Origin of the sequence: Nocardioides immobilis (assembly GCF_003515065.1) — a bacterium.
GTDB lineage: Bacteria > Actinomycetota > Actinomycetes > Propionibacteriales > Nocardioidaceae > Nocardioides > Nocardioides immobilis.
In genome coordinates this window covers 57672-113691 of record NZ_QXGH01000022.1, presented here as the reverse complement: position 1 = coordinate 113691, position 56020 = coordinate 57672, and the positions used below count along the sequence as shown (strand labels likewise).

Sequence of the window (56020 nt, the reverse complement as noted above, 5' to 3'; positions counted from 1 at the left end):
GGTGAACCCGCCGATCCGGTCCGACGCCTCCACCACGAGGACGCTGCGTCCCGCATCGGCCAGGTAGTTCGCCGCCACCAGACCGTTGTGTCCGGCGCCGATCACGACGACGTCGACTGTCGTTGGGGTCATCACTGGGGCTGTCCTCTCACTCACGGCTCGGTGGAAAACTCAGGGGCTTCGGGAACCGTCACCCCGTCGGGAACCACGACCTCACCGTCGGGACCGATCCGGATGGAGTCCTCGTCACGGGGGAACGGGATCCTCGGATCCGGGCAGGCAACATCACTCGCGTCGCCGCACATCTCGGTGACGAAGTAGCTCCGCTTCTGGACGTCGTCGGGCCACGCGTCGCCGCGGAGGGCGATCAGGGCGTTCGGGAGGTGGTAGAAGACGAAGAAGATGCCGGTGATCGCACCGGACACCGCGAAGAACCTCATTGCTCCCCTGAGCTGCGTCGGGACCTTCAGCTGGTCGACCCCCCGCTCGGCGAAGCTCCTTCCGCGATCGTCGCGGAAGTAGCGCATCGCGCCCCAGGTCGTGAACAGGAGACTCGCCGTGATGCCCTGGTAGACCGGGAACTCGTAGTACTTGCCGGGGTTGAACGACAGCTCTCGGATTGCGGACGCATAGCTGTGTGAGCCCATGATCATGAGCGAGGCCTCGCAGAAGATGCCGACGACCATTGTCGGGAAGAAGGCGACGAACCACATGCTGACCGGGCTGATCGTCGGCCACTTGTCCCGGCACTTGCGGAAGATCCAGTTGACGATCACCACCATGCCGAAGAACCAGCACGTGTAGATGCCGGGCAGCCATACCAGCGGCTGCGGGATCTCCGTCGCGTTGGGAGACATCCAGCCTGGCGTGTGGCCCACCCATGACCCGAGATTGATGAAGTAGGCGTTGTAGTTGAAGCCCGGTGTGAAGTAGTTGTACATCGGGTCCGACCACCACATCAGCGCGAAGGACACCACCATCAGGCCATCGAACGGGACGGTCCCGGTGCGCAGCTTCGGGCGCACGGCCTTGAACCAGATCAGCGCGAGCATGCCAGCGAGAACACCCCACTGCTGGATGCTCAGGGCGACCTTCATCCAGGTCGGCAGCGGTGTGGCCCCGGTCGACACCCGCTCCGGCTCACCGGCGGCGATCCACGAGATGATCAAGTACGCCGCGAAGGCCAGGAAGCCGAAGCCCAGAACGGCCCACCACGTGATCGGGCGCGTCGTTCGGGGAGCCGGCGCATCTTCGACAGCGCCGCTCGTGAGTGCGGTGGTAGACGTCATGCTCTCTCCTGAATCCAGTTCGTTGTCCGTGTCGTCTTTTGGGCTGCTTGATGCCCGGCGTGGCCTGATGTGCCTTCAGCGGCCGGGTCGTTCCCCGGGTCGAAGGCGCGGATCATCGCGATGAGCCCGTTGCGGAGCTCGGGATCGTCTGAGAGCGGACCAGCGACGGCCGCGGTCGCCGCGTCCGTGAAGCTCAACCCCTCAGTGACCAGCAGTGCCGCAGCGACCAGCGTTCGCGTCGAGGCCACCTCCCGAAGTCCGGGATGATCCAAGCGACGGACTGCTTGGCCCAGCCGGATCAGCTCGTCTGCCGGCCGGCCGCGGAGATCGGTCTCGCGCTCGAGGATCTCGCGTTCGCGGTCCGCGGTCGGGAACCCGAGCTCGACCGCCACCATCCGTTGCCGGGTCGACGGCTTCATGTCCTTCAGGACGCTCTGGTACCCGGGGTTGTAGGAGACGACCAGCTGGAACCCAGGAGCAGCCTGGATCGTCGTTCCGCCCAGGCGCTCGAGGTTGAGCTCCCGCCGGTGGTCCGCGAGCGAGTGGATCGCGACCACCGCGTCGGGACGAGCCTCGACGACCTCGTCCAGGTAGCAGATGCCGCCCACGCGGGCCGCTTGCGTCAGCGGACCGTCGACCCAGGTGGTGTCACCACCAGAGAGGAGAAACCGCCCGAGCAGGTCGGATGCCGTCATGTCCTCGTGGCAGGACACGGTGAAGAGAGGCCTCCCGAGCCGGCTGGCCATGTGCTCCACCAGCCGGGTCTTCCCGCAGCCGGTGGGCCCCTTGAGCATCAGTGGCAGCCCGCGCCGCCATGCGGCTTCGAACACCTCGACCTCGTTGCCTACCGGAAGGTAGAAGGGCGGGCCGTCCGCCTCGAGCGGGACCGGCTCCCGCGCGGTTGACTGGGTGATCATGAAGCACTCCTCACGTGATGGACGGCGCGCCCGCGTCCGGCGCGCCCTAATGCAGTCCCCAACAGCACGCGCGCATCGGCGGCGAGCTCTGCGGTGGTAGCGGTGACCCGGTGCGCCTCCCGGTCCCAGATCTCGGAGGACCCGGGCGTCCGCCGCGTCGACAGGCCGACGCAGCCGACGGCGCTGGAGCGCGCCTCGTCGATGGCGCGGCGGGTGTCCTCGACGGCGTAGCGCCCTTCGTAGCCGTCGTCATAGGGGACGCCGTCGCCGACGACGATCAACAAGCGGTGCTGGGAGCCCGCCTGGGTGTCGAGCAGGTGGGTCCCGTGCCGGATGGCCGCACCGAGCCGGGTGAAGCCCGTCGGGCGAAGGGCGAACAGCCGCCGCTGCGCCGTCACGCCCCATCGTTCCTCGAAGGTCTTGCAGCGGAGGTACCTCACGTTTCCGCGACCCCGTGAGTAGAAGGCATAGGTCGCCACGCGGGCGCCGAGCTGGTCGAGCGCCGTGGTGATGCCGTGCGCGAGATCGCGCTGTTCCTCGAAGATCGCATGCCCCTCGTGCTGCTCGGAAGTCGAGCCGGTGGCATCGAGCAGCACGAGTACGCCGAGCTCCTGAGCTGTACGTCGCTCCGCTCGGTAGATCCTCGGCTCACCACTGGTACCTGCGGCGACCGCGACCCGGTAGTCGACGAGTGCGGTCAGATCGAGCTCGTCCCCGAGCGGTTCGGCGTCGTGCGGTCGCCAGGTCAGACCGACGCGCGACAGCTCACGGATCAGTCTCGGGTCGACTCCGCTCGGTGGCACGGAAGGGTCGTCGCTGGAAGGGGGGTCGAAGTGCCCCACCGTGCACCAGCGTGGACGGTAGGCCGACGACCCGGCGTCCCACTCCGGATAGATCGCCCCCCGCGTCAGCTGACCGCCTGCTCTGACGACCGACGGGGGGAGAGCCTGTGCGGTCTGTCGTGCGGTGCTCGGCGCCCTGCCCGTGTGTTGCTCCACGACGGAGACGCCGGAGCCGGAAAGGCCTTCGCCCCCCGACGACCGCCGCGCGCCCATCATGCGCTGAAAGACCGATCCCAGTGGGCTCCTGAGCGGGGAGGAGAGCTTCTCCAGCATGCCGCTGCGCTCTCCGTCATCCTCGTCGTCCTGCTCGGGCTCCGTCGCGGCACGGATGGCCTTGGCCAGCTCGGAGTCCGAGGGCGTCTCGCCGTCGGCCCCGGGGGACCGCAGCATCGCCACTGGACGGAGGTCCCCGAACCAGGCAGGCGGTTCCTCGAGCGGGGTCCGTCCTACCGCCCTGAGCAACGACTCGTCAGGCGACCCAGTGACACCCACTCGCGCGGCGTACGGGTGCACGGCGGCCTGGAAAGCGCCTGGTAGCGCCTCGTCCATCTCCTGGCAGGCGCGGGCGACCTCAAGACCGAGGTAGCGGCGCGCCGAACCTGGCCTGGAGCGGGACAGTCGCCGCATTCGGCTGCTGTCCAGGGAACCGGCTGCGATCAGGACTGCTTGCGCGACGACCGCGTGTCGGCACTGCTCCGCTCCTGCCGTCACATCGGCACCGACGTAGATCACGGCGCCGTCTGTGTAGACGCCATGTCGCCCCGGCTCCAGCGTGACACCTCGACCCGCGATGGCCGAGGCCAGGAGTTCGAGCTCCGCCAGCGACGGGTTCGAGCCGGGATGCAGGGTCATGGATTGCCTCGACAAGTACGACGCTCTTCGTTCTGGACGGAATGTCTATATTGGACAACGTGACCATAACAGCCGTTCGAGCCTGAGGGAAGACCGTTTCTACTTCAAATTTGAAAGGGTAGCTCGCGTCAGTTCGGTGAGGTCGATCACTATCGTCAGTTCGACACCAGTTTAATGTAGATTAAAACAGGACCGAACGACAGTGACTGACCGAGAGGTAGCGGCATGGCAGGGATCGAAGGACGCGTGATCGTCGTCAGTGGTGCGGGCGGCGGCCTCGGGCGTGAGTACGCGCTGCTGCTCGCCCAGGAAGGCGCGAGGGTCGTGGTCAACGACCTCGGAGGCGCCAAGGACGGTTCCGGCGCAGGAACTGCGATGGCGGACCAAGTCGTCGCCGAGATCCGCGCGGCCGGCGGTGAGGCCGTCGCGAGCTACGACAGCGTGGCGACCGCGGAGGGATCCGCGCGCATCATCGCCACCGCGTTGGAGGCGTACGGCGCCGTGCACGGCGTGGTCAACAATGCCGGAATCCTGCGCGACGCGAGCTTCGCCAAGATCACCGAGCAGGAGTGGGACGCTGTACTCCAGGTGCACCTGTACGGCGGCTTCCACCTGACCCGCGCGGCCTGGCCGCACCTGCGTGAGCAGGGCTTCGGTCGGATCGTGATGGCGACGTCGACCTCTGGCCTCTACGGCAACTTCGGGCAGTGCAACTACGGCTCGGCCAAGATGGGCCTCGTCGGGCTGATGAACACCCTCGCCCTCGAGGGTGCGCGCTACGACGTCCGCGTCAACGCGGTCGCGCCGATGGCCGCGACCCGGATGACCGAGGACGTCGCGCCCCAGGACGTCCTCGAGTCGCTGCCGCCCGCGTTCGTCTCGCCGGTGGTTGCACAGCTGCTGAGCGAGGAGTGCCAGGACACGGGCGCGATCTACGTGGTCGGCGGGGGCCTGGTCCAGCGTCACGCGCTCTTCCAGAACAAGGGTGTCCGGTTCGCCGAGCCGCCCTCGGTCGCCGAGGTGGCCCAACGATGGGCCGAGATCGCCTCGCTCGACGAGATCGCCCCCGGCGTCAACCCCGTCGGTTAGACAGGAGGCCGCTCAGCACCATGGTCTGGGCGGCCGCCACCACCTCGTCGATCGGAATGTTCGGCCGCCACCACTCGGTCGCCCAGTTCAGGGCGCCGATCACGAGCATCCGACCTGCGTGGAGGTCGAAACCGGGATGGAGCAGACCGAGGTGAGCAGCCTGCTCGAGCAGACTGCGCCATACGTCGTGGAACTCCCTGCTCTCGCGGGCCAGCTCACTCCGCAGATCCGCTGGTAGGTGGCCGGCGTTCCGTGTCACGGCGCGGGCGAAGTCCGACAGCTCGAGCTCGACCCGCAGGTGCGCCTCGATGGCCGCTGCCAGCCGGTCGGCGACGCCTGCCTCGCGGGGGAGTGCGGCGAGAGCCGCCTCGACGTGGCGGCGGACCAGTCGCTGTCCCTCGCGCATCACTGCGGCGACGATCTCGTCGCGCGACTCGAAGTAGTGGTACACGGCCGGTGGCTGCAGGTCGGCCAGGTGCGCGATGTCGGCGAGGTGGGTCCGTGCGTATCCGCGAGTGCTGAGAGCCAGTGCGGCAGCCGCGAGGATCCGACCCCGCGTCGAGTGGTCAGGGGCAGCTACGTCGACGGGCATCAACGGGCCTCCTCCGTGTTTGACGTGCCCACCCACCTTCGCATAATTTAGTTTCAATTCAAATACTTGTGAAAGGTGTGGTCCGGTGAGGATCTACGACGGAGTCGCCGAGTTCGCTCTGGCAGAAGGGGACGACCTCGGCACGACCGATTGGGTGTCCGTCGACCAGGAGAAGATCGACCTGTTCGCGGCCGCGACCGGTGACGACCAGTGGATCCACGTCGACCAGCAGCGCGCGGCGGCCGGACCGTTCGGCACCACCATCGCCCACGGTTTCCTGACGCTGTCCCTGCTCCCCGTGCTGATCAACCAGCTCTACCGCGTCGACAACGTCGCGATGGCCGTCAACTACGGGCTCGACCGGGTGCGGTTCATGGCGCCTGTCCCGTCGGGCAGCAAGGTGCGCGCAGCGTCGCGGATCGCACGCGTCGAGCAGCTCCCCGGTGCGGTGCAGGCGACGTTCGAGACGACGTTCGAGGTCGACGGCGCGGCCAAGCCGGCCGCCGTTGTCCAATCGATCGTGCGGTACGTCGCATGACCGCGATCCTCGAGGGCCGCTCGGCGGTCGTCACCGGCGCCGCGCAGGGCATCGGGCTCGAGATCGCTCGCACGCTCGTCGCTCACGGGGCGCGGGTCACCCTCGCCGACCGCGACGGGGCCAAGGCGGAGGAAGCCGCTCGTGCGCTGGGCTCAGCCGCACGCGGCGTGGCCTGCGACGTCACCAGCGAGTTCGACGTGGCCGCCCTGGTCTCGGAAGCAGTCGAGGAGTACGGCGGCCTCGACATCCTCGTCAACAACGCCGGCATCACGCGCGACGCGTCCCTGAAGAAGATGACGGTCGAGGACTTCGACGCCGTCATCACCGTCCACCTGCGCGGCACCTGGCTCGGCATCCGTGCTGCCAGCGCCGTGATGCGCGAGGCGAAGCGCGGCAGCATCGTGAACCTCTCGTCCATGTCGGGGAAGGTCGGCAACCCCGGCCAGACCAACTACAGCGCGGCCAAGGCTGGCATCGTCGGCATGACGAAGGCTGCGGCCAAGGAGCTCGCCCACCACGGGGTGCGGGTGAACGCGATCCAGCCGGGATTGATCAAGACCCCGATGACGGCCGCGATGACGCCTGAGGCGTTCGCAGCCACGGAGGCGACGATCCCGATGCGGCGGGCGGGTGAGCCGGCGGAGGTCGCGAACGTCGTCGCCTTCCTCGCGTCTGACCTCTCCAGCTACATGACGGGCACCGTGCTCGAGGTCGCCGGCGGGAGGGGAATGTGAGCGCGGACGCGGTGGAGCCATCGGGACCGGTCCGCCTCGAGGTGGCCGACCACGTCGCGCGGATCACCCTGGCGCGGCCCGATGCGATGAATGCGGTGACCGTCGAGCTCGCCGTCGAGCTGGAGCGCGCGCTGCGCACGGCCGACGCCGACCCCGACGTTCGGGTGGTGCTCATCCGTGGTGCTGGCGGGAACTTCTGTGCCGGCGGCGACTTCGACGAGGTCCAGCGGCTCCGGGCGGCTGGCGCAGCATCGCTCCGGGGGCTCTTCGACGCCTTCGGTGCAGCCTGTAGCGCCGTGGGCGAGATCCGGCCGCCCGTCGTCGCGGCGGTGGAGGGCGTCGCCATGGCCGGTGGCTTCGAGCTCATGCAGGCCTGCGACGTCGTCCTCGTCCGTCACGATGCGCGGATCAGCGACAACCACGTCAACTTCGGGATGGTGCCCGGCGGGGGAGGATCGCAGCGGCTGCCACGTCTCGTCGGCCGGCAACGGGCACTCGGGTTGCTCCTCGGCGGTGACCGGATCAGCGGCGTCGAAGCCGTCGAATGGGGTCTCGCGTACCGGTCCTTCGCCTGCGACAGCTTCGACGACGAGGTCGAGTCGTTCGTACGCCGGCTCGGCGGCCGCCGTCCCGATGCCGTGGCAACGATCAAGCGGCTCGTGCGCGACCACGGCGAGGACGACCTCGCCTCCGCGCTGCTCGCAGAGCGCGGCGCCGTCGTCTCCCACATCTCGGGCGAGGCCGGCAGCGCGAGCGTCACCGCCTTCACCCACCGCAAGGAGAGCTCATGAACAGCCTGATTCCCGATGGCCCGGTCCTGCTGGACGTCGATGACGGGATCGCGCGGATCCGCCTGAACCGCCCCGAGGCATCGAACGCGGTCGACGTGCCATTGCTCCAGGCGCTGCACGGCGCAGGGCTCCGCTGCCACGCCGAGCCCGGCGTGCGCGTCGTGATCCTGAGCGGCGAGGGTCGCAACTTCTGCGCGGGCGGCGACGTCAAGACCTTCGCGGCCAAGGGAGAAGCGCTTCCGGACTATCTGCGCGAGGCGACGGCCTGGCTGCAGCTGGCGACCTCGGCGTTGATCCAGCTCAAGGCTCCGGTGATCGCGAGGATCCAGGGGTTCGCGGCGGGCGGCGCCGGCTTCGGGTTCGCCTGCGCCGCGGACCTGGTCGTCGCCGGCGAGTCCGCGCGGTTCTTCTCCGGCGCGGTCCGCGTCGGGATGGCGCCCGACGCTGGCACGAGCGTGACGCTGTCGCGCATCGTCGGCCTGCGGCGGGCACTGGACATCCTGCTCACCAACCCGACGTTGACGGCCGCGGACGCGCATCAGCTCGGCATCGTCAGCCGGGTCGTGCCCGACGACCAGCTCGACCAGGCCGTCGACTCACTCGCTGCCGAGCTCGCCGCTCAGCCACCGCTCGCCCTCGCCGCCACCAAGCGGCTGGTCTGGGGCGGCCTGGGGTCCGGGGTCGAGGAGCGGCTCGCCGAAGAGGCCCGTGTCGTCTCCGAGCTCTCCGGCACCGCCGACAGCAGGGAGGGCCTGGCAGCCGTCATCGAGCGTCGGACGCCGAAGTTCGAGGGCCGGTGATCCCACCGGTGAACGACCTCGTCCTGGCCGAGGACCGCGGCGCGGTCCGCATCGTCACGCTCAACCGGCCGGAGCGCAAGAACGCGATCGACCTGCCGCTGCGCTACGCGCTGGCGGACGTGCTCGAGGCCGCCGATGCGGACGCCCGGGTGCGGGCCATCGTGCTGACCGGCGCGGGCGGATCGTTCTGCTCCGGCGGCGACATCTCGACGATGCAGCGTGCTCCGCGGCACGAGACCACTGCTCGCGCGCACGCAGCGCAGCGAGTGGTCCGCGCGATCTGGAGCACGCCCAAGCCGGTGGTTGCCGCCGTCGAGGGTCCGGCGTACGGCGCCGGCGCGGCGCTCGCGCTCGCCTGCGACCGGATCGTCGCAGCCTCCGACGCGACGTTCGCGACGACGTTCACTGCGGTCGGGCTCGCCGGCGACATGGGGATCTTCGCCTCGCTCCCGGCACGTGTCGGGGCCCCGCGCGCGCGACAGATGCTGATGCTCGGCACGCGCACCAGCGGCGAGGACGCGCTGCCGATCGGCCTGGTCGACAGCGTCGTCGAGCCGGGCGCGGCACTGGACGCAGCCCTGGCCGACGCCGAGCGGCTCGCCGCCGGCCCCCCGCTCGCGCTCGGCGTGATCAAGCAGATGCTCTCCGGCGAACCGCGGCACCCGCTGGCCGTGCTCGACCTCGAGGTCAGGAACCAGACCCAGCTCTGGGACACCGACGACTTCGCCGAGGGCGTGGCTGCCTTCGCCGAGAAGCGCCGCCCACAGTTCGGGGGCATCACAACCTGAGGGAGCAGCCACGTGCCTGCCCGCTGGTTAGTGGCGGCCGAGCGGCCTGTGACGCCGACGGGCGCGAGCTCGTCTGACTGGCCCCGGGGTTGTGCGTTCCGACGGATCCCATTATTCTAATATTGATTAAAGACGAGCGAAGGAGTGGAGCGTGCCCACCATCCCCGAACGGCGCGCGGGCCTGCGCGGCCGATTCGCGCGCTGGACGCCGCACACCCTCGACAGCTGGCTCGACGCGTGCGCGCAGGAGTACGGCGAGCGCCCGCTGGTGATCACCGACGAGCGCACCCTGACCTACCGGCAGGTCGCCGACGAGTCGCGGCGGCTCGCCGACGGCCTGGTAGCGCTCGGCGTGCGGCCGGGCGACCGGGTGGGGCTCCTGATGGCCAACCATCCCGAGTTCGTCACGCTCAAGCTCGCGATCGCCCGCACCGGCGCCGTGGCGATCCCGTTCAACTTCCTCTACCGCGCCGACGAGCTCCGCTACGTGCTGGCGCAGTCCGAGTGCTCCGCGCTGATCACCATGGCCGGGTTCGGGGGGCTCGACCACGCCGCGATGCTCGACGGGATCGTGCCCGGCTGGGACGCAGCGGGCTTTGCCGAACGTCCGCCTGCCGGTGGCGGGGCGCCGGATACGCTGCGTCACGTCGTCCTGGCGCGGGAGGGCGAGACCGCGAGGCCGGGCGCCTTCGGCCTGGACGCTCTGCTCGAGCTCGGTGCGCGGCACGCGGGCGCTGCGGCCGACGCCGGCCACGCCCCGGACGACATCGCCGACATCCTCTACACGTCGGGGAGCACCGGTTCCCCGAAGGGGGTCCAGGTCAGCCACGACGACGTGCTGCGCACGGCGTACGCCTCGGCCCTCACGCGTGCCTACGAGGACGGCCGCCGGATCCTCTTCTCCTTGCCCTGCTACCACATGTTCGGGTACGTCGAGGGGCTGCTCTCAGCGACGTACGTCGGCGGCGCGGTGATCATGCTCCCGGCCTTCAGCGCCGAGGCGTACCTGACCGCGGTCGAGAAGCACCGGGCCACCGACCTGCTCTGCGTGCCGACGATGGCGGTCGCCCTGCTCGAGAGCCCGCTGCGGCACAAGACGGATCTCAGCAGCCTCACCGCGATCCTCTGTGGGTCGGCGCCTGCCCCGATCTGGCTCTGGGAGCAGTTCGAGACGGAGTTCGGCGTCAGTGAGATCGTCACCGGCTACGGCATGACCGAGTGCGGAGGCGCGATGACGCTCACCCTGCCGGAGGACGAGCTGGCGCTCACGTCCACCACCGTCGGGCGGCCCAAGCTGGCCGGCGCCGCCGGTGTTCCCGGCACGGAGCACAACGGCCTCGCGGCCCTATGCGTCTACCGCACGGTCGATCCGGTGACCGCCGAGCCGCTTCCCGATGGCGAGACCGGTGAGCTGGTCTCGCAGGGCCCGACCATGATGCTCGGCTACTACGGCAAGCCCGAGGAGACCGCGGAGGCGGTCCGTGACGGCTGGCTTCACTCCGGCGACCTCGGCCGGGTGCGGCCCAACGGCTACTTGGAGCTGACCGGGCGCAGCAAGGAGCTCTACAAGTCCGGAGGCGAGCTGGTGATGCCCAAGGAGGTCGAGGACGTCCTGGCCACCCATCCGGGGATCAGCCAGGTGTACGCGATCGGGCTGCGCGACGACCGCTGGGGCGAGATCGGCTGCGCTGTCGTCGTGCCTGCCCCCGACTCGGCTCTGTCCGAGGGCGACGTCATCGACCACGCGCGCCAGAACCTCGCGCGGTTCAAGGTGCCGAAGCGCGTCGTCTTCCTCGAAGCAACCGACCTCCCGACCACCGCCACCGGCAAGGTCCAGAAATTCCGGCTCGTCGAGCAGGTCTCCGCCCGATCCGAAGGAGTCACCGAATGACCGCAGTGGTGCAACCCGCGCCCGTCGCCACCGGACAGAGCCGCTACTCGCAGCTGATCAGGCCGGACCAGGTCCACGGATCGCTCTACACCGACCCGACGATCTTCGCCGAGGAGCTGCAGAAGATCTGGCACAAGACCTGGGTCTTCGTCGGGCACGAGAGCGAGGTGCCGCAGCCGAACGACTACGTCCGCAAGCAGCTCGCGACGCAGGACGTCATCATGACGCGCGACCGTGACGGCGAGGTCCACCTGCTGATCAACCGGTGCGCTCACCGCGGCCTGCAGGTCTGCGACGACGCCAGCGGCAACTCCAGCTCGTTCCGCTGCCCGTACCACGGGTGGACCTACCGCAACACGGGCGAGCTGCTCGGCTACCCCTACAACAAGGGGTACGGCGGCAAGAACAAGCTCGAGCTGGGGATGGGCAAGGTTCCGCGCGTCGCGTCGTACCAGGGCTTCGTCTTCGGCAGCCTGGCTGCGGACGGGCCGTCGCTCGAGGAGCACCTCGGTGCAGCCGCGGGCGAGATCGACCGCTTGGTCGGCCTGTCGCCGGAGGGCGAGGTCTCGCTCGACGCCGGCTGGCTGCGCCACCGGACCCGCTCCAACTGGAAGTTCCTGGCTGAGAACGAGACGGACGGCTACCACCCGCAGTTCGTCCACGGCTCGATCTTCGGTGTCACGGGGAGCCCGATCGGAGCCCTCTACAGCGACAGCTCGACGGCGGTCACCCGCAACCTCGGCAACGGGCACAGCGAGAACGACCTGCGTCCGGAGTTCCGGAACTTCGCCGAGCCGCTGCGGTGGTTCGGCACGACACCCGACCGGGTCCCGCAGTACGTCGCCGCCATGCAGGAGTCGTACGGCGACGACGCGGAGCGACGCCTGATCGAGGGCGCGCCGCACGTGATGATCTTCCCGAACCTCTTCATCGCCGAGATCCAGGTCTTCAACATCCAGCCGGTCGCGGTGGGTGAGTGCGTCCAGTACGCCACGGCGGTCCAGCTCGCCGGCGCTCCGGAGATGAACAAGCGGATGGTGTCGCAGTCCATCGGGTCGGTCGGTCCCGCCGGAATGCTGCTCGCCGACGACACCGAGATGTACGAGCGCAACCAGCGGGGAGTGCAGATGCTCGACCCCGAGTGGCTCGACGTCCGCCGCGGTCTGCAGCGCGAAAGCATCGACGAGAACGGCTTCACGATCGGCGCCGCGACCGACGAGACCGGCATGCGCGGCTTCTGGCAGCACTACCGAACGCTGATGGAGGCGGAGGACTGATGGGGATCGACACGGCCACCTTGCCCGAGCGCCCGGACGTTGCGGGCGAGCTGCTCGCGATCCCGGCCGGGTGGGACGTCCGGGAGGTGGAGCAGTTCCTCTACAAGGAAGCCCGGCTCGCCGACGAGAACGACTACGACGGCTGGGAGGCGCTCTGGACCGACGACGCCCTCTACTGGGTGCCGGTGGACGGTGAGGGCGACCATCCGCTGGCGACGGTCTCGGTCATCTACGACAACCGCAACCGGATCAGCACCCGGCTCAAGCAGGTGCGCACCGGCAAGCGGTATGCCCAAGCACCGCCGTCGAACCTCCGGCGGATCATCGGCAACGTCGAGCTGCTGGGCGGCCGCGGGAACCGCGACGGTGGGGTCGACCTCGAGCTCGGTGCCAACTTCGTCGCGATCGAGTCCCGTCCGCGGGGCAACGAGCTCTGGGGTGGCCGCACGACGTACCGGCTCCGGAAGTTCGGCGACGAGATCCGTCTCGTCTACAAGAAGGTCGTCCTCGTCGACAACGAGCGAGCGCTTCCGACGCTGGGGTTCCTGATCTGATGACCGACCCGGTGGTGGAGAGCGAGTTCGCGTCGGTGTCCGTGCGCCTCGACACGGACGGCAACTCGGTCCGGCTCCGCCTCGAGGATCTCCGGACCGGGCGGGTCCGGCACCTCGACGCGCTCGAACTGGAGACCATCATCTGGTTGGACGACGGCCGCCTCACCCAGCTGCTCGACCCGTCGCACGAGCGGTGGCGCGGATGACGGTCGACCTCGACCTCACCCGGGTCCTCCGTCCCGGCGACACGGTGACCTGGGGGCAGGCGTGCGCGGAACCACGGACACTGACCGAGCTGCTCGTCGAGCAGGCCGACCGCATCGGCGGGGTGCGCTGCTTCGTCGGCATTCCGGCGGAGAGCGCCCTCACGGCCGCGACCGTGCCCGACGCGGTCGAGGTGCACAGCTACTGCGGCGCGGGCACCAACGCCGCGCTGCACGCGGCTGGTCGGCTGGAGATCTGGCCGCTCCACTACGCGTCGTTGCCGCATCTGCTGACGTACGGCGACCTCCGGGCCGACGTCGTACTCGTGCAGGTGTCGGCTCCCGACGAGCAGGGCCGGCACAGTCTCGGCCTGGCCGACGACTACTTCTCGGCCGCCCTCGACACCGCACGGGTGGTGATCGCGGAGGTCAACGAACAGGTGCCGTTCACTCACGGCGCGCGCACGCTCACCGCGTCGGACTGGACGGCCGCGATCCACACGTCGCGCACTCCCGGCCGGATGCCGACACCACGGGTCGACGACCGCACCCGCCAGGTCGCTGAGCGGGTGGCCGGGCTGGTTCCCGACGGTGCAACCCTGCAGTTCGGGATCGGCGCGCTTCCCGAGGCCGTGCTGGCAGCCCTCCTCGAGGGTGGCGAGCACCAGGATCTCGGCATCCACTCGGGGATCGTCAACGACAGCGCGCTTGCGCTGATCGAGGCCGGCATGGCCACCGGCGGCCGCAAGACCCACGACCGGGGGGTGGCCGTCGCAGGTCTCATCGGAGGGACCGAGAGGCTCTTCCGCTGGGCGGACCGCAACCCTGCGCTCGAGATCCGGTCCACGGCCTACACCCACGACCCACGGGTGCTTGCGACGTCGTACCGGATGACCGCGATCAACGCGGCCATCGAGGTCGACCTGACCGGACAGGTCAACGCCGAGGTCGCGGCCGGTCGGTACGTCGGTGCGGTCGGCGGTGCTTTCGCCTTCCTCCGCGGCGCCGCGCGATCGGACGGAGGCGTGCCCATCGTGGCGCTGCCGTCGATCACCAAGAGCGTCAGCCGGATCGTCGCCGACCTCAACGGCCCGGTCTCCACGCCACGCTCCGAGGACATCGTCGTGGTCACCGAGCACGGGGTCGCCGACCTGCGAGGCGCGAGCCTGAGCCAGCGGGTCGAGCGGATGCTCGCCGTGGCCGACCCGGCACACCGCGCTGCCCTCGATGCGAGCGCCGACCGGGTGCTCGCCTCCGCCTGACACTTCTAAGGAGAACCGAAATGAGACGCGTCGCGATCGCCACCCCGCTGCGGACCGCGGTCGGGGGGTTCGGGGGCGCGCTGCGCCCGGTCCCGGCCGCCGAGCTCGCTGCGACAGTGATCAAGGCCGTCGTCGACCGATCGGGGATCGACCCCGGCGCGATCGAGGATGTCGCCTTCGCCCAGTCGTATGCGAACTCCGAGGCGCCGTGCATCGGCAGGTGGGCTGCGCTCGAGGCCGGGCTGCCCATCGAGGTCCCGGGCTTCCAGGTGGACCGGCGCTGCGGTGGCGGCCTGCAGGCCGTGATCACCGCCGCCATGACGGTGCAGACGGGAGCTGCCGACGTGGTGCTCGCTGGGGGCGTGGAGTCGATGAGCAACGTCGAGCACTACACGACAACTGCCCGGTGGGGCTCGCGATCGGGCAACCAGACCCTTTACGACCGGCTGGACCGGGGCCGCGAGCGCTCGCAACCGGAGTCGAGGTTCGGGCGCATCAGCGGGATGATCGAGACCGCCGAGAACCTGGCCGAGCAGTACGGCATCTCCCGGGACGAGGCGGACGCCTTCGCCGCCCGTAGTCATCAGCGCGCCGCCGCCGCGTGGGAATCGGGGGTCTTCGTCGAAGAGGTGGTTCCGGTCGAGGTCCCCCAGCGGCGGGCGGACCCGGTGATCTTCGACCGGGATGAAGGCGTGCGTCCGGACTCGACCGTCGAGAGCCTCGCGCGTTTGCGCACGATCCAGCCGGGGGGCACCGTCACCGCCGGCAACTCCAGCCAGCAGAACGACGCGGCCGCGGCCTGCCTGGTGGTGGCCGAGGAGCACCTCGACCGGCTCGGTCTGCAGCCGCTCGCGTGGTTCGAGGGCTGGGCCGCAGCCGGGTGCGACCCGGCCACGATGGGCATCGGGCCGGTGCCCGCCGTACGACGCCTCTTCGAGCGCACCGGTGTCGGCTTCGACGACCTCGACCTGATCGAGGTCAACGAGGCCTTCGCCGTCCAGGTGCTCGCCGTCCTCAAGGGGTGGGGGGTCAAGCCCGACGAGGTGGACGAGCGGCTCAACGTCAACGGTTCCGGGATCTCGCTCGGCCACCCCATCGGGGCGACCGGCGTTCGCATCCTGACGACGATGCTCCACGAGCTCCGCCGGCGCGACGGCGCGCTCGCGCTGGAGACGATGTGCATCGGCGGCGGCCAGGGCATGGCCGCGCTGTTCCGGGGAGCCGGGCGATGAGCGCGGGCCCTGACGGATCGATCGGGATCCTCTCGTACGCGTCGTACCTTCCGGTCTACCGCCTCGACCGCGACAGCGGCGTGCGCGGCCCCCGCGTCGTCGCCTCGTTCGACGAGGACGCGACCACGATGGCGGTCGAGGCCGCTCGGGCCGCGCTCGGCGAGCACGCGCCCGGGTCGGTCTGGTGGGCGAGCACCTCGCCTCCTTACCTCGACAAGACCAACGCGGCTGCGGTGCACGCAGCGCTGCGTCTTTCGCCGGAGGCCGTCGCCGCCGACCTGGTCGGGTCGGCGCGGTCCACCTTCGCCGCGGTCCGCGGTGCACTCGGCGGCGGGGGGCTCGTGGTGGCCTCCGACGTGCGAGTGGGCAAGCCCGGATCGCTCGACGAGCGCGCCGGAGCGGACGGGGCAGCCGCGATCGTGCTCGGCGATGGCGAGCTGATCGCAGAGGTTCTCGCCATCGTGGGCGCGACCGAGGAGCTGCTCGACCGCTGGAGGGAGCCCTCCGGGGTCACGGGCAGCCAGTGGGAGGAGAGGTTCGGGTTCGAGAGGTACGCCGCGCTGGTGCGCTCGACCGCGGCGCGGGCCCTCGACGCCGCGGGACTGACGGAGGCCGACCACGTCGTGCTCACGAGCGGCAACGCCGCCGTGACCAAACGCGCCGGGACCCTCGTCAAGGGCGCGAAGTCGACGACCGGGTCTCCCGCTGGGTTCCTCGGGGCGGCCGACCCGTTGCTCGGTCTCGCCGCGGTGCTGGACGTCGCCGGACCCGACGAGACCGTTCTGGTCGTGTCTGCGGTGGACGGCTGTGACGCCCTCGTCCTGCGCACGACCGATCTCCTTCCGGCCCGACGCCAGCCGCGGCCGGTGAGCTCCCAGCTCGAGGGCGGCCGAGCGGTGCCCTACACCACCTACCTGGCCTGGCGGGGACTGCTCGATCGTGAGCTGCCGCGTCGGCCCGAGCCGGACCGGCCGGCCGGACCGCCGTCGGCGCGTGGCGCTGGGTGGAAGTTCGGGTTCGCGGGCAGTCGTTGCACCGGCTGCGGCTTCGTGCACCTGCCACCACTGCGGGTCTGTCGGCGCTGCGGCGCGACCGACGCCATGGAGGACGTGGCCGGCGCCGAGCTGACCGGGACCGTTGCCACCTTCACGATCGACCGGCTGGCGTACTCGCCCTCGCCGCCCGTCGTCGACGTCGTGGTCGACTTCGACGGCCCCGGTGGGCCCGCGGGACGCACCTCCCTCGAGGTCGCCGATGCCGACCCCGAGACCGTCGACGTCGGCGCCCGCGTCGATCTCGTGTTCCGACGGCTGTTCACCGCGGGTGGTGTGCACAACTACTTCTGGAAGGCGCGCGTGCTCTCCGGACAGGAGGAAAGCTGATGGCCAGCAACGGGATCGCCGACAAGGTCGCCATCGTCGGCATGGGCTGCACCAGGTTCGGCGAGCGCTGGGAGGCGTCGACCGACGACCTGCTGCTCGAGGCGGTCGCCGAGTGCCTCACGTCCGCGAGCGTCGCGAAGGACGACGTCGACGCCTACTGGCTCGGCACCCTGTCGTCCGGCCAGTCCGGCCTGACGCTCAGCCGACCGCTGGCGCTGGCAGACAAGCCCGTCACCCGCGTGGAGAACTACTGCGCGACGGGATCCGAGTCGTTCCGGAACGCGTGCTACGCCGTGGCGTCCGGCGCGTACGACCGGGTGATGGCCGTGGGCGTCGAGAAGCTCAAGGACTCCGGCTTCTCGGGCCTGCTGCGAACTGACCCGCCGGCAGACGGAACAGCACCGGAGCTCTCGCTCACCGCGCCTGCGGCGTTCTCGCTGCTCGACCCCGCTTACTGCACGCGGTACGGCGTCGACCCGGACGCCATGCGCGAGGCGATGACCCATGTGGCGTGGAAGAACCATGTCAACGGGGCACGCAACGACAAGGCGCAGTTCCGGGCCGAGGTCTCGCGGGACAAGATCGAGCAGGCGCCGAAGGTGGCCGGACGGCTGGGTGTCTTCGACTGCTCCGGTGTCTCCGACGGGGCGGCCGCGGCGCTCATCGTCCGCGCCGAGGACGCCTACGACTACACGGACCGCCCGATCTTCGTGAAGGCCCTCGCGTTGGCGGCGGGTTCGATGCGGGGCGGTCTCGACCCGGCGTACGACTTCACCACGTTCCCCGAGGTCGTCGCTGCTGCCCGCGACGCCTACGCACAGGCCGGCATCACCGACCCTGCGCGGGAGCTCTCCCTCGCGGAGGTGCACGACTGCTTCACGCCCACCGAGATCGTGCTGATGGAGGACCTCGGGTTCACCGAGCGCGGCCAGGCGTGGAAGGACGTCCTCGCCGGCGACTTCGACTCCGACGGGCGGCTGCCGGTCAACGTCGACGGCGGCCTCAAGTCGTTCGGCCACCCGGTGGGCGCGAGCGGGCTCCGGATGCTCTACGAGTCCTGGTTGCAGCTGCGCGGTGACGCGGGACCCCGTCAGCTGGCCGATCCTCGGCTCGCACTCACCCACAACCTGGGCGGGCGTCCGGGCGGGTGTGTGTCGTTCGTCGCAGTGGTCGGCAACGAGCGCTCTTGACGTCCAGGCGGTTCAGAATCTAATCTAGATTAAGCAACCCGCACAACGAACGAGGTAACCCCGCCATGAAGATCCTGGTCGACTATGACAAGTGCACCGGCTTGGGCATCTGTGAGTCGCTTGCCCCCGATCACTTCGAGGTCAACGACGACGGCGACCTCGTGCTTCTGGAGGAGCACGTGAGCGACGAGGACATCCAAGCCGTCGAGGAAGCGTGCGCGGGCTGCCCGACCGAGGCGCTCCGCGTCGAGCGCTGAGGCCGCAGCACGTGGCTATCGAGAAGTTCGTCGTCGTCGGAGCCTCGCTCGCCGGGCTGCGAGCCGTCGAGGCAGCACGCAAGGCCGGCTTCCAGGGCGAGATCACACTGATCGGCGCGGAGTCGCACCTGCCCTACGACCGGCCGCCGCTGTCGAAGGAGTTCCTCGAGCCCGCCGACGGTCAGCCGGACCCGCCGTACTTTCGCGAGGAGTCCGTCTTCGCCGACGAGCTCGGGGTGACCCTGATGCTCGGCCGGCCCGCCACGGAGCTCGATGTCGAGGCCCGGGTCGTACGCGTCGGGACGGACCAGGTGCCGTACGACGCGCTGGTGATCGCCACCGGAGCGGCAGCGCGGCACATCCCTGGCGCCGAGAGCCTCGCCGGTGTGCAAGTCCTCCGCACCCTCGACGACTCCCTTGCGGTGCGCAATGCACTCGACGAGGGTGCCCGCACGGTGGTGATCGGCGCCGGGTTCATCGGCTCCGAGATCGCATCGAGCGCCAACAAGCGAGGCGTGGAGGTGACCATCGTCGAAGCGCTTCCCACCCCACTGGTGCGAGCCACCGGGACCGAGATGGGACCCGCGATCGCGTCGCTGCATGAGCGCAATGGCACGTCCTTGCGGTGCGGAGTCGGTGTCCGCTCGATCGAGGGTCTCGACCGGGTCGAGAAGGTCGTGCTGGAGGACGGCACGGAGATCCCGGCCGACCTCGTGGTCATCGGTATCGGCGTGACGCCGTCGGTCGGGTGGCTGGAGGGTTCGGGCCTGCGGCTCGACAACGGCATCCACTGCGACGAGACGCTCTGGACCGGCGTTCCCGGCGTCTATGCCGCCGGCGACGTTGTGAGCTGGCCCAACCCGACGCTCGGCGTCCGCCAGCGGATGGAGAACTGGACCGCCGCTGCCGAGCAGGGCGCCGCGGCCGCCCGCAACGCACTCGACCCCGGCAACGCGAAGGCTTACGGGACGGTGCCGTACTTCTGGTCGGACTGGTACGACGTGCGGATCCAGCACGTCGGCACACCCGATGCCGACGAGGTGGTCCTGGTCGAGGGCGACCTCGAGCGCGCGCCCGCCACCGACAACCGGTGGATCGCGCTCTACCGCAAGGGAGACCGGCTGGTGGGAGCGCTCACCGTGCAGGGGCAGGCCGAGATCATGAAGTACCGGGTTCAGATCATGAAGGGTGCGTCGTGGGAGGACGCGCTGGCTCACGCGGCCCGACGCCGGGAGGCGCACGCCGCCAAGCTGGCTGCCGTCTGACCTACGCGGGCGCCAGGCCGTTGCGGACGATCGACTGCGCGGTCTCGACCACGGTGTCGAGCGACCCGCGCCGCGGCGACCACCACTCGGCCGCCCAGTTGAGGGCGCCCATCACGAGCATCTGGGCGAGGTAGGGGTCGAGATCGGTGCGGATCGCACCGTCGGCACTCGCCCTCGTGAACAGGTCACGCCAGATCTCGCCGTACTTCTTGGTCTCGGCCTGCTGCCGCTTGTTGATCGCGTCGGGGAGCTGGCCGGCGTTGCGGATGGATGCGGTCGTGTAGTCCGAGATCTCGAGCTCGTGGCGCAGGTGGGCGTCGACCGCCAACAGGATCCGCTCGAGGGGATCGATGCCGTCGGGAGCGGCATCGAGGACCTCGACCAGGTGCTGGCGCATGGCTGCGATGCCGGAGTACATGACCTCCTCGATGAGGTCCTCGCGCGACTTGAAGTAGTAGTAGATGGCGGGAGCCTGGAGCTCGGCCTCCTCGGCCACGTCGCTCAGCCGCATGCCGGCGTACCCCTTGACGCTCAGCACGTGCGCAGCCGCGTCGAGCACCCGCTGCCGGGTGCGCTCCGACTTGGTGCCGCTGTCGGCCGGAGCCTTCTTGGCGGCCGCCTTCTTGGGAACCGCGGTCCTCGATGCCGCCTTCTTGGCGGCGACCTTCGGGGGAGTGGCGGTGGCGGTCTTCCGTGGCATGCGGGTCATCCTATGAGCAGTGGCTCACGGGACCAGGCCACCGCGCGCGATCAGCTGCGACGCGATCACGTTGCGCTGGATCTCGTTGGTGCCCTCGCCGACGATCATCAGGGGCGCATCACGGAAGTAGCGCTCGACGTCGTACTCGGTGGAGTAGCCGTAGCCGCCGTGGATCCGGACCGCGTTGAGCGCGATCTCCATCGCGACCTCGGACGCGAACAGCTTCGCCATCCCGGCTTCCATGTCACAGCGCTCGCCCGCGTCGGACCGCTGGGCGGCGTGGAGGACGAGCTGGCGCGCGGCCGTGAGCTTGGTCGCCATGTCGGCCAGGTAGTGGCCGATCGCCTGGTGCTTCCAGATCGGCTCACCGAAGCTCTGCCGCTGCTGGGCGTAGGCGAGCGCGTCGTCGAACGCTGCCTGGCCCACGCCGAGCGCCCGCGACGCGACCTGGATCCGGCCGGTCTCGAGCCCCTTCATCATCTGGGAGAACCCCTTGCCCTCGACCCCGCCGAGGACGGAGGACGTCGGCACCCGGAAGTTGTCGAAGGACAGCTCGCAGCTCTCGATGCCCTTGTAGCCGAGCTTCGGCAGGTCGCGGGAGACGGTCAGGCCCGGGCCGTGCTCGACGAGCAGCACCGAGATGCCGCGATGACGAGGCTCGGCCTGCGGGTCGGTCTTGCAGAGGAGCGCGATCAGCTGCGACCGGCGGGCGTTGCTGATCCAGGTCTTCGCACCGTTGATGACGTAGTCGTCGCCGTCCCGCTTCGCGGTGGTGGTCATCGCCTGGAGGTCGGACCCGCCGCCGGGCTCGGTCAGCGCCATCGTGGCGCGGATCTCGCCGGTCGCCATCCGGGGGAGGTACGTCGCCTGCTGCTCGGGGGTTCCGAACGTCACCAGGAGCTTCGACACCACGGTGTGGCCACCCATGGCGCCGGCCAGGCTCATCCACCCGCGCGCGAGCTCCTCGGTGACACCGACGTAGCAGGGGGTCGAGACCGGAGCCTCGCCCCACGGCTCCGGGATCGCGAGGCCGAAGATGCCGAGCTCCTTCATCTGCTCGATCAGCTTCTCGGGGTACTCGTTGGCGTGCTCGAGGTCGTGGACGACCGGCCGCACCTCGGAGTCGACCCAGTCACGTACCGTCGCTACGACCTCGCGCTCTTCCTGTGACAACAACGGATCTCCTCGACTCGGAATTGCAGGTTGGGCGAGTTTAACATAAATTAAATTCCATGAGCCACGTTGCCCTCACCACACTGGACGCCCCTCGGCGCGCAGCTCTGTGCGTGCCGGCGACCCAGCCGGACCGCATCGCCAAAGCGATCGCCTCGGGTGCCGATGAGGTCGTGATCGACCTCGAGGACGCGGTGCCGGCGGGGGAGAAGGACCGGGCACGGGACGCGTTGCGGACCGTCGACTGGCCGAGCGTCAATGACGGCCGGGTGCGGGTCGCCGTACGCGTGAATGCCGTGGGAACGCCGTGGTGTCACCGCGACCTGGAGCTCGTCGCGAGTGGTGTCGCCCCGGTGACCTCCGTCGTCGTACCGAAGGTCGAGAGCCGCGGCGACCTGGACTTCGTGGAGCGACTGCTGACCGGCCTGGAGGCAGAGGCGAGGCGTCCGGCACCTCGGATCGGCGTGCAAGCGCTGGTCGAGACGGCGGCCGGGCTCGCGGGGCTTCCGGCCATCGTCAGCCGTCCGGACCGGCTCGAGTCGCTGATCCTCGGCTACGCCGACCTGGCCGCCTCGCTCGGCCGGCGCGGACTGCGTCGGCCGGACTGGGTCCCGGCCCAGCACGCGTTGCTGGTCGCGGCGAGGTCGGCCGGCGTGGCGGCGATCGACGGGCCGCACCTGTCGGTCGCGGACGACACCGACTTCCGTGACGCCGTCGGCCATGCAGCCGACTTCGGCTTCGACGGCAAGTGGGTCATCCACCCGCGGCAGGTCGACGCGGTGGTGTGCGGCTTCACGCCTGCGGCGGACGAGGTCGAGCGCGCCAACCGCGTCCTGCAGGCGATGACAGACGCAGCGGCGGCGGGCCTCGGTGCAGTGGACCTGGACGGTCAGCTGGTGGACGAGGCGATGGCCCTGGCGGCCCGCCGGACCCTGGCCCGGGCCGGCCGATGAGCAGTCACGCTGCCGAGGGGCCCTACTTCGACGAGCTCGAGCCGGGCCTCGTGTTCGACACGGCGCCGGGCGTCACCCTGACCGAGGGACGCGCCGCGGTGCACCAGGCGATCCTGGGTGACCGGCTCCGGCTGGCGCTCGACGATGCGCTCGCGCGGGACGTCACCGGGGGGTCCCTCGCCTCGCCCGCGCTGGTGTGGAACGTCGCGATCGGACAGTCGACCCTGGCGACACAGCACGTCAAGGCGAACCTCTTCTACCGGAACCTGACTTTGCTGCGACAGCCCGCGATCGGCGACACGTTGCGGACCACAACGACAGTCGCGGGCCTCAGGGAGAACGTACGGCGCGAGGGGCGTGCGCCGACCGGGCTGGCAGCCCTCCACATGCGCACCGTCGACCAGGAGGAGCGACCGGTCCTCGACTTCTATCGCTGCGCGATGCTGCCCCTGCGGGGGAGCGCGCCCACCGGGTTCGCCGACGATCTCTCGACGATCGGAGGCGGGTCCGAGGTCGTTCCGGTAGCCGAGTGCGTGCCTGACTGGTCGGTCGAGCGGTGGACCGCGGGTGTCGGGCCCTCGCGACCACTCGAGCCCGGCGCGGTCATCGAGGTGGTCGGCGGCGATGTCGTCTCCGGCGCGCCGGAGCTGGCCCGCCTCACGACGAACCTCGCTGCCGTCCATCACGACCAACGAGCGGGCGGCGGCACCAGGCTCGTGTACGGCGGGCACACGATCGGGATCGCCCTCGCCCAAGCCACCCGCGCCCTCCCCGACCTGGTGACCGTGCTGGCGTGGCAGTCGTGCGACCACGTCGGCCCGGTGCGCGAGGGCGACACCCTTCGCAGTCGGATCGTCATCGAGGCCTCGCAGGAGGTTGCGGGGGGCTGGCGGCTGCTGGACCTCCGGTCCGAGGTCGAGGCGGATGGCGGCTCCGAGCCCCGCCCGGTGCTCGACTGGCGGTTCACGGCCCTCGCCGCCGGCTGACGTACACGCTGTCCGTGGCGCGAACACCGCGACCTATGCTGACCCCATGGCGTCGAGACCTGTGAGGCCGCTCCAGCCCACCCGCGACGAGCGACGCCTCGAGCTGGCGCGCTACTTCATCGACGAGGTGACCCCGCTGCTCGCGGCCGGCGAGGCCTACTCCGACCTCAGTGTCGCGAGGATGATCGACGCGGTCGGGATCTCGCGGTCGACGTTCTACTCGTACTTCACCGACAAGGCCGCCCTGCTCACCGCCATGGGCGAGGACATCACCCTCGACCTCGCGGCAGCCGGTGCCCGCTGGTTCGAGCTCGGCGTGCCGGCCGATCGCGCCGCCCTCCGCGAGGCACTGCACCCGCTGTTCGAGACCTATCGGCGGCACCAGCTGCTGTTGCGCGCGATCACCGACGCGGCGTCGTACGACCCCGGAATGCGCGAGCTCCACGCCAACCTCGTCGAGCGCGCGGCCACTGGGCTCGAGGCGCACGTGAAGCAGGTCGAGGTCGGTGGTCGGCCCAATCCCCTCGATCCCCGGCGAGTGTCGCTCTGGCTGGTCTGGATGCTCGAGCGCGGGCTCTACCAGCTGGTCGGGCCGGTCGGTGACCGCGAGGCCGGACGGCACCTGGACGCCGTCGTCGAGCTGGTCTGGCGGACGCTCTACGTGCCTGCCTGACCACGGATGATGAGACCGGCGACCAGGCCTCCGGGCGTCGGAAGGCCTGGCCGCCGGCCAGTGAGGGAGGTGTCGCGTCAGGCGGCGACGGTCTCCCGGATCTGCTTCTCGAGGTCGATCGAGACGCCACCCTCGCGCTCCATCTTCGCCCAGAGTGCCGCGCGCTGGCGCGGCGGCAGAACCGGGTAGATGAACATCCGGCCGAGGGTCCACTCCAGCGCGGGCTCGTCGTTCTTCCTGCCCAGGAAGTGGTGCAGGATCGCCATGTAGAAGCACGCCTCGGCCATCATCACGGCTGCGGCGATCAGGCGGACCCAGTTCGGCAGCCCGGAGTTGTGGGCGAGCAGGTGGATCCAGCCGACCGTGAAGTAGGTGCCGGCCATGCCGTACGACGGAGCCATCACCAGGATCCACTTCTTGGCGCCGTGCAGGCGCGGGACGAAGTAGGCGAGCAGCGTGCCGACAGCGACGAACGAGGCGCTGTTGATGAACGCCCACCAGTACGGGAAGTTGAGGAACTCGAAGGGCTGGAACCCGTAGTACTTGTAGACGCCCAGGTTGATGCCGATCGTCTCCATCACGGCGTCGAGGATCGCGCCCATGGCGAGCAGCATGAAGTAGTGCTTGAGCTTCGCGCCGTTACGGATCACGAAGTAGCAGAAGTACGACATCATGCCGAGGAAGGCGACGTAGCAGAGCGGGATCAGCAGCGGCACCGAGACGCCGAAGTTGGTGTAGACCATCTGCAGGTTCGGTGCCCAGTGCAGGTGGCCGAGCATGTCGAGCATGGCCTCCTCGAGCGAGCAGACCAGACCGCCGATCAGCACGATGATCGGCACCCAGTTGCGATGCTTCGCCACCGCGCGCACCGCCCACGGCAGGGCGAGGATCACCGCGGCCGCGCCGGCGATGAAGAAGAACGCGATCTCGGCGCCGGCGCTGGCATCACCGAGGGTCGGGGTGTTGGACGGGACGATGTTGACCGGCCATCCCTCCTCCTGGAGCAGGGGGTTCCACTCGTTCCACCAGCTGTCGCGATCCGCTGCAGGACTCAGCAGCAGTGCACTCACCATGACTTGACCTCCAGGTCCCCGTGACCGCGGCGGTCGACGGGATCGAACAACGTGTTCGACTACCGTACGTCGTGTGTGTTTCTAATGCAAGATAAAATGACGCTCACTCGCCGTCACGGCATGGTGTAGCCGCCGCTGACGCTGAAGAGCTGCCCCGTCACCTGGCGGGAGGCGGTCTCCGAGGCGAGGAACAACACCGAGCCGGCGACGTCGGCCGCGGTCGTGAGCCGCTGCAGGGGCGTGTCCTTGAGCAGGTACTCCATCTGCTTCTCGTTGAACACGTTGTCCTCGCCGACGGACCAGAGGCTGTCCGCGCCCACGGCCTCCGGCCCATCGGGCATGACCAGGCCCGGGCAGACGATGTTCGACCGGATCCCGTGTCGGCCGTGCTCGCGCGCGGTGGTCCGCGCGAGGGCGACGACGGCCGCCTTGGTGGCGCCGTACACACCCTGCCGGATCTGCCCGAAGGCCGACTCGCTGGCGATGAACACGATCGACCCGCGGCCGGCATCGCGCATCGGCCCGAGCGCCGCCTGGGTGGCCGCGATCGCCGTGTAGAAGTTGACCTCCACCGTGCGCTGCCAGTTGTCGCGGTCGGTGTTTTTGGCGATGAAGCCGGGCACACTCCACCCTGCGTTGTTGACGAGTACGTCGACGCCGCCCCATCGCTCGACGGCCTCGCCCACCGCGGCGTCCGCGACGCCGTCCTTCGTCAGGTCGCCGACGGCGACCACGACGTCCTGCGCGCCGAGTCGCCTCGCCTCGTCTCGCACCCGCTCTGCTTGGGGACCGTCGATGTCGCTGATGACGATCCGCGAGCCTTCGGCGGCGAAGGCGTGCACGATGCCCCGGCCGATGTTCGACGCGCCGCCGGTCACGACGACGCGCGCCCCGCTGAGTCCCAGGTCCATGGCGTGAGACTCAGAGGTTCGCGGTCGGGAACGGGTCGTTCTGACCTGAGGTGTACGGCTCCTGGCCGCGCAGCTCCCGGTCGCGCGCCAGCTTCGCGCGCAGTACGCCGAGGCGGCCGCCCTTGTCCTCGAGGTTGAAGTGCTTGAGCATCGTGCGGGCAGCGTTCTGACCGGGCATGCCGCTGATGCCGGCGACGGGGTGGGTGCCGGACCCGGTGAGGAACAGGCCGTCGACCGGGGTGGCATAGCCGGCGAAGCCGGCGACCGGCTTGTTGGGACCGAAGCGACTGATCGTCGGATCGACGTGGTAGACGCTGCCGTCGATCGCCCAGAACCGCTCCTCGATGTCGGGCAGTGCCAGCGGCCGCCGGGCGACCTCGAGCGACTCGACGCCTTTGTAGTACTCCTCGGCGTCCTTCATCACGCTCTCAGTGATCTTCTTGCGGGCCACGTCCCAGCCCTCCTCCGGGATGGAGGGGACCAGCCCGGTCCAGAACCACCAGAGATCCTTGCCCGGAGGGGACATCGACGGGTCGAATGCGTTGGTCACCTGCGCCAGACCGGGAACGGCGTCGGGGACCTGGCCGCGGACACAGGCCCGCGCGGCCTCGAGCGCCTGCTCGTAGGTGTGGTAGCAGTTGCAGGCGACGCGGAGGTCGATGCCGTCGCCGCGCCACTTCTCGTGCTTCGACATGTCGATCCGCCCCGAGAGGGCGACGTTGAGCTTGTAGTCGGAGATGCCGCGCTTCTTGGTCGGGATGTGGTCCGCCGCATTCTGCTTCTTGGGCTCCAGCACGCCTGGCGGCAGCAGCCGGGTGAGGGTGGTCTTCGGCGAGCAGGCGGTGAGGACCGCGCGCCGCGCCCGGATCTCCTGACCGCCGGCGATCCGGACGCCGGTGCAGCGATTGCCTTCGATGAGGAGCTGCTCGACAGGCGAGCTCGTGATCACGTCACCGCCGTGGTCCCGGATCGAGCCGATCAGGGCCTTCGGGAGGGATCCGGTCCCGCCGTGGAACATCGCGACGCCGTACTTGCTGAGGACGCCCAGATAGATCAGCGACCAGCCGGAGAGGTCGGCATCGAACGGCATGAACGGAAGCGAGGTCAGCAGGGGAGCGCGGATCATGTCGTGCTCGAAGCTCTCCTCGATCGCCTCCGCCTGGGAGCTGGTCATCCAGCGCCCGATGTTGACCAGCTGCTTGCGGTTCTTGGCGGCGCCCTTGACCGCCTTGAAGATCTGCATCAGCTCCGGGCGGGTGACGTTGGTCTGCATCATCGGCAGGCCGATGTCGACCGCGGCGTCGATGACTTCGTAGAGCTCGAGCAGCGCCCGGGCGTCCTTCCTCGAGAAGTGCTCGAGCTCGGCGGCGGTCTTCCTCGGGTCGCGCCAGAGGCCCAGGGACGAGCCGTCGGCGGCCAGCTGGAAGTGCGCCGGGTCGATCACGGTCTGTTTCAGACCGTACTTGCGGGACAGGCCCAGGTCGGCGTCGATCGTGGTCGTCCGGAACAGCGAGGCCTGGATCGACGCCTCGTTGATCATGTACTCCGGCGCCTCGGGCTCGAACGGGTTCGTTGACGTCATGCCGCCGGCGGTGGCGGCGGCCTCGACGACGAGTACGTCGAGGCCTGCCTTCGCGAGGTAGGCCGCAGCGACCAGGCCGTTGTGGCCCGAGCCGACGACGACGACGTCGACCTCGCGCGGGGTGTCGGTGGCGGGCACCTGGGGCATGTCGGATCCCTTCGGGGTCGTACGTCGGACGGGCCGTCCCAGTTCGGGGTGGACCTTCCAGTATTTTTAATCTACATTCGGATAAATGTCGAGGTGCCGTCTCGTCTGTTGACAAGTCCCGCGGCTCCGACGAGGATAGAATCTAATCTTGATTCAATTCAGCAGAAGGAGGAGCGATGGGGTTCTCAGATTCGGCAGAGGTGCGTCAGTACCTCGGAGGCATCTTCGAGACGGCGTTCGCGGACCCGGAGGTCGGCCCCAAGCTCAAGGCGACCGGCATCGTGCTCAAGACGGTCTACACCGAGCCGGACTCGACCCTGATCATCGACGCGACCTCGGGCACCGTCTACGAAGGCGACGAGTCCACTGAGGCGTCCGCGGTGATGAGCATGACCGCCGACACCGGCAACGCCTACTGGCAGGGGAAGGTGAACCTTCCGCTCGCAATGGCGAAGAGCAAGATCAAGGTCCAGGGCAACGTCGCGAGCCTGCTCAAGCTCGCCCCCCTTGGCAAGAAGCTCTACCCCAAGTACGTCGACATGCTCCGCGCCAACGGGCGCGACGAGCTGATCGTCTGACGTCGCTCGCCCAGACCTGCACTACACCCGAGAAGAGAAGACATGTTCCCTGGAGTGATCGCCCAGTCCACCCCTGACAAGCCGGCTGTCATCATGGCTGGCTCGGGCCGGACCCTCACCTACGGTCAGCTCGACGAGCGGTCGGCCGAGATCGCCGCGGCGCTGCACGACCTCGGCCTGCGGAAGGGTGACGTCGTCGCCCTGCTCGCCGACAACGCGCCCGAGTGCTACGAGGTCTACTGGGCGCTGCTGCGCTCCGGCCTCTACATCACACCGGTGAACCGCAACCTCTCGGCCGAAGAGGTCGCCTACATCGTCAACGACAGCGGGGCGCGGGTGCTGATCGCGAGCGCCGCCCTGGGCGAGCTCGTGGCAACGGTGCGTCAGTCGGTCGACGTGGTGCACGCCTTTGCCTTCGGTGGCGCGGTCGACGGCTACGACGACTACGGCAAGCTGCTCACGAGCGGTGCTCCGCGCCTGACCGACCAGCCGCGCGGCTCGGACATGATGTACAGCTCGGGGACGACCGGTCGGCCGAAGGGCGTGCGGCAGGCCATGCTGCCGATCCAGGTCGACGAGCCGGGGGACCCGATCACGGGCCTGCTCGGCGGCGTCTTCAAGGTCGGCCCCGACGACGTCTACCTGCAGCCCGCGCCGGTCTACCACGCCGCGCCGCTCAAGTGGAGCGGTGCGGTCCAGTCCCTCGGGGGCACCGTCGTGATGATGGAGAAGTTCGACGCCGAGGGCGCCCTCGCAGCGATCCAGGACCACAAGATCACCGTCGCCCAGTTCGTCCCGACGATGTTCGTCAGGATGCTCCAGCTCCCCGAGGACGTACGTACGTCGTACGACACGTCCTCGCTGCGGCTCGCGGTCCACGCCGCGGCGCCGTGTCCGCCCGAGGTCAAGCAGGCGATGATCGACTGGTGGGGGCCGATCGTGTTCGAGTACTACGGCTCGACCGAGCAGCACGGGATCACCTTCGTCTCGACGCCCGAGTGGCTCGGCAAACGCGGCACCGTCGGCAAGGCCATGATCGGCATCGCCCACATCTGTGACGACGAGGGCAAAGAGCTCGCCGCGGGGGAGGTCGGCTCGGTCTACTTCGAGCGCGACGCCCGCCCGTTCGACTACCACAACGACCCGGACAAGACGGCTGAGGCAACGCATCCGCAGCACCCGACCTGGACGACGGTCGGGGACCTCGGCTACCTGGACGAGGACGGCTACCTGTTCCTGACCGACCGCAAGGCGTTCGTCATCATCTCGGGCGGAGTGAACATCTACCCGCAGGAGGTCGAGAACGTCCTGACCCTGCACCCGCAGATCTACGACGTCGCCGTGATCGGCGTGCCGGACGAGGAGATGGGCCAGCAAGTCAAGGCCGTCGTCCAGCTCAAGGGCGGCGTCGAGCCCGGCCCCGAGCTCGAGCGCGAGCTCATCGCCTACGTCCGCGAGCGGATCGCGCACTTCAAGGCGCCCCGGTCGGTCGACTTCGTCGACACGATCCCGCGGACGCCGACCGGCAAGTTGGTGAAGCGCGAGCTGGAGAAGTTCTATGCACCGGCAGGAGCCGGCTCATGACGAGCCTGATCGTGCCGCCGCGGACCTTCGACCCGCTCAGCGTCTCCGACCTGGGGTTCTGGGCGAAGACGGCCGAGGAACGTGAGGAGACGTTCAAGGTGCTGCGGCGTGAGCGTCCGCTCAGCTGGCACCGTCCGCTCGAGGGGGGCCTGATGCCGCCGGACAACGAGGGCGTCTGGGTCGCCACGAGCCATGAGCTCATCCAGTACATCAGCAAGAACCCGCAGCTGTTCTGCTCGGGCGACGGCTTCCAGTTCGAAGAGGTCCCCTCGGACATCCTCGAGGCGGCCGGGTCGTTCCTCGGGATGGACGCTCCGCGCCACCCGAAGCTGCGCAAGCTCGTGTCGTCGGCGTTCACGCCGAAGCAGGTCAAGAAGATCCACGAGCAGATCAAGGACCAGGCACGCCGGATCGTCGACGAGCTCCTCGAGGCCAGCGAGGGCGACTTCGTCTCCCTGGTGTCCAAGAAGCTCCCCATGTGGACGATCTACGAGATGGTCGGTCTGGAGGACCCGGAGAAGCGCGAGCTGGCTGCGCACTACGCCGACGGCATGGTGTCGTGGAACGACGAGGACGTCGCCGCCGGGCGGGAGCCGGGCGAGATCCTCAACGAATCACTCGTCGGTCTGCTGATGATGGGCATGGAGCTCGCAGAGGAGCGTCGCGCCAACCCGAAGGCCGATCTGATGACCAATCTGGTCAACGCCGAGGTCGACGGCGAGCGGCTCACCGACGACGAGATCGCCTCCTTCTTCGTGCTGCTCTCGGTCGCCGGCAACGACACCACCCGCAACTCGATCAGCATCGCGGCGATGGCTCTCCAGCAGTTTCCCGACCAGAAGGCGCTCCTGCTCGAGGACTTCGACGGGCGGATCGGTCTCGCGATCGAGGAGTTCGTCCGATGGGCGTCGCCCGTGATGACGTTCCGGCGTACGGCCACCCAGGACACCGAGCTCGGCGGTCATCTCATCCGCAAGGACGAGTGGGTCGCGATGGTCTATTCCTCGGGCAACCGGGACGAGCGGGTCTTCGACCGCCCCGACGTCTTCGACATCACCCGCGACCCCAACCCCCACGTCGGCTTCGGTGGCGGCGGCGTGCACTACTGCATGGGCAACTTCGTGGCGAAGATGCAGCTCCGCGAGCTCTTCCACCAGCTGCTCACCCGCGCTCCCGGGCTCGAGCTCGGCGAGCCGGAGTACCTCACCGGCAACTTCGTGCGGGCCGTGAAGGCGATGCCGTGCGACGTCGGCTGACCCACCTGAACCCCTGGAACGAGAGGATACTCGATGACTGACTTCGCAGGGCGCAGGTATGTCGTGACGGGCGCCGCGTCCGGCATCGGCGACACCGTCGCCCGCAAGTTGCTGGCGGCCGGCGCGGAGGTGCACAGCCTGGACCGCAACGAGCCGACGGCCCCCGTGACGCGCCACATCCCGGTGGATCTCGCCGATGTCGCGAGCATCGACAAGGCGCTGGTCGAGCTCGACGGGGAGTACGACGCGCTCCTCAACGTCGCCGGTGTTCCGGGAACTCTGCCCGCCGATGTCGTGATGAAGGTCAACACCTTCGCCGTCCGGTACCTGACCGAGAGTCTGCTCGGCCAGCTCAAGGAGGGCGGCAATGTCGTGATCGTGTCCTCGACGGCCGGCTTCCAGTGGGAGAAGCGCCTCGGGACGATCATGGAGCTGCTCGCCACCGACACCTATGAGGAAGCCGTCGACTGGTGGGAGGCGAACCCGCAGGAGGGCAACTCCTACAACTTCTCCAAGGAGTGCTCCACCGTCTATACGATGACGATGGGTCTGGCCCTGAGCGAGATGGGACTGCGCATCAACGCCGTACTTCCCGGGCCCGTCGAGACGCCTATCCTGGCCGACTTCGAGGAGTCGATGGGCAAGGACACCCTCAATGGGCTGAAGGAGCTCCTCGGTCGCCACGCCACGCCCGATGACATCGCCGAGGCGATCCTCTTCCTGGCGTCCGACGAGGCGCGGTGGATCAACGGCCACCCGATGATCGTCGATGGCGGCGTCTCCGGCTCGGTCTTCACCGGCCTGGTCCCCGCGCCCGAGATCTGACCAGCGGATCGACGAGGAGACACGATGACCGCGAACACAACCCGCGCGCCGGCGTCAGCCGACCTGGCCGACCTGGTGGCGACGCTCCGGCACCACCACGCGGCGGGCAGGACCCGCAGCTACGAGTGGCGGATCCGCCAGCTCGACGGCATCGCCCGGTTCTGCGAGGAGCGTGAGGACGACATCGCGTCGGCACTCGGCGCCGACCTCGGGCGCCCGCCGTTCGACGCGTGGTTCGGCGACATCGCGTCGACCATGGGTGAGGTCAACTTCGCGAAGAGGCACCTGAAGCGATGGATGCGGCCGCAGCGCCAGCGTGTGCCGCTGACCCAGCTCCCGGGATCTGCGCGGGTCCAGTACGAACCGCTCGGCGTGGTGCTGGTGATCGGGCCGTGGAACTACCCGATCTACCTCAGCCTGAGCCCTCTGGTCGCGGCCGTTGCCGCGGGGAACTGCGTCGTGCTCAAGCCGTCGGAGCTGGCGCCGGCGACCTCCCGCCTGCTCGCGGACGCGCTCCCGCACTACCTCGACCCGGACGCGGTCAGGGTCGTCGAGGGCGACGGAATCGTCACCCAGGACCTGTTGTCGCTCGGCTTCGACCATGCCTTCTTCACCGGCGGCACGGAGATCGGTCGGAAGATCATGACCGGTGCCGCTGCGACCCTCACCCCGGTCACGCTCGAGCTGGGTGGGAAGAGCCCGGTCATCGTGACCGAGGATGCCGATCTCGCGGTCGCTGCTCGACGGATCGCCTGGGTCAAGACCATGAACTCGGGCCAGACCTGCATCGCCCCGGACTACGTGCTCGTCCACGAGTCGGTGCGGGATGAGCTGGTCGTACACCTCAAGACCGCCATCACCGACATCGTCGCCGACCGCCCCGAGGGCCTGCGGATCGTCAATGACCGCCAGTTCGCCCGGCTCTCCGGCTACCTCGCCGCGACCAAAGCCGACGTCGTCCTTGGGGGCGTCAGCGACGCCGACGCACTCCGCATGCAGCCGACGATCCTCGTGGACCCGGATCCGGACGAGCCGGCGATGACCGAGGAGATCTTCGGCCCGATCCTCCCCGTCGTGAGCTACGACTCGATCGACAACGCGATCGCGTTCGTCAACGGACGGCCGAAGCCGCTGGCGATGTACGTGTTCAGCAGCACCCGGGCGGTCACGGACCGGCTGGTCGACGCCATCCCCGCCGGCGGCGCCGTCGTCAACCACGTCGCGCTGCACTGCCTGGTCCCCACGCTCCCGTTCGGCGGAGTCGGCGCGAGCGGAATGGGTGCCTACCACGGCGAGTGGGGCTTCCAGGCCCTCAGCCACCGCAAGGCGGTCCTGGTCAAGACGATCAGGCCGGACCTCAAGATCGTCTACCCGCCGTACAGCGACAGGGCCAAGGCGCTGATGCGCAAGCTGTTCTAGCGGCCGGCGAACCGGAGTGCTGCCTGCAGCACCTGGTCCAGCGACCACGCCAGCTCGTCCGTCCCGCCGTCAGCGGCGAGGAGCTCGAACCCGACCAGGACGCTGTAGCCGAGCCGCGCGAACTGGTGCGCGGCTTTGGGGCCGACGAGGTCCCGCATCGACTCCGCGACGACGTGGAAGCGCTGCTCATCGACCGCGCGCTGCACCTCGCCGACCTTGGGGTCGACCCGCGACCAGACCCGGATCGCGCCCTCCGCTGCGCGGTAGCCGGACTTCGTCAACGGATCCTAGGACCCGAGGTCAGGCGGCGGCGCGTCAGGCGGCGCGAGCCACCGGGAGCAAAATCGAATCACGATTCAAATAACTCTTGACCAGATTTCAATGCTGGATTAAATTTGGGATCGTTCGGTCCTGGGCCGAGGCAGACTGGCCTTGTACTCATGCGTCCGCCAGAGGGGAGCCACCGTGCCCACGAAGGAAGTCCCAACGTTCTGCCGCATCTGCGAGGCGCTGTGCGGACTGATCGCAACCGTCGAGGACGGCCGGCTGACGGGTCTTCGAGCAGACCAGGACGATCCCCACTCCAAGGGCTTCTGCTGCGTGAAGGGCCTCTCGATGACCCAGATCGTGAACGACCCGAGCCGGGTGACGACGCCGCTCAAGCGCATTGGTGGTCCAGGTGAGTTCGCGCCCGTCTCATGGGCGGAAGCGATCGAGGACATCGGCGCCCGCCTGAAGTCCTTGCGGTCGGAGTCTGGCCCGCGCTCCATTGCAGTTCACGAAGGCAACCCGCCGTACTTCAGCTTCGGCGCTGCCATGTGGGGCAAGACGATGACGATGGCCATCGGAACACCCTGGTTCTACGGCGTCAACTCGGAGGACGGCGCGTCACGCGTCGCTGCCTTCAAGCTGTTGTACGGCCACTGCGCGCACATGCCCATCCCGGACATCCGGCGTACGCAGGCGTTGCTCGTCATCGGAGCCAACCCCCTGGTATCCAAGGGCTCCTTTCTCCACGACCCGCACATGCGCCAGCACATGGAGGAGATCGTCGAACGGGGCGGTCGGGTGTTCGTGGTCGACCCGCGCCGCACGGCAACGGCGGAGCTCTTCGAGCATCTTCCGATCCGCGCCGGCACCGATGCGTGGTTCCTCCTCTCCGTCCTCAACGTGATCGTCGCGCGACGCCTCTACGCCCAAGAGTTCGTCGAGCAGTGGACGACCGGCTTCGAGGAATGGGCGGAGGAGCTCGCGGCGTTCCCGCCGGAAGCCACGGAGAGCCTGACCGGGATCCCGGCTGCGCGCGTCGAGGAGGTCGCCGAGTACCTCGCGACCGCGCGCGCTGCCGTCGTCTACGGCCGCACAGGAACATGCACGCAGAGGTTCGGGACGCTCAACAACGTCCTCCAGGACTTCATCAACATCCTCACCGGCAACCTGCAGCGCGAGGGTGGAATGGTCTGGGCGTGGTCGCCCGTGGCGATGGGCCCGATCGCCGAGGCCATGAAGCTGGCCACCTTCGACAAGGTGCGGACCCGGGTGCGCGGACTGCCCGACACCTATGGCTTCCTTCCCTCCAGCGCCCTCCCCGAGGAGATCCAGACGCCGGGCGACGGCCAGATCCGAGGAATCGTCATGATCGGATCGAACCCCGTCATCACCGGTCCCGCCGGCAACAAGCTCGCTGAGGCGCTCGAGGAGCTCGACACCTTCGTCGCGCTGGACATCTACGTGAACGAGACGAACCGCCACGCTCACTACATCCTGCCCACGACCTCGATGTACGAGCGTGAGGACACCCAGCTCCAGTTCTCCAACCGCTACGTTCGACCGGCGCTCCGTGCCACGCAGAAGGTCGTCGAGCCGCCTGGGGAATGCCGAGAGGAGTCGGTGATCCTCAACGACATCGCCAGGGCGATGGGGCTCGGGAGCGCCCACCCGTACGCCATTCAAAGACTTCTCGCCCGGGTGGGGCTGGGGATGACGCCGATGGGGATGGCGAACCTGCTCATCCGCACAGGCAAGGCCGGAGATCTCTTCGGCCTACGACGCGGCGGGTGGTCACTGAAGAAGCTGAACGAGCGCGCCCCGCACGGCGTCGTCCTCCACGAGTACCTGCCCCTCGCCCCGCTCAAGAAGTTCATCAAGACGCCTGACAAGAAGATCCCGCTGGCGCATCCGACGTTCATGGGAGAGCTCGAGCGGCTGAAGCAGGCCGACGGCGATGGAGGAGGCTCCGGCTATCCGCTACGCATGGTCGGTATGCGCGAGATGACCTCCCACAACTCGTGGATGCACAACAGCGCCCGGTTGATGCCCGCCACCCGCGAACACGCCATTCGCATCCACCCGGTGGATGCGGAAACCGTCGGCGTCCGCAACGGTGACGTCGTCCGGGTCACTTCTGACGGGGGCGCCGTCGAGACGAAGGCCCTCGTCACCGACGAGATGACACCTGGGACGATCGCGATGCCTCATGGCTGGGGCCACAGGGGCGGCTGGCAACGCGCGAACGCCGCCGGCGGCGCGACGTCGAACACCCTCTCGACGGAAGTGGAGAACGCGTCCGGTTCGACGGTGCTCAACGGGATCCCCGTTCGCGTCGAGCGGCTTGATCGTGCCGCTGGCGCACGTGGGCAGCAGTCGATCGAGGTGGCGGTCCCATGACCCACGTGATCACGCGAGCGTGCTGCAACGACGCGGCATGCGTGGCCGTTTGTCCGAAGAACTGCATCCAACCGAGCCCAGGCGACCCGGAGTTCGCCACAGCCGAGATGCTGAAGATCGACCCGGTGAACTGCATCGATTGCGGCGCCTGCGTCGAGGTCTGCCCGGTGGACGCCATCGTGCCGGACTTCCGACTTGCAGCGGACCAGGGCGACTATCTCGCGCTGAACGCGGAGTACTTCACGAACCACTCCTACGACCAGGTCGGATTCCGCGAGCCCGTTGCGGACAGTCCCGCCAGCGGTCTTACGGTCGCCGTGGTGGGTTCCGGGCCGGCGGCCATGTACGCAGTCGAGCGCCTGCTCGAACGCACCGCGCTCGACTGCGAGATCCACGTCTACGAACGCCTCCCGGTTCCGTGGGGGCTGGTGCGCTTCGGTGTAGCCCCTGACCACCAGGACACCAAGCAGGTGACGCGCGGCTTCGAGCGCCTCGTCAAGGACCCGCGCGTGCACGTGCACCTGAATGTCGACGTAGGAGTGGACATCTCCCACGAGGAGCTGGCCGATGGTCACCATGCGGTGATCTACGGGACAGGCGCCTCGGGAGCGCGGGACCTGGGCATTCCGGGCGAGGAGCTCGAGGGGAGCATCTCTGCATCGAGCTTCGTGGCTTGGTACAACGGGCACCCCGATGGTCGCGACCTGGCCCCGGACCTGAGCGGGCGCAGGGCGGTCGTGATCGGCAACGGGAACGTCGCTCTGGACGTCGCAAGGGTTCTGGCGACTGGTCATCTCGGCGTCGAGAGCAGCGACATCGCCGACCACGCGCTCGAAGCCCTCAAGGGGTCGGACCTCGAGGAGATCGTCGTCATCGGGCGTCGAGGACCGGCGGAAGCCGCGTACACCACCCCGGAGCTCCTCAGCCTGATCCACCATGATGACGTCGAGGTTGCCGTTGAGGGCATCGATGGCCTCGCGCCAAGCACGGCAAGCCTGAAGGAACGGCTGATTCACCGCGTCGAGGCAGGTGAGTTCCGGCGCAGCACGCCTGCAGAGCGCCGCGTCGTGCTCAAGTACCTCGCCTCACCTGTGGAGATCGTGGGGACCGAGCGCGTTACTGGTGTCACGGTGCAAGCCAATCGGCTCGTGGAGGACGGAGGCGCGGTCAGGGCGATCCCAACCGGGGCAAGCGACCTGATCGAGTGCTCTTTGGTGGTCCACGCCGTCGGCTACCGGGGCAAGGCCGTTCCGGAGGTTCCCTTCGACGACGAAACCGGACTGATGCCGAACGACAAGGGGCGGGTCCACGCCCCTGACGGCGCGGTCACTCCAGGTGTGTACGTCGTCGGGTGGAGCAAGCGAGGGCCATCGGGCGTGATCGGCACGAACAAGCAATGTGCAGTCGAGACGGTCGAGGCGCTCCTGACAGATTTCACCAGCGGCGCCCTCGCGGGGCCGCGGGACGGCGCGGATCGCTTGCGCTGGTCCGCATCCGGCTCTTTCGGTCGGCTGCAGTGGGAACGCCTCGACGCCTTCGAACGAGAGGCCGGGAGGTCTGCCGGACGGCCGCGCATCAAGGTGTCCGATCCCGACACGATGCTCGCCATCGGGCTCGGAGCAGAGCTCAGGTGAATCGCGGCTCTCCCGCAACCGCAGGACCAGCCGCCGCTATCGACCTCGCCATCCTCCACCCCGACACACTTCCTGCCGGCACGACGGTCGGTGAGGTGCGTTCGTACTTCGACGCAAGCGACAAAGTCCACATGGCACTGGTCGTCGACGCTGATGGCATCCTGCTCTCGGCGGTGACGCGAGCGGACCTCGATGAGCACACCCCCGACTATCGCCTCGCCGTCACCATCGGCTCGCTTGGCTCGCGAACGATCGAGGCAGACATTCCTGCAGAGCTGGTCCCCGCGAGCATGGATGTGCGTACCGATCGCAGGCTGGCGGTCGTTGACGGTCGTGGCCGCCTCATCGGTCTGGTCTGCCGCAAGGCGTCAAGATCGGGCTTCTGCACAGACAAAGGTGTCGCCGAGCGCCGTACCGCACGAGCTTCGATTGCGGTGGCGCCGTCGGACATGGCGAGCAGCGGGTCTGTCAGGCATTCTGTGTAAGCCATCCTGGCCAACTCAAACCCAGGCGTCGCCGTAGGTCATGGACAGACAGGGTGTTCAGGATGCTCTTCCAGCCGTTGATCTGGCCAGTGGGATTGGGCCGATTCTTCTCGCGTCGTCGCTGCAGGAACCGTTCGGCCGGACTGCACGGACAGATGCCGGTGTCCCGGATGGCCAGCAGGTCGCGTATGTCGCTGAGTTTGGGCCGAGCCGCCGACGTCTAGGTCGGCGCCGTCGAGGAGCGGCCAAGGCGCTGATGCGCAAGCTGTTCTAGGCATTTCAGCGGTCGGCGAACCGGCGCGCCGCCTGCAGTACCTGATCCAGCGACCACGCCAGCTCGTCCGTCGCGCCGTCAGCGGCGAGGAGCTCGAACCCAACCAGGACGCTGTAGCCGAGCCGCGCGAACTGGTGGGCGGCGTCGGGGCCAACGAGGTCGCGCATCGCCTCCATGACGACGTCGAAGCGCTGCTCGTCGACCACCCGCTGCACCTCGCCGACCTGGGGGTCGACCCGCGACCAGACCCGGATCGCACCTTCGGCTGCCCGGTCGAGATGGGCGGTCGTCGCCGCCAGCGACTCAAGACGCTCGACGGGGTCCGGGATCGACCGGGCCAGTTCGGCAACCGCCGTCGTCCGGTGATGGCGCCAGTCCTCGAGCATCGCGTCGGTGAACTCCTGCCAGCTGGTGAACCAGTGGTAGAAGCCGCCGGTCGAGACCGACAGTCGCCGACACACCGCCGCCAGCTTGAGGCCGGCGTACCCCTCGGTGGAGAGGATCGCGTACGCCGCCTCGAAGTACGCGCGCCGCGGGTCGTCCCGCGAGACATGTGCGACTGCCACCACGCCGTTCTCCAGTTCTCCCTCGACTGCGTCCGAGGGGTAGGTCTTCGGACTTCGGTTGCCCCTAGCCTACCTAACTCGAGTTATGTTACCGTCCCTTTCGTTTGGAACTTAGATTCAAAATGAGGTTTCCGATGTCTGACTCACGCCGACTGGTGGTGCGGCTCTACGAAGCTCTCGCTTCGGGCGACGCCGCCGGGATCGACTCAGTCCTCGTTCCCGCGTTCGTGGGCACGACGGCTGACGGGCTCCCTCTGGGACTCGGCGGGACGTACGAGGGCAGCGAGTCGATGCGGCGTGACTTCTGGTGGGAGGTGGGTCGCCACTTCCGCGTCGAGGCAGTTGTGGACGAGATGGCCGACCTGCCCGACGACGGTGTCCTGGTGTCGGGCACCTATCGCGGGACGGCTCGTCGCTCGGGCCGGCCGCTCGAGGCGGCCTTCACCCATCGGTTCACCTTCGCTGGTGGACGGATCTCGTCGCTCGTCCAGCTGACGGACACGCACGCCTGGCACGAGGCGCTCGGGAACGACGAGGCTGCGCGGCGACTCACGTACGACGTGCGCGACGGCGTGGCTCGCGTGGTGCTCGACCGTCCCGCGATGCGCAACGCGATCGACCTCGCCGTGGCGGAGGAGTTCCTCGACGCCGTGCGCGCGATCGAAGCTGACCCCACGGTCCGCGCCGTCCTGATCGCGGGGAACGGCGCGTCGCTGTCGGTTGGTGGAGACATCACGTTCTTCGAGCAGGGCGCTGCGGACCTCGGGACGCTCCTGGCGAGAATGACGACGCCGTTCCACGAGGCGTTCCGCATCCTGAGCCGGATCGACGCTCCGATCGTCACCGCGGCCCACGGTGCCGTAGCGGGCGGGGGCCTCGGCTTCGTCTACGCCGCCGACGTCGTGCTCGCAGCCACGGACGCCAGGTTCGTCACGGCTTTCGCCGACCTCGGCGTCTCAGGCGACGGGGGCGGCACCTGGCACCTTCCGCGACTCATCGGGCCGGCTCGCGCCGCGCGGGTGCTTCTCGAGAACCGCCCGATCACAGCCGATGAGGCGCTGGACTGGGGACTAGTCAGCGAGCTCGTGCCTCCCGCCGAGCTTCGCGAGAGGGCCGAGCGCGTCGCCGTACACCTGGCGTCGGGACCGACCAAGGCGTACGGGCACATGAGGCGCCTCCTGCGCCGAGGTGCGACGTCCGACCTCGCGTCCCAGCTCCAGGCGGAGACCGACGCACTGACCGACTGCGGCCGCAGCGTCGACACCCGGCGAGCCGTCTCGGCCTTCCTCAACAACCAACGACCCACGTTCCAAGGACGGTAGGACGATGACGGGACTGATCCACGACTCAGAGGAGCACCAGGCGATCCGCGAGAGCGTCGCCAAGGTCGCGTCGCGCTACGGGCCGGCGTACTTCCTGGAGCGCGGCCGCGCCGGCGAGGACATCCAGGAGCTGTGGGCAGAGCTCGGCGCGGCCGGCCTCCTCGGCGTGCACCTGCCCGAGGAGTACGGCGGCGGCGGGTACGGCATGCAGGAAGCCGTCGTCGTCGTGGAGGAACTGGCCGCGCACGGCATGCCGATGCTGATCTGGGTGATCTCACCCGCGATGATCGGCAGCGTCCTGGCGGCCTACGGATCGGACGATCTCAAGGCACGGTGGCTACCGGGAGTCGCCGACGGCACCAAGAAGGTGGCCTTCGGCCTGACCGAGCCCGACGCCGGCTCCAACAGCCACAACCTCAAGACCACCGCCACCCGCGACGGCGACGGCTGGCGGATCTCGGGGTCCAAGTACTACATCTCGGCCGTCGACCAGTGCGACGCGATCCTGGTGGTGACCCGCGACGCCGAGCACTCGACGGACGAGCACAAGAAGCTGTCGATCTTCGTCGTCCCGATCGACAGCCCCGGCCTCACGTTCCAGAAGATCGACACCTCGATCGTCTCGCCCGACAAGCAGTTCACGGTCTTCCTCGACGACGTCCGGGTCGGCCCGGACGCGCTCGTCGGCGAAGCGGGCAATGGGCTCCAGCAGGTCTTCTCGGCGCTCAACCCCGAGCGGATCCTTGTCGGTGCGATCACCGGCGGAGTCGGGCGCTACGCCATCGACAAGGCTGTCGACTACGCCAAGCAGCGGCAGGTGTGGTCGACCCCGATCGGCCAGCACCAAGGCCTGTCGCACCCCCTCGCAGCGGCACACATCGACGTCGAGGTCGGCCGTCTCGCGACCCGGAACGCGGCGCAGCTCTTCGACCAGGGCCACGCGGGTGCCGGTGAGGCGGCGAACATCGCCAAGTACGCCGCCTCGGAAGCCGCGCTGAAAGCGCTCGACCAGTCGATCCAGACCCACGGGGGCAACGGTCTGGCGCACGAGTACGGGTTGAGCGAGCTCTGGTTCGTCACCCGGCTCATGCGCACCGCTCCCGTCAGCCGGGAGATGGTCCTCAACTTCGTCGCCCAGACCTCGCTCGGTCTTCCCCGCTCCTACTGACCCCTCGACCTGCACCGGAGGAACACATGACTGACACCCTCACCTACGACGCTGTCGTCGTCGGAGCCGGAGCCGGCGGCCTCTTCGCGGCCGCCAGGCTCGCCCACCAGGGCTATCGCACCCTCGTCGTGGAGAGGCTCGACAAGGTGGGCGGCCGGGCGTCGACCACCGACGTCGACGGCTTCAAGGTCAACGACGGCGCCATCGTCATCGAGTGCGGTGGCATCACCCAGCAGACCTGCGAGGAGGTCGGTGCGCCGTTCGACATCCGTGAGCCGAGCCCGCCGATCCTCTACCGCATCAAGGGGAAGGACGTCGACGTCACCGGCGGTGGCTGGGGCTTCCTGCTGGAGCGCCTCACCCGCCAGGGAGCGAAGTTGGTCAATGGGATCGGGGCCGCGCGACACGACGACGGCCTCCCCGAGGACGAGCTCACGACCGCCGACTGGGTGCGGAAGTACACCAGCAACAAGGGCGTGCACGGCATCTTCCGCAACATGTGTGCCTCGATCTTCGCCGTGAGCTCCGAAGACCTGCCGGCCCGGGTCTTCCTGACCTACTTCACGCGCAAGAGCGCCTTCAAGCGGTTCGGCTTCCATCCCGAGGGCACCATCGGGCTCTGGCGTGGGCTGGCCGCAGCTGTCGAGGCCAAGGGCGGTGAGGTCTGGCTCTCGACCCATGTGACGCGGATCGTCACCGACGACACCGACGCGGTCACCGGTGTCGAAGTCGTCCGAGACGGCGAGACCGTGTCGATCTCAGCCCCGGTGGTGGTGAGCAACGTCGGCCCCGCTGCGACGTTGTCGCTGCTCCAACGCGAGGACGTGCCCGAGGACTACGCGCTCACCGTGAAGAAGGCCGACCGGCCCACCGCGATGATCACCGTCAACTTCGCCAGCCAGCAGCGCTTGATCGAGGCCCCCGGCATGATCAGCTTCGCCACCTCGCGCCGGCTCGCCTACATCGCCAACTTCACCGACCTGTGCCCCGAGATGGCACCGGAGGGCTGGCACCTGTACGTCGGCACCGCGGTGCCCGAGCCGTCCGTCGGCGACTTCGACGAGGCGGCCGAGACCGAGCTGCTGATGCAGGACCTGCGCGACGAGGTGCCCGGTTTCGACGATCGTGCGCGCATCCTCAGCGTGGTCATCACCCGCGACGGCTGGCCGCCGCAGCGGGCCGTCGCCGGGTTCGACATGACCCACGAGACGCCGTACGCCGGACTGTGGAACGTCGGCGACGCGGTCAAGGAGTACGCCAACGGCGGCACCAGCGCCTGTGCGGAGACCGCGCAGATCGTCGTCGGGAAGGTGGTCGAGCAGTTCCCGCTACCCAGGGAGGATCGATGAGCTCCGCGGCGGTTGCCGCTGGAAAGCCGGTGCGGGCGCTCGGTGACGTGCTCGCGATGGCCCTCGATGCTCTGGTCATCATGTTCACCCGCCGGTTCTCCTGGCGCGAGGCGGTGCAGCAGGCGTGGTTCATCGCCCGGGTGTCCCTCGTGCCGACGCTGCTGGTCATGCTCGGCTTCACGCTGTTGGTGATCTTCGAAGTCAACCTCCTGCTCAAGGATCTCGGGGCCCTGGACCTGGCCGGCGGGATCGCCGGCATTGCTTCCGTGCAGCAGATCGGCCCCTTCGTCACGGTGGTCGTGGTCGCCGGCGCCGGCGGGACCGCCATTTGCGCGGACCTCGCAGCGCGGACGATCCGGGAGGAGATCGCGGCCATGCAGGTCCTCGGGATCGACCCGATCCAACGCCTGGTCGTCCCGCGCATGGTTGCGGCGGTCCTGGTGTCCCTCGTGCTGAATATCCTGATCTGCGCGGGTGGCCTGGTGGGCGGGTTCTTCTTCTCCGTCTATCTGCAGGACGTCACGCCAGGCGCCTACGTCGCGAGCATCCCCCTCTTCACCGGCATCCCCGAGTTCGCCGTGAGCATGTTCAAGGCTTTCGTCTTCGGGCTCATCGCTGCGGTCATCGCCTGCTATCGCGGACTGACCGTCTCCGGGGGCTCCAAGGGCGTGGGTGACGCGGTCAACCAAGCGGTCGTCATCACGGTCGCAGTCCTCGTGCCGGTGAGCCTCTCCATCAGCCTCGTCCAGTTCGCCGTCCTGTGACGAGAGCACCCATGTCCCTCATGTCGCCGCGTCTCGGGTCCATGGTCCGTTCGTCCAACCGCGCCGTCGAAGCCCTCGGCGAACACGGCCTCTTCTACGCCCGGGTGTTCGCCGGCATTCCCCGTGCGTTCCGCAAGCACCCCGGTGAGATCCTCCGCCTGATCGCCGAGCTCGGCACCGGCACCGGTGCCCTGGCGCTGGTCGGCGGGTCGGTGGTGATCGTCACCTCGATCACGTTCTTCGCAGGAGCGGTTGCCGCGGCCCAGGGGTTCGAGTCTTCCTCCAGCATCGGTGTGGGTTCGCTCAGTCCGCTGCTGGCGGCGTTCTTCACCGCACGCCTCTCCACGCCACTCCTGGCCGGCGTCGCGCTGTCGGTGACCCTGGGCGCGGCGACCACCTCGCAGCTCGGCGCGATGCGCATCAGCGAGGAGATCGATGCCCTCGAGGTGATGGCGATCCCGTCGCTGCCCTACCTCGCGACGACCCGCGTGGTCGCCGGGATGATCGTGATCACCCCGCTCTACGTCTTCGCGACCCTCGGCGGCTTCCTCGCCGACTACCTGCTGCTCGTCTTCTTCTACGACGTCGGGCAGGGCAACTTCTCCCACTACTCCTTCCTCTACCTGCACCCGCTGGACATCGTCTTCTCCTACATCCAGGTGCTCGGCATGGTCGTCGTCGTGATGCTCGTCCACACGTTCTACGGCTATACCGCGAAGGGGGGACCGGCCGGCGTTGGGGAGGCTGTCGGCCGGTCCGTCCGGGCCTCACTAAGCGGCGTCATGATCGTCAACCTCCTCATCGGCATGGCGATCTACGCGAACTTCAACACCTTCCACCTGGCGGGCTGACGTGCTGAACGAGTCGAACAAGGTGAAGCTGGGTGCGCTCGGGCTCGTCCTGACGGTCGTCGCGGGGTTCGCGATCACCGGTGCCCTCTACACGCGGGCGTTCGCAGATCCGGTCGAGGTCACGGTCGAGAGCACGCGGGCTGGGCTGGTGATGGATCCCGGCAACAAGGTCAAGCTGCGTGGCGTCGAGATCGGGCGGGTCGGCTCGGTCGAGCTCGTCGGCGACAGTGTCGAGATCGTCCTAGAGATCGACAGGGACGAGTTCGATGGCATTCCGTCCGACGTCGTCGCTGACATCCGTTCGACGACTGTCTTCGGTGCCAAGTACGTCGAGCTGGTGTCAAGAGACGGCGGTGGTCAGCTTGCGGCGGGCGCGACGCTGCGCACGATGGGCGTGACGACCGAGGTGAACACCGTCTTCGACAGCCTGCAACGCGTCCTCACTGGCGTCGATGTCGCTGACCTGAACCAGACACTCACGGTTCTTTCCTCCACCCTCAGCGGCCGAGGCGACCAAGTCGCCGCGCTCGCGCAGCAGGCCGACGAGTACCTCACGAAGCTGCAGCCGCTCCTTCCGCAGCTGCGTGAGGACCTGCTCCAGGTCGCCCGCTTCTCCCGAATCGCGGTCGAGGTGTCACCGGCATTGATCTCGATCCTGCGCGATGCAACGGTCACGGCTGGAACGGTCGTCGACAAGCAGGCGTCGCTCCACACGTTGCTCGCCGACCTGACGATCCTCGGGGGACGGGGCGCGGAGGTGCTCGGTATCAATGCGGAGGCGCTGGATGCGCTGGTCCGCGGACTCAATCTGCCGAGCTCGACGCTGCGGGTGTACTCCTCGGAGCTACCGTGCTTCATCCTCGGCCTCGATCGGACCCGCAAGATCATGGCGGACGTCATCGGTGGTACCGATAACTCGCTGCGTGCCCTGGTGAGTTTTCGCTCCAAGCTCTCCAAGTACACCGCCCCGGCCGATCTTCCCGACTATCCGAGCGGCCGCGGGCCCGATTGTCACGGACTGCCGGCCTTGTCCCCGAGCCAGATCCCGGTGCCGGAGAGGGGTGCGCCGCAGTGAAGATCGGTGGAGATGCTTTCCGCCTCGCCGTGTTCGGCATCGTAGGGGCGCTGACCGCCGGCCTGCTGTACCTCACGCTCGGAGAGATCCAGATCGGTCCCAGCCGCGGCTATCGCGTCGAGATGAACGACGTCACCGGTCTGGAGGACGGTGACCTCGTTCGTGTAGCGGGCGTGCGTGTCGGTCAGGTCGACGGGCTTGAGGTGATCGACGACAACAGGGTCCTGGTGTCGTTCCACGTCGACTCCGACCAGAAGCTCACAGACAGGACGCAGGTCCTGGTGCGGTACGAGAACCTCCTCGGCGACCGTTACCTCGAGCTCCGGCAGCAGCCGGGCGTCGGCAAAGACCTCGATGCCGGGGCGACGATCCCGGCGAGCCAAGCAGCACCCGCGCTGGACCTCGACGTGCTGCTCAACGGATTCAAGCCGCTTTTCCGCGGCCTCCAACCGGCCGAGGTCAATGAGCTCGCGACCAACTTGATCGCGACCCTCCAGGGACGCGGAGGCACGGTGGAGTCTCTGCTCGAGCGCACGGCCTCGCTGACCAACGGGCTAGCCGACGACAGCGAGGCCATCACCTCGCTGATCGACAACATGAACGTGCTGTTGGGAAGCCTCGACTCACGTGACGCACAGCTGCGGCAAACGATCACGCAGTTCAAGCGACTCGTGACCGGCCTCGCCGAGGACCGCGACCCGATCACGACGTCGATCGTCGCGATCAACGGGATGGCAGCCGAGCTCACGGATCTCTTTGCCAGGACACGCGGCCCGTTCAAGTCCACGGTGGTCGCCGTCGATCGGCTGGCGCGCCTCCTCAACACCAACACCGACACCCTCAACCAGGTGCTCGACTCACTCCCTGCGGCCTACCAGACCTTGGAACGGATCGCCTCGCACGGCACCTTCTTCAACTTCTACCTCTGCACGGTCCAGATCAAGATCTCCGGCCCGGGTGGCCGGCCCATCAAGACCCCGGCTGTCCGGAGCCAGGTAGAACGGTGCAACTGATGCAGATCAAGATGTTCCGCGAGCGGAACAAGCTGCCGCTGGGCCTGATCGTCATCACCTGGCTGGTCGCGTCCATCCTGCTCGTCCTCAACGTCAGCACGGTCCTCGGCCTCTTCGGACGCCATCACGAGACCGTCCTGCCAGAGGCCGCGGGCCTCAAGGCAGGTGACCCGGTGCGGGTCAGCGGCCTCAAGGTCGGGCGTGTCGACAGCGTGGAACTCGCCGACGAAGGAGTCACCGTCGAGTTCACCTTGACGGAGGCCGGCGTCGAGCTGGGAGACGAGACCACGGCATCGGTCAGCGTCGACACCGTCCTCGGAGACAAGGCGCTCGAGCTCGTGTCGTTCGGCGACGGCACTCTCGCCGAGGGCGCGGTGATCCCGGTCGAGCGGACATCGGTGCCCTACGACGTGACGGAGGCCCTGAGCGACCTCGAGACCGAGACGTCGCGGATCGACGTCAAGCTGGTTGCCAAGGCGCTCGGGCAGGTCTCCACCACTCTGGAGGGGGCGACGCCGGAGATCCGGCAGGCTCTGCGAGGAGTCAGCCGAATCTCCGCGACGATCAACGGTCGCGACGAGGCTCTCCGGCAGCTCCTGGGACGCGCCGATCAGTTCAGCGCAATCCTCGCCGAGCGCAGCGACGACATGACGGAGGTCATCAGCCAGGGGAACCTGCTGTTCGCCGAACTGGTGGAGCGGCGTGAGGACATCTCCGCATTGCTTTCGAATCTCTCGAGCATGTCGCAGCAGCTGAGCGGCTTCGTGGCCGACAACCGCCGCACGCTCGGTCCGGCCGTGGACGCGTTGAACACGGTGATCGAGACCTTGCAGCAGAACAAGGACAATCTCAGCAAGACCTTGAGCGGAATGGCGGTCTACGCAACAGGGCTCGGCGAGGTCGTCTCCTCGGGCGAGTTCTTCACGGCGTACCTGCAGAACCTGCTGCCGGGCAACATGCTCCAGCCCAGCATCGACGTCTTCGACGTGCTGCCCCGGGTGAGCACGCCCGATCGGACCCCAGGAGGTCAGCGATGACCGGCGCCCGTCGTCTCCCCCGACCGCCAAAGCCGCCCCGACCGTGGCTCACCGTGCCGTTGGTGCTGATCGTCCTGCTCGGTGTCGCCGGCGCTGCGTGGAACAAGGCGGACCAGACCGAACTGGTCGCGTACTTCTCGAGCACCGACGGCATCTATGCCGGCGACGAGGTCCGCATTCTCGGCGTACCTGTCGGGAAGATCGACGAGATCAAGCCTGAGGACGGGCGGGTCCGGGTGGAGTTCCACGTCGACGGTGACATCGACGTCCCCGCGGAGGCCCAGGCCGTCATCGTTGCCCCGTCATTGGTGAGCAGCAGGTACATCCAACTGACTCCGCAGTACACAGGGGGAGAGAAGCTCGACGACGGAGCAACAATCCCCGAGGCTCGGACCGCTGTTCCCGTCGAGTGGGACGAGATCAAGGGCCAGTTGAACGACCTGGCCGTCGCTCTAGGGCCCCGGGGCGCCAACAAGGACGGAGCGTTGTCAGACCTGGTCGATGCTGCGGCAGGTGCCCTCGACGGGCAGGGGAGCACGATCAACCAGACGATCGCCGACCTCGCCGGTGCCATCGACGTGCTCAACTCTGGCGGCGATGACGCGTTTTCCACGGTGCGCAACCTGCAGGTCTTCGTCGACGCGCTCGGTCAGAGCGACGTCCAGATCGGTGAGTTCCTGGAACGACTCGATGCCGTGTCCCAGCTCCTGGCCGACGACAAGCACCTCGTGCGCGCGGCATTGCGGGATCTGTCGAAAGCCGTCGGCGACGTCGAGGGATTCGTGAAGGCGAACCGGGGGCGGCTCACCAGAACGATGCGCGGACTGACCGACGTCGTCGGCGTCGTCGCCCGTCAACAGAGCGACCTCGCCCAGATCCTCCACGTGGCACCTAACGCGTTGGAGAACCTCACGGAGTCCTACCACCAGCGGCAGAACGCAGTGGGCGTCGACATGCACGCGGCCAACATCAACTCGCCGGGAGCCCTCATCTGCGGTGCGATCGGCGGCGCAGCGGGCACCAACGAACAGGGCACCCAGCAGCTGTGTGACCGTCTGCTCGGCAACCTGCTGAACCAGGTCGCCGGCAGCCCGGGGTCACAGCAGTTGCTGTCCGCCCTTCTCATCCTGCTGGGAGGCCTGTGATGAAGCGGGCGGCTTCGGTCGGGCCCACGATGGCCGCCGCTGTCGCGGCTGGCGCGCTCCTGGCAGGTTGCAGCTTCGACGGCATCGGGGAACTTCCGCTCCCGGGCGGCACAGGGACCGGCGACGGCGCGATGGAGGTGACCGTCGAGCTACCGGACGTCGGCACACTGACTCCCAACTCCCAGGTCAAGGTCGGCGACATCGCGGTGGGGACCGTCACTGAGATCAACGCGGTTGACTGGCATGCCGAGGCAGTCCTCAGCCTCGAGCCCGACGTGGAGCTCCCGGCCAACGCTGTCGCCAGTGTGGGCGTCAACACCCTCCTCGGGGCTTCTTACGTTGAGCTAGCGGCGCCCCACCGGCCCCAGGGCGTACTGGCCGACGGAGCTGAGATCCCACTCGAGCGCGGCAGTGCCCATCCATCGACCGAGCAGGTCCTTTCCGCGGCATCGGTCACCCTCAATGGCGGTGGGCTCGAGCAGCTGAGCACGATCACCGTCGAGCTCAACCGGGTGCTGGCCGGCAACGATGGAGCGTTCGGTGACTGCTGCCGCGCCTGGACGAGTTCCTGGGCACGCTCGACGACCAGAAGGACGACATCATCGCGACCGTTCGCGATCTCTCGTCCGTCTCGAAGAAGTACGCCGGGCAACGGCGGGTGATCACCCGAGCGCTCGACGAGCTGGGTCCTGCGATCGACGTCCTCGCGACCGAACGCCCCGACGTGACGGAGGCCCTTCAGGCTCTCGACGGCCTGGCCGACGTCGTCGTACCACTGGTGCGAGACGTCCGATCGGACCTCGTGGCCGATCTGGAGAACCTCCAGCCCGTCCTCAACGGCATCGTGGCCGCAGGTGACGCGACGGTTTCTGCGCTCGGGTTCGCTGTGACCTTCCCCTTCGCCCCCGAGACGGTCACCAACGCCTGCCGTGGGTCCTACTGCAACCTCAACCTGATCCTCGACCTGACCAACGACGCGCTCCTCAACGGGTTCATCACCCCGGACGGCGGGATCGGCATGCCTGGCTTCCCCGGGTTGGACGTGAGAGCCCTGCTCGACTCACTCGGCCTCGGCGGCACCATGAGCGGCGTGACCGGGTTGCTCAACGGGCTCCAAGTCGGTCAGGGCCCGTCGCGGGACGACGGACAGCAGGCGGGCGAGCAGGACTCGGGGAATCCAGGTCAGGAGTCGGCTCCGCTGCCCTCACTCGAAGGACTGCTCGGTGGTCTCACAGGAGGACACTCATGAAGGGCGCCTCGCCACTCATCAAGAAGCAGCTGATCGCGTTCGGCATTGCCTCCGTGATCGGGATCGTCGCGCTCGCGATGACGTTCCTCCGGGTTCCCGAGACGCTGGGCTTCCAGCGCTACGAGGTCGACGTGGAGTTCCGGCAGGCAGCCGGACTCTATGAAGGGGCCGAGGTGACCTATCTCGGCCACCCGGTCGGCAAGGTCAAGTCGATGAAGGTCAAGGGCGACCGTCTGGTCGCGCGTCTCAACCTGGCCACCGACACCGACATCCCGTCGGACGTCAGCGCGGAGATCCACAGCAGATCGGCGGTCGGCGAGCAGTACGTCGACCTCGTGCCCGTGGAGTCCGGCGAGGCCGAGGACGCCACGCTGGCGGACGGCGACCTGATCCCGCTCGAGCGCACTTCGGCACCAGTCGAGATCGGACCGGTGCTCGACAACGTCTACGCGCTGGTCGAGAGCCTGGACGAGAAGCAGCTCGCGACCTTGCTGCGGGAGACAAGCGCAGGGCTGAACGGCAGGACGGGCGAGCTGCAGACCATCCTCGACGCGAGCGCCGAGTTCATCTCCCTCGCCGACGCCAACTTCGAACAGACCGCCGCCCTGATCAGGGACGCCGGCCCGTTGCTCGAGACGATCAACGGGAAGTCGGAGAACATCGGACGCCTCACCCAGAACCTCGCCCAGGTCACCGCAGAGCTGCGGGCCGGCGACGCGGACATCCGTGCTCTGCTGGATCGCGGTCCCGAGTTCGCCGACACCACCAATGTGCTGCTGGACGACCTGGAGACCGACCTCCCACCGCTGTTGACGGCCACCAACACGGTGTCCAGAGTCCTCAACCTGTACGACCCGTACCTCAGGCAGATCCTCAGCGACTACCCGCTCGCCGTCGCGACGGTCCAGTCGGTGACCATGCCTGCGCTCGACGACAAGGCGGTTCGACTCTCGTTGGCCAACTTCGACGACCCGCCGGAGTGCATCGAGGGGTTCGTCCCACCAGAGCAGTGGGCCTCACCGTTCGACACGTCGCCCCGGAAGAACCCGCTGGTGTTCTGCAAGGCGCCGCACGACGACCCGCGCGCGGTCCGAGGCGCTCGCAAATCCCCTGCCCCCAGAGTCCGGCACGTCGCGAGGGCGACGCGTCGGAGTGCGTGGCCCCCTGAGGAGGTCGAGCAGATGGCAACCATCGACGTCGATCGAGCTGAAGCGTGCGCCGCTCGTCGGCGCGTGATCTTCGAGGGTTGGGCCCTGATGGTGCCGCTCGCCCTCTCCGTACTGCTGTGGCCCTGAACCACAGCTGACACGAAAGGAACAACCAGTGCGACTTGGCATGATTGTGGACTACTCCGGCGGTTTCGGGGAGACGGTCGAGCTGTTGCAGGACTACGAGCGCAACGGGCTCGAGCTGGCGGCAGTGGCCGAGGCGTACTCGTTCGACGCGGTGAGCCAGCTCGGGTACATCGCAGCACGAACCTCGTCGCTCGAGCTGCTGTCCGGGATCCTCCAGATCTATTCGCGGACCCCCTCGCTGACCGCAATGACCGCGGCGGGCTTGGACTACGTGTCCGGCGGTCGATTCAACCTGGGTCTCGGGGCGTCTGGCCCGCAGGTCGTGGAGGGCTTTCACGGTGTGAAGTACGACGCGCCGCTCGGTCGCACGCGAGAGGTGATCGAGATCTGCCGGCAGGTGTGGCGCCGTGAGCCTGTCGAGTTCTCCGGTCGTCACTATCGAATCCCGCTCACCAGGGAGGACGGGGGTTCCGGTCTCGGGAAGCCTCTCAAGCTCATCAACCATCCGGTTCGACCGCGCATCCCCATCTCGGTCGCGGCACTGGGACCGAAGAACGTCGAGCTGGTCGCGGAGCTGGCCGAAGGCTGGCAGCCGCTGTTCTTCCACCCCGGCAAGGTCGATCGCGCCTGGGGAGAGGCGCTCGAGGTGGGCTTCGGCAAGCGCGACCCCCGACTCGGGGAGCTGGACATCCAGCTCCAGGTGAAGTTCCACCTCGGCGAGCCGGAGCCGGCAACGATGACGAAGGTGCGCGACCAGCTGGCGCTCTACATCGGCGGCATGGGCGCGCGGGACAAGAACTTCTACAACCAGCTGGCATGCCGGTACGGCTACGCGACGGAGGCGAAGGAGATCCAAGACCTCTACCTCGCGGGGAGCAGGCAGGATGCCGCAGCTGCGGTGCCGGACGACCTGGTCGACGCAGTGACGCTGATCGGTGACGAGGAGTCGGTCCGACGGCAGCTCGTCGAGTTCGATGCGGCCGGTGTCCGCACCCTGCTCGTCGACCCCCTCGCCGCGACCGTGGAGGAACGCCTCGACCAGATGGCGCGGCTCGCGAAGCTCGTCGAGGACGTCCGGTGAGCACCGCCGACCGCACCGCCCGAGGAGATGGGAACGGCCAGATGAAGCGCATCCTCGACTACGCAGCACTCGGCGGCCCGGCGGCACTCGTCGTCACCCTGACCGGCTGGCTGGTGAGCGGCATGCTGCCACTTCCGATGGGCCCGTCCTCCAGCTCGCCCGACGTCGTCGCGTTCTTCACCGAGGACCCCAACCGGGTGATGGCGGGCTTCGTGGTCTCTTCCATCGGCGTCGTCCTGATGCTTCCGATGCTGGCGTTGATCTCTGTCCACATGCTGCGGATGGAGGGTCGCGTGCCGCTGATGGCGTTCACGCAGCTGATGGCCGCGGCCACCACCGTCATCATCAACATGTTCCCGCAGCTGATCTTCGCGATCGCGGCGTTCCGTGCGGACCGGGATCCTGGAGACATCGTGCTGCTCAACGACACCGCTTGGCTCCTCCTCTTCACGGGCATCACGCCCTTCATGGTGCAGAACGTCGCGATCGCGGTCGCGATCCTTCGCGACGGTTCGCGCGTGTTCCCGCGGTGGCTGGGATACCTCAACCTGCTCGTCGCCTTCGCCTTCATCCCTGACGTGCTGGCCTACTTCTTCAAGACCGGTCCGTTCGCGTGGAACGGCGTGTTCGTGTTCTGGTTGGCGCTCACGGCCTACTCCGTGTTCCTCGTCGCCATGTCGGTTGCCTGTCGGCGAGCGAACGCGTCCCTCGGCGTCGTCGGCCTCCCGCAGCCGGTGACTGCGGGCGCCTGACGTCCTCACGGTCCGGTTGCGCCCGCCTGGGCCGGCGGTGCGGAGATCCGCTCGCGGATGAGGCCGGCGACGACGTCGGGCACGTCGAGCATGGGGACGTGGCCGGCGCGGGGGATCTCGAGCTGCTCGGCCGCGAGGTGCTGGAAGCCCTCTCGTGCCCACGGTCCTGACAGCACGCGGTCCTCGGTGGACCAGGCGATGGTCACCGGCGCATCGACGAAGAGGACGGCGTTGAGCTGGCGTGCCCCGGCAGAGCCCAGCGCGGCGCGCAGGGCCTGGCACTCGGCCATGTCGTGGACGAAGTGCTGCGCGTCGGCGAGTGTGACGCGCCGTGGGTCCTGCACGACGGGGGAGAGTACGGCGCGCCGTACCTGCGGATTGGCGAGCAGCCCCGGCTGTCGGTGTAGCCGTCGTGCCACGCGGTGACCCACGACGAAGCGGGAGACGACCATCCGCTCGCCGAGCGACCCGGGCCGCCAGCCGCCTGCCGGCGCCAGGCAGAGCACGCTGAGCGCACGACGCCGTTCTGCGAGCCGCAGCGCCAGCCAGCCACCTAGGGAGTTGCCCACGATGTGGAGGCGGTCCACGCCGAGCTCGTCGATCTGGCGCTCGAGGTCGTCGACCATCTGCTCCGGTGCGGTTCGACCGGACAGTCGTGCCAGTCTCGTCCCTTCCCGATGCCCGGCGATGACTGCGGCCGTCGCGGTGATGTGGGCCGGCAGGCCCGCCACTACCTCCCGCCAGACCCAGGGGCCGCAACCCATGCCGTGGAGGAGCAGCACGTGGTCGGGAGCATCATGACGCGGCCCTGGCGCGGGCGGACTGGTGATCTCCAAGGTCGCGGCCCTTCCTGCTCGGACGCGTGGTGCAGCCCGTCGTGTGGCGTTCGTTACCTATCTTTTTCTAACCTAGATTCGATAGTGTAGACGAATCTCGGCCATGGGGCGCGGGACCGGGAGGACAGCCATGAACAACATCGCGATGGGCGACGCCATGTTTCTGCTCGGCGAAGCACCGAGCAGGCCGGCGCAGGTCATCACGCTCCAGCTCTACCGCTCGCCGGACGGGTGCGACGCCGACGAGTGGGTGGCGGACTACTTCCAGCACCTGCTGTCCCACGAGGACCTGAAACCGGTCTTCCGGAGACGTCCCGCCCGCACTGCTCTTTCTCCCTCGACACTGCGCTGGGTCGAGGACGAGCCGGTCGAGATCGATCACCACGTCCGACACTCGGCACTGCCTGGCCAGGGCCGGGTCCGCGAGCTGCTCGAGGCGGTCGCGGTCCAGCACGGCGTGCCGCTGGACCGTCGGCGGCCGTTGTGGGAGTTCCACGTCTTCGAGGGTCTCGAGGGCGGACGGTTCGCCACTGCGTTCAAGACACACCACGCGATCGCCGACGGGATGTCGCTCGCGAAGCACGTCCTCGGCAGTCTCACGGAGGATCCTGAGGTCCGCGGCTGCATCCCGCCCTGGGCTGCGCGGCCACAGGCGGCTGAGCGGCCGACCCAGCAGTCGCCCTCGATCAGCCTGGCACCGGTGGGCCGGAGCGTCTCTGTCGTGCGCTCATTGGTACACATGTCGCGCGACGCCAACTCGAGGGTCCCGTTCGAAGCGCCGCCGTCACCGCTGAACGTCAAGGTGGGCGGCGCCCGCCGGTTTGCCGGGGACCAGTGGCCGGTCGAGCGCCTGAAGGCGGTGGCCTCGGCAGCGTCGTGCACCGTCAACGACGTCGGTCTGGCCATGACCGGCGGTGCGCTCCGTGCCTACCTCGACGAGCTCGGCCTTCTTCCCGACCGCTCTCTCATCGCGATGGTGCCGGTCTCGGTGCGACGCCCGGGTGAAGCGATCGCCGACGGAGAGGGCAACGCGTTCGGGGCGATGCTCTGCGACCTCGCCACCGCCGTCGACGATCCAGCCGCCCGGCTCGGGTCGATCGCCGATCAGACACGGACCGCGAAGCAACGGTTCTCGAGCATGTCCGTCGCGGAGGTGCTCGCCGTCAGCAAGCTGATCATGGGCGGGGCGGTCCTCTCGTCCTTCACCGGCATCACCGCCCTGCCGCGACACCCGTTCAACCTGATCATCTCCAACGTGCCGGCGACCAACCGGCCGCTGTACTACAACGGCGCGCGGATGACCGACATCTACCCGGTGTCGATGATCTCCGAGGCGCAGGCGATGAACGTGACCCTGACGCGGTACGACGACCTCATGACGTTCGGGATCGTCGGTGACCGACGGGCTCTCCCGCACCTGCAGCGGATGCTGGTCCACCTCGACGAGGCGTTGACCGCCCTCGAGAAGGCGGTCCTGGGCTGATGCGATGACGGCGGTCGACGATCTGCGCCCACTGGTGGGCACGAGTGTCGCCCTGCTCCGAGCCACCGCGCGACTCGCGGAGGGAGGGGGAAGGCGGCTGCTCGGCGTGCCGGCGTCGGGTACGGCGGTGACGCTCGTGCGCCGGGAGTCGAACCTGGCTCCGGCGCTCGAGCGCCTCGGGACGCTCCTCGAACGCGGCGCGCTGCAGTCGTCCGGCGACGCGGAGTCGGCGCTGTTCGAGGACCTTGTGGGCCGGCTCGTGCCGGACGAGGCCCGGATCATTGCTGCCCTCGGCAGCCGGGGCTGGAGCCCGCTCGTCCACATCGAGCCGCGCCGACCCGACGACGTACATCTCGGGCTGCGCAACGC

At 68.5% G+C, this 56020-nt stretch carries 56 protein-coding genes (2 of these 56 only partly in view); 43 read left to right on the top strand and 13 right to left on the bottom strand.

What is annotated here, in order from left to right:
• The 4 genes in view from D0Z08_RS18275 to D0Z08_RS18260 are tightly spaced (at most 20 nt apart) and all read right to left on the bottom strand, a layout consistent with a single transcriptional unit that may run on beyond the window.
• Positions 1-132, bottom strand: partial view of a phytoene desaturase family protein gene (locus D0Z08_RS18275; RefSeq protein WP_118926722.1) — the beginning only. The gene continues 1485 nt to the left of window position 1, outside the view; only the first 132 of its 1617 coding nucleotides appear in the window; it begins with the start codon at positions 130-132; its stop codon lies off the left edge, out of view.
• A 20-nt stretch (positions 133-152) separates the two neighbouring features.
• On the bottom strand, positions 153-1289 hold the full coding sequence (locus D0Z08_RS18270) for a spirocyclase AveC family protein (RefSeq protein WP_118926687.1): 1137 nt from the start codon (positions 1287-1289) through the stop codon (positions 153-155).
• A complete protein-coding gene (locus tag D0Z08_RS18265; protein ID WP_118926686.1) occupies positions 1286-2206 on the bottom strand; it encodes a CbbQ/NirQ/NorQ/GpvN family protein in 921 nt (306 codons plus the stop codon). The genes D0Z08_RS18270 and D0Z08_RS18265 overlap by 4 nt, the downstream gene beginning before the upstream one ends.
• Positions 2203-3900, bottom strand: a complete 1698-nt coding sequence (locus D0Z08_RS18260) for a nitric oxide reductase activation protein NorD (protein WP_118926685.1) — start codon at positions 3898-3900, stop codon at positions 2203-2205. Before D0Z08_RS18260 ends, D0Z08_RS18265 begins: the two co-directional genes overlap by 4 nt.
• A gap of 225 nt (positions 3901-4125) precedes the next feature.
• On the opposite strand from D0Z08_RS18260, the gene D0Z08_RS18255 reads away from it, so the two are divergent.
• Positions 4126-4989, top strand: a complete 864-nt coding sequence (locus D0Z08_RS18255) for an SDR family oxidoreductase (RefSeq protein WP_118926684.1) — start codon at positions 4126-4128, stop codon at positions 4987-4989.
• On the opposite strand, the gene D0Z08_RS18250 is transcribed toward D0Z08_RS18255, so the two are convergent.
• Positions 4973-5581 carry a TetR/AcrR family transcriptional regulator gene (locus D0Z08_RS18250; RefSeq protein ID WP_118926683.1) on the bottom strand — a complete coding sequence of 203 codons (609 nt, stop codon included), beginning with the start codon at positions 5579-5581 and terminating at the stop codon, positions 4973-4975. The genes D0Z08_RS18255 and D0Z08_RS18250 overlap by 17 nt on opposite strands.
• 85 nt (positions 5582-5666) lie before the next feature.
• On the opposite strand from D0Z08_RS18250, the gene D0Z08_RS18245 reads away from it, so the two are divergent.
• The 15 genes from D0Z08_RS18245 to D0Z08_RS18175 all read left to right on the top strand — a co-directional run bounded on the left by D0Z08_RS18245 (position 5667) and on the right by D0Z08_RS18175 (position 19745).
• Positions 5667-6119, top strand: coding sequence for a MaoC family dehydratase (locus D0Z08_RS18245; RefSeq protein WP_118926682.1), 453 nt, complete (start codon positions 5667-5669; stop codon positions 6117-6119).
• On the top strand, positions 6116-6853 hold the full coding sequence (gene fabG, locus D0Z08_RS18240) for a 3-oxoacyl-ACP reductase FabG (RefSeq protein ID WP_118926681.1): 738 nt from the start codon (positions 6116-6118) through the stop codon (positions 6851-6853). The genes D0Z08_RS18245 and fabG overlap by 4 nt, the downstream gene beginning before the upstream one ends.
• Complete coding sequence (locus tag D0Z08_RS18235; protein ID WP_220454243.1) at positions 6850-7644, top strand: enoyl-CoA hydratase/isomerase family protein; 795 nt, start codon at positions 6850-6852, stop codon at positions 7642-7644. Before fabG ends, D0Z08_RS18235 begins: the two co-directional genes overlap by 4 nt.
• On the top strand, positions 7641-8444 hold the full coding sequence (locus D0Z08_RS18230) for an enoyl-CoA hydratase/isomerase family protein (protein WP_118926680.1): 804 nt from the start codon (positions 7641-7643) through the stop codon (positions 8442-8444). The genes D0Z08_RS18235 and D0Z08_RS18230 overlap by 4 nt, the downstream gene beginning before the upstream one ends.
• 8 nt (positions 8445-8452) lie before the next feature.
• Entirely contained in the window at positions 8453-9232 is a 780-nt protein-coding gene (locus tag D0Z08_RS18225) for an enoyl-CoA hydratase/isomerase family protein (protein ID WP_118926720.1), read from the top strand.
• 151 nt (positions 9233-9383) lie between these two features.
• On the top strand, positions 9384-11123 hold the full coding sequence (locus D0Z08_RS18220; protein ID WP_118926679.1) for a class I adenylate-forming enzyme family protein: 1740 nt from the start codon (positions 9384-9386) through the stop codon (positions 11121-11123).
• A complete protein-coding gene (locus D0Z08_RS18215) occupies positions 11120-12400 on the top strand; it encodes an aromatic ring-hydroxylating oxygenase subunit alpha (protein ID WP_118926678.1) in 1281 nt (426 codons plus the stop codon). Before D0Z08_RS18220 ends, D0Z08_RS18215 begins: the two co-directional genes overlap by 4 nt.
• Positions 12400-12954 carry an aromatic-ring-hydroxylating dioxygenase subunit beta gene (locus D0Z08_RS18210; RefSeq protein ID WP_118926677.1) on the top strand — a complete coding sequence of 185 codons (555 nt, stop codon included), beginning with the start codon at positions 12400-12402 and terminating at the stop codon, positions 12952-12954. The genes D0Z08_RS18215 and D0Z08_RS18210 overlap by 1 nt, the downstream gene beginning before the upstream one ends.
• Positions 12954-13160, top strand: a complete 207-nt coding sequence (locus D0Z08_RS18205; RefSeq protein ID WP_118926676.1) for a hypothetical protein — start codon at positions 12954-12956, stop codon at positions 13158-13160. The genes D0Z08_RS18210 and D0Z08_RS18205 overlap by 1 nt, the downstream gene beginning before the upstream one ends.
• Positions 13157-14419 (top strand): acetyl-CoA hydrolase/transferase family protein, encoded by a 1263-nt coding sequence (locus tag D0Z08_RS18200; RefSeq protein ID WP_118926719.1) that lies wholly within the window; start codon positions 13157-13159, stop codon positions 14417-14419. Before D0Z08_RS18205 ends, D0Z08_RS18200 begins: the two co-directional genes overlap by 4 nt.
• 20 nt (positions 14420-14439) lie before the next feature.
• Complete coding sequence (locus D0Z08_RS18195) at positions 14440-15651, top strand: acetyl-CoA C-acetyltransferase (RefSeq protein WP_118926675.1); 1212 nt, start codon at positions 14440-14442, stop codon at positions 15649-15651.
• Positions 15648-17033 carry a zinc ribbon domain-containing protein gene (locus tag D0Z08_RS18190; protein ID WP_118926674.1) on the top strand — a complete coding sequence of 462 codons (1386 nt, stop codon included), beginning with the start codon at positions 15648-15650 and terminating at the stop codon, positions 17031-17033. The genes D0Z08_RS18195 and D0Z08_RS18190 overlap by 4 nt, the downstream gene beginning before the upstream one ends.
• Positions 17033-18223 (top strand): acetyl-CoA acetyltransferase, encoded by a 1191-nt coding sequence (locus D0Z08_RS18185; protein ID WP_118926673.1) that lies wholly within the window; start codon positions 17033-17035, stop codon positions 18221-18223. The genes D0Z08_RS18190 and D0Z08_RS18185 overlap by 1 nt, the downstream gene beginning before the upstream one ends.
• A gap of 65 nt (positions 18224-18288) precedes the next feature.
• On the top strand, positions 18289-18480 hold the full coding sequence (locus tag D0Z08_RS18180; protein ID WP_118926672.1) for a ferredoxin: 192 nt from the start codon (positions 18289-18291) through the stop codon (positions 18478-18480).
• Positions 18481-18491: 11 nt separating this feature from the next.
• Positions 18492-19745, top strand: coding sequence for an NAD(P)/FAD-dependent oxidoreductase (locus D0Z08_RS18175; RefSeq protein WP_118926671.1), 1254 nt, complete (start codon positions 18492-18494; stop codon positions 19743-19745).
• A 1-nt stretch (position 19746) separates the two neighbouring features.
• Here D0Z08_RS18175 and D0Z08_RS18170 read toward each other — a convergent pair whose 3' ends face one another.
• Together D0Z08_RS18170 and D0Z08_RS18165 are read right to left on the bottom strand one after the other, a co-directional pair.
• Positions 19747-20445, bottom strand: coding sequence for a TetR/AcrR family transcriptional regulator (locus tag D0Z08_RS18170; protein WP_118926670.1), 699 nt, complete (start codon positions 20443-20445; stop codon positions 19747-19749).
• 24 nt (positions 20446-20469) lie between these two features.
• A complete protein-coding gene (locus D0Z08_RS18165; protein ID WP_118926669.1) occupies positions 20470-21621 on the bottom strand; it encodes an acyl-CoA dehydrogenase family protein in 1152 nt (383 codons plus the stop codon).
• A gap of 56 nt (positions 21622-21677) precedes the next feature.
• Between D0Z08_RS18165 and D0Z08_RS18160 the strand changes: the two genes are divergently transcribed.
• From D0Z08_RS18160 to D0Z08_RS18150, 3 genes are read left to right on the top strand one after another with little or no spacing between them, the layout of a single operon-like run.
• Positions 21678-22571 carry an HpcH/HpaI aldolase/citrate lyase family protein gene (locus D0Z08_RS18160; protein ID WP_118926668.1) on the top strand — a complete coding sequence of 298 codons (894 nt, stop codon included), beginning with the start codon at positions 21678-21680 and terminating at the stop codon, positions 22569-22571.
• Positions 22568-23557: a MaoC family dehydratase gene (locus D0Z08_RS18155; RefSeq protein ID WP_118926667.1), complete on the top strand. Its 990-nt coding sequence runs from the start codon at positions 22568-22570 to the stop codon at positions 23555-23557. Before D0Z08_RS18160 ends, D0Z08_RS18155 begins: the two co-directional genes overlap by 4 nt.
• Before the next feature lie 46 nt (positions 23558-23603).
• On the top strand, positions 23604-24230 hold the full coding sequence (locus tag D0Z08_RS18150; protein ID WP_182481376.1) for a TetR/AcrR family transcriptional regulator: 627 nt from the start codon (positions 23604-23606) through the stop codon (positions 24228-24230).
• A gap of 77 nt (positions 24231-24307) precedes the next feature.
• On the opposite strand, the gene D0Z08_RS18145 is transcribed toward D0Z08_RS18150, so the two are convergent.
• The 3 genes from D0Z08_RS18145 to D0Z08_RS18135 all read right to left on the bottom strand — a co-directional run bounded on the left by D0Z08_RS18145 (position 24308) and on the right by D0Z08_RS18135 (position 27943).
• A complete protein-coding gene (locus tag D0Z08_RS18145; RefSeq protein WP_118926665.1) occupies positions 24308-25303 on the bottom strand; it encodes a hypothetical protein in 996 nt (331 codons plus the stop codon).
• Positions 25304-25416: 113 nt separating this feature from the next.
• On the bottom strand, positions 25417-26214 hold the full coding sequence (locus D0Z08_RS18140; RefSeq protein ID WP_118926664.1) for an SDR family NAD(P)-dependent oxidoreductase: 798 nt from the start codon (positions 26212-26214) through the stop codon (positions 25417-25419).
• A 10-nt stretch (positions 26215-26224) separates the two neighbouring features.
• Positions 26225-27943, bottom strand: a complete 1719-nt coding sequence (locus D0Z08_RS18135; RefSeq protein WP_118926663.1) for a phytoene desaturase family protein — start codon at positions 27941-27943, stop codon at positions 26225-26227.
• A gap of 176 nt (positions 27944-28119) precedes the next feature.
• On the opposite strand from D0Z08_RS18135, the gene D0Z08_RS18130 reads away from it, so the two are divergent.
• The 5 genes from D0Z08_RS18130 to D0Z08_RS18110 are packed head-to-tail and all read left to right on the top strand — an operon-like array spanning position 28120 to position 33605.
• On the top strand, positions 28120-28521 hold the full coding sequence (locus D0Z08_RS18130; RefSeq protein WP_118926662.1) for an SCP2 sterol-binding domain-containing protein: 402 nt from the start codon (positions 28120-28122) through the stop codon (positions 28519-28521).
• 42 nt (positions 28522-28563) lie between these two features.
• A complete protein-coding gene (locus D0Z08_RS18125; protein WP_118926661.1) occupies positions 28564-30105 on the top strand; it encodes an acyl-CoA synthetase in 1542 nt (513 codons plus the stop codon).
• Positions 30102-31361 carry a cytochrome P450 gene (locus D0Z08_RS18120; RefSeq protein WP_118926660.1) on the top strand — a complete coding sequence of 420 codons (1260 nt, stop codon included), beginning with the start codon at positions 30102-30104 and terminating at the stop codon, positions 31359-31361. The genes D0Z08_RS18125 and D0Z08_RS18120 overlap by 4 nt, the downstream gene beginning before the upstream one ends.
• Positions 31362-31394: 33 nt before the next feature.
• Positions 31395-32186 carry a coniferyl-alcohol dehydrogenase gene (locus D0Z08_RS18115; RefSeq protein ID WP_118926659.1) on the top strand — a complete coding sequence of 264 codons (792 nt, stop codon included), beginning with the start codon at positions 31395-31397 and terminating at the stop codon, positions 32184-32186.
• 24 nt (positions 32187-32210) lie between these two features.
• Positions 32211-33605 carry an aldehyde dehydrogenase family protein gene (locus tag D0Z08_RS18110; protein WP_118926658.1) on the top strand — a complete coding sequence of 465 codons (1395 nt, stop codon included), beginning with the start codon at positions 32211-32213 and terminating at the stop codon, positions 33603-33605.
• Here D0Z08_RS18110 and D0Z08_RS18105 read toward each other — a convergent pair.
• Positions 33602-33886: a hypothetical protein gene (locus D0Z08_RS18105; RefSeq protein WP_118926657.1), complete on the bottom strand. Its 285-nt coding sequence runs from the start codon at positions 33884-33886 to the stop codon at positions 33602-33604. The two genes, D0Z08_RS18110 and D0Z08_RS18105, sit on opposite strands and share 4 nt — an antisense overlap.
• Before the next feature lie 184 nt (positions 33887-34070).
• Between D0Z08_RS18105 and D0Z08_RS18100 the strand changes: the two genes are divergently transcribed.
• From D0Z08_RS18100 to D0Z08_RS18090, 3 genes are all read left to right on the top strand, one after another.
• Complete coding sequence (locus D0Z08_RS18100) at positions 34071-36272, top strand: molybdopterin-containing oxidoreductase family protein (protein ID WP_147381464.1); 2202 nt, start codon at positions 34071-34073, stop codon at positions 36270-36272.
• Entirely contained in the window at positions 36269-37906 is a 1638-nt protein-coding gene (locus D0Z08_RS18095; protein ID WP_118926655.1) for an FAD-dependent oxidoreductase, read from the top strand. The genes D0Z08_RS18100 and D0Z08_RS18095 overlap by 4 nt, the downstream gene beginning before the upstream one ends.
• Positions 37907-38001: 95 nt before the next feature.
• Positions 38002-38391, top strand: coding sequence for a CBS domain-containing protein (locus D0Z08_RS18090; RefSeq protein ID WP_118926654.1), 390 nt, complete (start codon positions 38002-38004; stop codon positions 38389-38391).
• Between the two features lie 279 nt (positions 38392-38670).
• Here the strand turns inward: D0Z08_RS18090 and D0Z08_RS18085 are convergent, their stop codons facing one another.
• Positions 38671-39231 (bottom strand): TetR/AcrR family transcriptional regulator, encoded by a 561-nt coding sequence (locus tag D0Z08_RS18085; protein ID WP_182481375.1) that lies wholly within the window; start codon positions 39229-39231, stop codon positions 38671-38673.
• 134 nt (positions 39232-39365) lie between these two features.
• Between D0Z08_RS18085 and D0Z08_RS18080 the strand changes: the two genes are divergently transcribed.
• Genes D0Z08_RS18080 through D0Z08_RS18015 form a run of 14 tightly spaced genes read left to right on the top strand, consistent with a single transcriptional unit; the run spans position 39366 to position 53332 of the window.
• Positions 39366-40553, top strand: coding sequence for an enoyl-CoA hydratase-related protein (locus D0Z08_RS18080; RefSeq protein ID WP_220454242.1), 1188 nt, complete (start codon positions 39366-39368; stop codon positions 40551-40553).
• Between the two features lie 4 nt (positions 40554-40557).
• A complete protein-coding gene (locus D0Z08_RS18075) occupies positions 40558-41721 on the top strand; it encodes an acyl-CoA dehydrogenase family protein (protein WP_118926651.1) in 1164 nt (387 codons plus the stop codon).
• A gap of 26 nt (positions 41722-41747) precedes the next feature.
• Entirely contained in the window at positions 41748-43070 is a 1323-nt protein-coding gene (locus tag D0Z08_RS18070; protein WP_118926650.1) for a phytoene desaturase family protein, read from the top strand.
• Positions 43067-43834 carry an MlaE family ABC transporter permease gene (locus tag D0Z08_RS18065; protein WP_118926649.1) on the top strand — a complete coding sequence of 256 codons (768 nt, stop codon included), beginning with the start codon at positions 43067-43069 and terminating at the stop codon, positions 43832-43834. Before D0Z08_RS18070 ends, D0Z08_RS18065 begins: the two co-directional genes overlap by 4 nt.
• A gap of 11 nt (positions 43835-43845) precedes the next feature.
• Entirely contained in the window at positions 43846-44685 is an 840-nt protein-coding gene (locus D0Z08_RS18060) for an MlaE family ABC transporter permease (protein ID WP_220454241.1), read from the top strand.
• A 1-nt stretch (position 44686) separates the two neighbouring features.
• Positions 44687-45760: an MCE family protein gene (locus D0Z08_RS18055; RefSeq protein ID WP_118926648.1), complete on the top strand. Its 1074-nt coding sequence runs from the start codon at positions 44687-44689 to the stop codon at positions 45758-45760.
• 29 nt (positions 45761-45789) lie between these two features.
• Entirely contained in the window at positions 45790-46773 is a 984-nt protein-coding gene (locus tag D0Z08_RS18050; RefSeq protein ID WP_182481374.1) for an MCE family protein, read from the top strand.
• A complete protein-coding gene (locus tag D0Z08_RS18045; protein WP_118926646.1) occupies positions 46773-47810 on the top strand; it encodes an MCE family protein in 1038 nt (345 codons plus the stop codon). The genes D0Z08_RS18050 and D0Z08_RS18045 overlap by 1 nt, the downstream gene beginning before the upstream one ends.
• Complete coding sequence (locus D0Z08_RS18040; protein WP_118926645.1) at positions 47807-48955, top strand: MCE family protein; 1149 nt, start codon at positions 47807-47809, stop codon at positions 48953-48955. Before D0Z08_RS18045 ends, D0Z08_RS18040 begins: the two co-directional genes overlap by 4 nt.
• A complete protein-coding gene (locus D0Z08_RS18035; RefSeq protein WP_118926644.1) occupies positions 48955-49617 on the top strand; it encodes an MlaD family protein in 663 nt (220 codons plus the stop codon). Before D0Z08_RS18040 ends, D0Z08_RS18035 begins: the two co-directional genes overlap by 1 nt.
• A complete protein-coding gene (locus tag D0Z08_RS18030; protein WP_118926643.1) occupies positions 49614-50204 on the top strand; it encodes an Mce/MlaD family protein in 591 nt (196 codons plus the stop codon). The genes D0Z08_RS18035 and D0Z08_RS18030 overlap by 4 nt, the downstream gene beginning before the upstream one ends.
• Positions 50201-51499: an MCE family protein gene (locus D0Z08_RS18025; RefSeq protein WP_118926642.1), complete on the top strand. Its 1299-nt coding sequence runs from the start codon at positions 50201-50203 to the stop codon at positions 51497-51499. The genes D0Z08_RS18030 and D0Z08_RS18025 overlap by 4 nt, the downstream gene beginning before the upstream one ends.
• A 28-nt stretch (positions 51500-51527) precedes the next feature.
• Complete coding sequence (locus tag D0Z08_RS18020) at positions 51528-52580, top strand: LLM class F420-dependent oxidoreductase (RefSeq protein WP_118926641.1); 1053 nt, start codon at positions 51528-51530, stop codon at positions 52578-52580.
• On the top strand, positions 52577-53332 hold the full coding sequence (locus D0Z08_RS18015) for a 3'-5' exonuclease family protein (protein WP_220454240.1): 756 nt from the start codon (positions 52577-52579) through the stop codon (positions 53330-53332). The genes D0Z08_RS18020 and D0Z08_RS18015 overlap by 4 nt, the downstream gene beginning before the upstream one ends.
• Positions 53333-53337: 5 nt before the next feature.
• On the opposite strand, the gene D0Z08_RS18010 is transcribed toward D0Z08_RS18015, so the two are convergent.
• Complete coding sequence (locus tag D0Z08_RS18010) at positions 53338-54168, bottom strand: alpha/beta fold hydrolase (protein ID WP_147381463.1); 831 nt, start codon at positions 54166-54168, stop codon at positions 53338-53340.
• A gap of 130 nt (positions 54169-54298) precedes the next feature.
• Here D0Z08_RS18010 and D0Z08_RS18005 point away from each other — a divergent pair, with 130 nt between their 5' ends.
• Positions 54299-55651 (top strand): WS/DGAT/MGAT family O-acyltransferase, encoded by a 1353-nt coding sequence (locus D0Z08_RS18005; RefSeq protein ID WP_182481373.1) that lies wholly within the window; start codon positions 54299-54301, stop codon positions 55649-55651.
• Positions 55652-55655: 4 nt separating this feature from the next.
• On the top strand, positions 55656-56020 hold the 5' portion of the coding sequence (locus D0Z08_RS18000; protein WP_118926638.1) for an Abi-alpha family protein. The gene runs 274 nt beyond the window's last position; only the first 365 of its 639 coding nucleotides appear in the window; the start codon lies at positions 55656-55658; the stop codon falls past the right edge of the window.

What these genes read in the sequence shown, in the direction of transcription:
- D0Z08_RS18150 (WP_182481376.1), top strand. Translation starts at nt 23,604, where the DNA reads ATGGCGTCGAGACCTGTGAGGCCGCTCCAGCCCACCCGCGACGAGCGA.
- D0Z08_RS18065 (WP_118926649.1), top strand. Translation starts at nt 43,067, where the DNA reads ATGAGCTCCGCGGCGGTTGCCGCTGGAAAGCCGGTGCGGGCGCTCGGT.
- D0Z08_RS18255 (WP_118926684.1), top strand. Translation starts at nt 4,126, where the DNA reads ATGGCAGGGATCGAAGGACGCGTGATCGTCGTCAGTGGTGCGGGCGGC.
- fabG (WP_118926681.1), top strand. Translation starts at nt 6,116, where the DNA reads ATGACCGCGATCCTCGAGGGCCGCTCGGCGGTCGTCACCGGCGCCGCG.
- D0Z08_RS18265 (WP_118926686.1), bottom strand. Translation starts at nt 2,206, where the DNA reads ATGATCACCCAGTCAACCGCGCGGGAGCCGGTCCCGCTCGAGGCGGAC.
- D0Z08_RS18110 (WP_118926658.1), top strand. Translation starts at nt 32,211, where the DNA reads ATGACCGCGAACACAACCCGCGCGCCGGCGTCAGCCGACCTGGCCGAC.
- D0Z08_RS18195 (WP_118926675.1), top strand. Translation starts at nt 14,440, where the DNA reads ATGAGACGCGTCGCGATCGCCACCCCGCTGCGGACCGCGGTCGGGGGG.
- D0Z08_RS18180 (WP_118926672.1), top strand. Translation starts at nt 18,289, where the DNA reads ATGAAGATCCTGGTCGACTATGACAAGTGCACCGGCTTGGGCATCTGT.
- D0Z08_RS18250 (WP_118926683.1), bottom strand. Translation starts at nt 5,581, where the DNA reads ATGCCCGTCGACGTAGCTGCCCCTGACCACTCGACGCGGGGTCGGATC.
- D0Z08_RS18270 (WP_118926687.1), bottom strand. Translation starts at nt 1,289, where the DNA reads ATGACGTCTACCACCGCACTCACGAGCGGCGCTGTCGAAGATGCGCCG.
- D0Z08_RS18080 (WP_220454242.1), top strand. Translation starts at nt 39,366, where the DNA reads ATGTCTGACTCACGCCGACTGGTGGTGCGGCTCTACGAAGCTCTCGCT.
- D0Z08_RS18200 (WP_118926719.1), top strand. Translation starts at nt 13,157, where the DNA reads ATGACGGTCGACCTCGACCTCACCCGGGTCCTCCGTCCCGGCGACACG.
- D0Z08_RS18215 (WP_118926678.1), top strand. Translation starts at nt 11,120, where the DNA reads ATGACCGCAGTGGTGCAACCCGCGCCCGTCGCCACCGGACAGAGCCGC.
- D0Z08_RS18230 (WP_118926680.1), top strand. Translation starts at nt 7,641, where the DNA reads ATGAACAGCCTGATTCCCGATGGCCCGGTCCTGCTGGACGTCGATGAC.
- D0Z08_RS18210 (WP_118926677.1), top strand. Translation starts at nt 12,400, where the DNA reads ATGGGGATCGACACGGCCACCTTGCCCGAGCGCCCGGACGTTGCGGGC.
- D0Z08_RS18070 (WP_118926650.1), top strand. Translation starts at nt 41,748, where the DNA reads ATGACTGACACCCTCACCTACGACGCTGTCGTCGTCGGAGCCGGAGCC.
- D0Z08_RS18025 (WP_118926642.1), top strand. Translation starts at nt 50,201, where the DNA reads ATGAAGGGCGCCTCGCCACTCATCAAGAAGCAGCTGATCGCGTTCGGC.
- D0Z08_RS18130 (WP_118926662.1), top strand. Translation starts at nt 28,120, where the DNA reads ATGGGGTTCTCAGATTCGGCAGAGGTGCGTCAGTACCTCGGAGGCATC.
- D0Z08_RS18125 (WP_118926661.1), top strand. Translation starts at nt 28,564, where the DNA reads ATGTTCCCTGGAGTGATCGCCCAGTCCACCCCTGACAAGCCGGCTGTC.
- D0Z08_RS18040 (WP_118926645.1), top strand. Translation starts at nt 47,807, where the DNA reads ATGACCGGCGCCCGTCGTCTCCCCCGACCGCCAAAGCCGCCCCGACCG.
- D0Z08_RS18190 (WP_118926674.1), top strand. Translation starts at nt 15,648, where the DNA reads ATGAGCGCGGGCCCTGACGGATCGATCGGGATCCTCTCGTACGCGTCG.
- D0Z08_RS18260 (WP_118926685.1), bottom strand. Translation starts at nt 3,900, where the DNA reads ATGACCCTGCATCCCGGCTCGAACCCGTCGCTGGCGGAGCTCGAACTC.
- D0Z08_RS18095 (WP_118926655.1), top strand. Translation starts at nt 36,269, where the DNA reads ATGACCCACGTGATCACGCGAGCGTGCTGCAACGACGCGGCATGCGTG.
- D0Z08_RS18170 (WP_118926670.1), bottom strand. Translation starts at nt 20,445, where the DNA reads ATGCCACGGAAGACCGCCACCGCCACTCCCCCGAAGGTCGCCGCCAAG.
- D0Z08_RS18205 (WP_118926676.1), top strand. Translation starts at nt 12,954, where the DNA reads ATGACCGACCCGGTGGTGGAGAGCGAGTTCGCGTCGGTGTCCGTGCGC.
- D0Z08_RS18115 (WP_118926659.1), top strand. Translation starts at nt 31,395, where the DNA reads ATGACTGACTTCGCAGGGCGCAGGTATGTCGTGACGGGCGCCGCGTCC.
- D0Z08_RS18045 (WP_118926646.1), top strand. Translation starts at nt 46,773, where the DNA reads ATGCAGATCAAGATGTTCCGCGAGCGGAACAAGCTGCCGCTGGGCCTG.
- D0Z08_RS18140 (WP_118926664.1), bottom strand. Translation starts at nt 26,214, where the DNA reads ATGGACCTGGGACTCAGCGGGGCGCGCGTCGTCGTGACCGGCGGCGCG.
- D0Z08_RS18075 (WP_118926651.1), top strand. Translation starts at nt 40,558, where the DNA reads ATGACGGGACTGATCCACGACTCAGAGGAGCACCAGGCGATCCGCGAG.
- D0Z08_RS18135 (WP_118926663.1), bottom strand. Translation starts at nt 27,943, where the DNA reads ATGCCCCAGGTGCCCGCCACCGACACCCCGCGCGAGGTCGACGTCGTC.
- D0Z08_RS18160 (WP_118926668.1), top strand. Translation starts at nt 21,678, where the DNA reads ATGAGCCACGTTGCCCTCACCACACTGGACGCCCCTCGGCGCGCAGCT.
- D0Z08_RS18120 (WP_118926660.1), top strand. Translation starts at nt 30,102, where the DNA reads ATGACGAGCCTGATCGTGCCGCCGCGGACCTTCGACCCGCTCAGCGTC.
- D0Z08_RS18185 (WP_118926673.1), top strand. Translation starts at nt 17,033, where the DNA reads ATGGCCAGCAACGGGATCGCCGACAAGGTCGCCATCGTCGGCATGGGC.
- D0Z08_RS18005 (WP_182481373.1), top strand. Translation starts at nt 54,299, where the DNA reads ATGAACAACATCGCGATGGGCGACGCCATGTTTCTGCTCGGCGAAGCA.
- D0Z08_RS18060 (WP_220454241.1), top strand. Translation starts at nt 43,846, where the DNA reads ATGTCCCTCATGTCGCCGCGTCTCGGGTCCATGGTCCGTTCGTCCAAC.
- D0Z08_RS18035 (WP_118926644.1), top strand. Translation starts at nt 48,955, where the DNA reads ATGAAGCGGGCGGCTTCGGTCGGGCCCACGATGGCCGCCGCTGTCGCG.
- D0Z08_RS18145 (WP_118926665.1), bottom strand. Translation starts at nt 25,303, where the DNA reads ATGGTGAGTGCACTGCTGCTGAGTCCTGCAGCGGATCGCGACAGCTGG.
- D0Z08_RS18155 (WP_118926667.1), top strand. Translation starts at nt 22,568, where the DNA reads ATGAGCAGTCACGCTGCCGAGGGGCCCTACTTCGACGAGCTCGAGCCG.